Origin of the sequence: Bradyrhizobium daqingense (assembly GCF_021044685.1) — a bacterium.
GTDB classification, from domain to species: Bacteria; Pseudomonadota; Alphaproteobacteria; order Rhizobiales; family Xanthobacteraceae; genus Bradyrhizobium; species Bradyrhizobium daqingense.
This window is the reverse complement of record NZ_CP088014.1, coordinates 4,846,185-4,898,820: the sequence shown is the minus strand read 5'-3', so window position 1 is coordinate 4,898,820 and position 52,636 is coordinate 4,846,185. Positions and strand designations below refer to the sequence as shown.

Below are 52,636 nucleotides of genomic sequence, written 5' to 3'. Positions count from 1 at the left end.
TCCGCCAGCCGGCCGACGCGCGCGACGCCCGAGAACGCCATGGCTTCCTCGCCGACTGCGACGCCGTAGCGCATCGCCTTGCCGTCGGGCAGCACGAAATAAAGGTACCGCGCGTCGGTATCGACCAGGATCGTGCCCGGCTGTTCCTTGCGGTGGTAATCGACGATGTGGCGCAGATACTGCTCAGGCACATTCGCCTTTGCATAAGGCGCATGCGCGAGCAACTGCCGGTCGCGCGGCGTCATGCTCGCATCTGTAGACGGCGAAAGCGTCGTCTGCATGCAGCCGCCGAGCGGCAGCAAGGCAACAACGAACAAAGCAAATAAAGATCTTGGCACCGCCGACCCCCGTTAGCGGACAGCAACGCCCCCGCGTCGCCACATACTGTCAAAATCGTGCTGAAAACAAGGCAGCCCGGAACACGTGCGCGTGTTCGCGGGTTCCACTCCACAAACGGCGGAGGAGCGTCGCAGCATCTCCATCCCCTCGCCTTGCTTTGGTCAAACCGGGCTGGACTCGTGGGCCCAAGGCTTCGGGATGGGCCGCCCCCTCTCGGCTCGCGCCAATGCGAACAACCACTTACGTCAAACACCAGGCTTCAAAGGAGTTGCGATGCTCGCGACGCTGAACGCCAAGCAAATCGTCGATGAGATCGTGAAGGACACGGTCAGGGACAACGATCCGCACGACGCGGTTCAGATTTCTCCCGACATCGTGCTGGCCTCGCGCCCGGGGAGCGCAGCGCCGGCGCTGGCGCCGGACATCGCGCCCCGTCCAGAGCCGAGGTTCGCGCCGGCTGCGCCGCGTGCGCCGGAGCCTACGATCAACGTGGTCTATGGAAAACCCGCTGCGGCAGCGCCGCAGGTCGACACGGCCGTTCGCATCACGGCCAGCGATGGCCCCAATCAGCCGAAGCGATCCGCGGTCGGCAAGTGGCTGCGCGGTGCGTTCCTCGCGTTCCTGTTCGCCGGCGCCAGCGTCGCGGCCTCGATTGCCTGGGAGCAGCATGGCGACACCGCAAAGAACATGCTCGCCGAATGGACACCCGTGGCGGCGTCGTTGATGAATTCATTCATGCCTTCGGCGTCGCAGACGACGCCCGTCCCCGCCGCGCAAGCCGCTCCGCCTCCGGCGCAAGCGGCAACAGCCGATCAAGCCGCCGCGCCATCGGCGCCGCCGCCACCGGCCCAAGCCGCCGTCGCGCCGGCTGCAATGCAACCGGATCCGGCGCAATCGGTGCAGGCGATGACGAACGATCTCGCCGCGATGGCGCAGCAGATCGAGCAGCTCAAGGCCAACATCGCCGAGCTGAAGGCCGGACAGGAGCAGATGGCGCGCGAGATGGCGAAGGCGACTGCGCCGAGGCCGGTGGCTGCCGAGACGCGCCCGCTTGATCCACGCGCGCGTGCTGCTGCGCTCCCGGCACCGCCTGCGGCAGCGCCAGTTCGCAAGCCGAAGCCGCCCGTGACGCGGACCTACATGCCGGCCTCTTCGCCTGCGCCGCTTGCACCTCCGCCGCCGCCTTCGCAGACGGCCGCCATGCCGCCATCGCCTGCGCCGGTCACGACCACGCAAGCCGTTGCCGATGACGATGGACCGATCGTGCGTCCGCCGATGCCGCTGCGATAACGCAACGCCAGGCGACAGCGACGTCGCCTACGCTGTCCGAGTCGAAGTTATGCGTTGAGTCCGGACAATTACGGGAAACGCTATTGAAGCTCATCTTCCGCTCAAGAGAAAAGGCCGTCGGGATCTATGCCGGCGGCCTTCTCTTGCAACTGCCGGTTCCCGGAGCCCGGTTCTGTTGCAATTCCATGCATTGATGATCGCGCCGCGTATTTAATAAATTCTTAATGACCCCGGATGCTGCACATGATTTCTGCGCCATAAGCACAGAGATTGCGCCGCCTGTTCATTCGATAGATGTCGACTCAGTGGTATCATCCCGGACGTATCGAGACTTTCCATTGAAGGCTTGTTTTCATATCTGGGTCGTCACACCGGGGAATTCGAATGCCTTACTACTCCTTCGATCTCGTGGTTGGTGAAGAGTTCAAGAACCAGGGCGGAATCATCCTCGAAGACATCGAGGTCGCTTCCGATCGCGCCGATCAATTGGCATGCGAGCTGTCGCAGGTGAAGCCGGAGCTCCAGCACAGGGGTTGCGCGGTGCGTGTCACCGATCTCGATCACAACGAGGTCTATCGCACGCCGCTCGATCCCGTGCCGGCCTGGCAGCGCTAGCTACCCGTCGAGCACCGGCGGTTCGAACCAGTTCGTCAGCGACAATCCGCCGTCGACGACGAAGGCTGCGCCCGTGACGTAAGCGGAGAGCTTGTTCGACAAGACCGTGAGCGCCATCGGCGCGAGGTCATTGGCCTCGCCGAGGCGCCCGAGCGGAATGTGCCGCGCCAGCGCGGGATCCGCGACGAACCCGCCGGCCGCGATCGCGCCGGGCACCAGCGCGTTGACCCGGATGCCGTGACGGCCGAACGTCTTGGCGAGCTCCTTCACCAGCATCGCCATGGCCGCCTTTGCCGTCGAATAATGCGGCAGATTGCGCGGCGTGCCCGCATGTAGCGAGGTAAGAAACAGGAACGAGCCTGGCCGCTTCGCCGCGATCAGATCCGTGGCGATCGCGCGCGCCAGGTGAAAACCGGCATCGAGATTGACGGCGTGCATCTCCTGCCAGGTCCTGCGATCGACCCCGAGCGCATGATCGGCCTCTCGCCGCGGCGGCGATGCGCTGTGGACGAAATGCGTGATGTCGCCGAGCCCCGCCTGTGCGGCAGCCAGCAGCTCGTCGCAGGCATCCGACTTGGAGAGATCGCCGATCCATGGCACCGCCAGCTCGGGCCTCTTGCTTGCGGCGATCGCGGCCTCCACCCGTGCGGCACTGACATCGGCGAACACGGTCCGCACACCCTCGCCCACCAGGGCCTGCGCGATCGCGCGGCCGATGCCGTTGCCCGCGCCGGTGACGAGCGCGGTGTCGCGTGCGGTATCGAAAGGCGTGCTGAACAGGCTCATGTCGCGCTCCGGGGCCGGGAAAGGCCCCAGGTTAGCGCACCGTATGGAGCGGCGACAATTGCGCTCCGGTCCCATTGCACCGCGGCGCGCCGGAGGCTAGCCTCCAAAAAAAACGAGGAGATACCAAGGATGCGCACCGGTTTTCTGATGGCGGGCCTGCTGCTGCTGACCGCGCCGGCCCTGGCAGGCGACGCGCCGCCGCGGTCGACCTATGTGACCATGGTCTTGCAGGCCTTCGCCGCCAAGGTCGAGTGCCCCAACACGGATTTGGCCTATCAGGACCTCGTGCAGAGGGCGCAGCAGATGCATCTGCCCGACGGCACCACTGAGAAGGTGCGCAAGGCCATCGCCTGGCTTCACACCGGCGGCAAGATGGGCGAGAAGCAGGACGACGATCTGATGGCCGAGGTCGCCATCGCGACCCAGGCGACCGACATGGACCAGCGCCGCCTCGGTATGTCCGGCTGGTGCGAGGCGCAGAAGACCAACCTCGCCGGATTGATCCGTGCCAAGGGCGGCTGACGAGCAGCGCCAGCCGCGTTAAGCACGCCGCGACGGAACGGCCGTCGCGGCAAATATTCGTCACATTTTTCGCAAGCATGCGGCGTCTTCGAGCAGGAGAAGCCCATGCGCATTGTTCATTTCATTTTGGCCGCTGCGCTGGCGACGAGCGTAACGCTTGCCGCCCCAGCCTTGGCGAGGAATTCCGATGCCCAGAAGGGCGAGGACAAATCCGCGGCGTCGTCAACCTGTAGCGCCTATCAGCAGGCGCCGGATGGATCGTGGGAGCCGCTCCCCTGCAAGGAGACGGGCGAGCGCGGCCAGCCGCAGACGCAGAACCGCACCTCGCAGCAGGGTTCGGAGCGCGGGGGACGTTGAAGTCCCTCGGATTTGCGACCGTCAGCTCTGGTGCGGGCCGCGCATGATCTTCATGGCGTCGGCGATGTGGCGCCATTCCTTGGCCTCCTCGGCCTCGCCACGTCCCTCGCATGCCTGCGCCTGTTCGGCGGCCTTCGCGATCGCCGCAAAACCATGCTGCTCCAGCATCTGCCGCGCGACGGTGTGGACCTGGACCTCGGACATCATGGGCGCTCTCCCGTCATGAGGAAACCGCGGCGCCCGGCTCGGCGCTCCGCGGGTCCGAGACAACGATCTCGCAGCGACCCCCGTTCCTGCCGAGGCCGATCACATCAGCAGATCTGGAACTCGAACGTCCGAAACGACGAAGGCGGCCCGCCATGCCCGACGGACCGCCTTCTCACCCACCCCAAATGGGCCGTCGTCAGTCGCGTCCCCTACGCGACCGCCACGCGCTTGCGCTCGAAATCGTTGGGCACCTCGATGTCGACCTCGAGGGTCGATACATCGTCACCCCGCTCGAGCCGCACGATCACCTTGGTCGGGTCCAGCGTGACGTGCTTGGACACGACGGCGAGGATTTCCTCGCGCAGCACGGCGAGCAGATCGGGTTGGCCGCGCTGTCCGCGTTCATGGGCAAGCAGTATCTGCAGCCGTTCGCGTGCGACAGGTGCCGAAGCCTTCTTGCCGCGGAGAAGTCGAAGCAGACCCATGCTCATGCAGCCCTCCGTCGCAGCAGGCGGTCCATGAAACCTCTGCGCTCGGCAGGAACATGCATCGTCACGTTCTCGCCGCAGAGGCGCTTGGCCGCGTCCATATAGGCCCGCGCCGGCGCTCCGTCTGCGTTCGACAGCGTCACCGGCGTGCCGACGTTGGAGGCCTTCAACACGTCCTGGCTCTCGGGAATGATGCCGAGCAAGGGCGTTGCGAGGATCTCGAGGATGTCGTCGATGGTCAGCATCTCGCCGCGCGCCGCGCGCGATGCATCGTAGCGGGTGATGAGGATGTGCTTCTCGACGCGTTCGCCCTTCTCGGCCCGTACGGTCTTGGAATCCAGCATGCCGATGATGCGGTCTGAATCGCGCACCGACGACACTTCCGGATTGGTGACGATCACGGCCTCGTCGGCAAAGCGCATCGCCATGGAGGCGCCGCGCTCGATGCCGGCCGGGCTGTCACAGATCACCCAGTCGAAGCGGCTGCGCAGATCGGCGATGACCTTGCCGACGCCCTCCTCCGTCAACGCGTCCTTGTCGCGGGTCTGCGAGGCCGGCAGCAGCCAGAGATTCTCCAGCCGCTTGTCCTTGATCAGCGCCTGCGGGAGCTTTGCCACGCCCTGCACCACGTTGATGAGATCGAACACGACGCGGCGTTCGGCCCCCATGACGAGGTCGAGGTTGCGCAGGCCGACGTCGAAATCGACGACGACGACCTTGTCGCCGCGTTGCGCGAGCGCGGCTCCGAGCGCGGCGGTCGTCGTGGTCTTGCCGACCCCGCCCTTGCCTGATGTCACGACCAGTACCTTACTCATCTGAAATGTCTCCTTTGCTGGTCAGTTCAGTGCTGTAATTCGCATGGTATTCCCCTGCAGCCAGGCCTGCGCCGGCTTGCCGCGCAAGGCGGCGTCTATGTCGTCCGCAGTCTGGTAAAACCCATCGATTGCAAGCAGTTCGGCCTCGATCTTCTGGCAGTAGATGCGCGCGCTCGTGTGTCCGTTGACCCCGGCCATGGCGCGGCCGCGCAGCGCGCCATAGACGTGGATGGAGCCGCCGGCAACGACCTCTGCGCCGGAGCCGACCGAACCGAGAATGGTGACGTCGCCCTCCGGAAAGATCACGGTCTGGCCCGAGCGCACCGGGCTATCGAGCAGCAGGGAGGTCGGCTTGCTCTCCGCCTTCGTCTCGGCCTTCTTGGGTGCGTTCGGCTCAACCACACAGCTGCGCCCGCCCGACAACAGCGGCGGCATCATCGGGGTCAGCCTCGCCTCCTCCACTCCGTCGATGCCGAGCACGCGGATGTTGCGGTCCTGAAGGCTGGTGAGCAGATGACCGATGCCGGCCTGGCTGAGATCGACCGAGGACAGGTCGATCACCACGGGCCGGCCCGCAAAGAACCCCGGCGAACGCGCGATCGTCGCGTCGATCTCCTGGAGCCAGTCCTGGATCGGGACCGTCGGCACGAAGACGAAGGCCACGTAGGAGCGCCCGCGCAGGCGCACCATCTGTCGTTGAGGTTTGGCTACAGCCTCCATGGCGGCCGACTCGTTCCCAGTTATTGAATGGTTAACGATGCGGCGGATATGGTTAACGGCCGGTTAATTTCTCCGTGGGGTACGTGGGATGCTAGCCGGAGGCCGGTTGGCGCCGCTCTGGTGTTCCGGACGCGCTGCAGCGTGCAACGCTGCTGCGCAGAGCCGGGACCCAGACCGCCCGGATCATGCTCTCGGCGAGATGGGCCCCGGCTCTGCAGCGCACCGTCAAGGGACGTTACGCTGCGTCCAGGGCACGAGCGGGAGAAGCACACTCTCTCCATACAGTCATTGCGAGGACGGAGCGAGCCCCTACTTCTTCACCTTGCTCGCGTCCATCTTGATGCTCGTATCCAGCATCTTCGTCGTGAACGCGGTTGTCACGTCGAACGGTTTCTCCATGCCGAGATAGGTATGGACCAGCTCGTAGTCCTTCTTCATCCGCTCGCCGTCGATCCAGCCGAGCGATTTGGTCGTCGTGAATTCGTCGGTCATCAGGAACTTGATGCGCTCCCACTGGCGCTCCTGGTTTGCCTTGTCGAGACCGGAGACCTGGTCGAGCAGCGCCTTCAGGCATGGCGTGACGTCGGCGACGCAGGCCGCAAAGGCCTTCTGCGTGACGCGTACGAAGTCTTCAACGACCTTCGGATTCTTCTGCATGTAGGCGCCGTTGACGATCAGCGAGTTGCCGTAGGGGTTGAGCCCGATATCCTTCCAGTTGACGTAGCCGAGATCGCCTCCGAACTCGATCACCTTGAGGTCGTGCTCGTTGTAGAAGTCGCTGATGATGTCCACGGTGTGGCTCTTCAGCGCCGCGATCTTCGCGGTCGGTCCGACATTGACGAAGCCGACGGAGTCGGGCGCGATGCCGGCAGCCTTGGCAAAGGCCGGCCACATCACGCGCGAGGCATCCCCCGGGGGATTGCCGATCTTGTGGTTCGGAAAGTCCTTCACGCCGTTCACGCCGTAGCTTTTGAGCCAGTAGAAGGTCTGGCCGGTATTGGCATAGACGCTCATCACCGCAACCGTGTCCGCGCCCTTGCTCTTGGCGACCAGCATCGTGGCGAGATCGGCGACGCCGAACGGCGAGCCCCCGGAGCCGACCTTGGCGGCGGAGACGCCGGAGCCCTTGCCGGTCTCGATCGTGAGGTCGATGCCGGCCTTCTCATACCAGCCCTGCGCCTTGGCGTAATAATACGGCGAGTGGTCGGCCGTCGGCGTCCAGTTCAGGATCAGGTTCACCGCCTCACCCGCGCTCGCGGGCACCGCTGACAAGCCCAGCGCCAGAGCCACAATAGCCGCCTGCAAATGCTTCATCGCATCTCTCCTCGTTGCCGCGACCCGGCTTGTCGCTCTCCCCTTGCGAGGCTACCAATGCAACAAGCCCGCCCTCAACTTGTCAACTGTTTGGTTGAAAATGCCCGCAAAACGATCTGGCGACACCGTGCCGCAGCGCCGCGACCCCGTCGCGACCCGCAATAAGCTGCTGACCGCGGCCCGCCTGGAGTTCGCCCGGCACGGCCTTGCGGGGGCCCGGGTCGACGAGATCGCCGAGCGCGCCGGCGTCAACAAGCAGCTCGTCTATCACTACTTCGGCGACAAGGATGCGCTCTACCTCGCCGTGCTCGAATGGGTTTATGAGGACATTCGCGAGCAGGAGCGCAGGCTCAATCTCGAAGGCCTGCCGCCGGAAAAGGCGATCCGCAGGCTGATCGAAGCCTCGTTCGACCACCTCGCGGCAAACCCTGATTTCATCGTGCTTCTGAACGACGAGAATCGTGGCGGCGCCCGCCACGTCCGCGGCTCGACGCGGCTCGAGGCCATGCATTCTCCCCTGGTCAAAAGCGTCTCCCATATCCTCAACGAGGGGGTGCGCGCGGGCGTGTTCCGCAAGGGGATCGATCCCGTCCAGCTCTACATCTCCATCGCAGGCCTCAGCTATTTCTTCTTCTCCAACACGCCGACCCTGTCGGCCATCTTCGGCAAGGACCTGTCGAGCCGCGCCCAGCGCCGCGCCCGGCGCAGGCACGTCGCCGATCTCGTGCTCCATTCGCTCCGGCCATAATCAACCAACTGGTTGAAACCTGTCCCGAGGAGGGTTAGGCTGACATCGCGGCAGCGAGGCCGCGGACAACAGGGAGCGACACTTGGCAGCCGACCGGGCGCGCACGGCACGCAGCTTTGCGATCATCCTGATCGTGCACCTTGCCGTGCTCGTGCTCTGGCAGGTCGCGGTCGACGCCTTCCATGTGCCGAAATTCATTCTGCCCTCACCCCTCGCCACCGTTCAGACGCTGGGAACCGCGAGCTATGCCTGGGGCGCCAACACGCTGGTCACGGCGATCGAGATCCTCGGCGGCTTTGCGCTCGGCGCCTTCGTCGGCGTCGCGCTGGCAGTGATCTTCAGCTGGGCGCCGCTGCTGAGCCTCGTGCTGCTGCCGCTGTTCGTGACGCTGAACATGATCCCGAAGGTCGCACTCGGCCCGCTCTTCATCGTCTGGTTCTCCTACGGCATCGTACCGAACATCCTGATCGCCTTCAGCATCTGCTTCTTCCCGATCCTGCTCACCACTGCACGGGGCCTGCGCGAGGTCGAGCCTGATCTGCTCGATCTCGTCAAATCGCTGCGCGGCTCGCGCTGGACGTTGTTTCGCAAGATCCAACTGCCGGGATCGCTGCCTTACATCTTCTCCGGCATGAAGGTCGGCGCCATCCTCGCGGTCGCCGGCGCCATCGTCGGCGAGTTCATCGCCTCCGAGCGCGGGCTCGGCTACCTCATGATCCAGGTGCAGTCCTCGCTCGACACGCCCGCGATGGTGATGGCGGTCGTGCTGCTGACGCTGCTCGGGGTCGCTCTCTACGGCCTGGTGCTCGCCCTCGAACGCATGTTCGTGGTCGGCGATGCCAGGCAGAACTAGGACCAGGGACAAATCCATGCTGCTCACCCGCCAGACGCTGCCAAAGACCATCCCCGACATCGCGGCGCTCGACGAGCTCCTGTGCCGGCCGACGCAGTCCCTGATCGACGATCTCGCGAAGGTCGAGGGCGACATCATGATCCTCGGCGTCGCCGGCAAGATGGGCCCGACGCTGGCGGGACTCGCGAAAGCTGCGGCGCCGGACCGTCGCGTCATCGGCGTCGCGCGCTTCAGCGAACCCGGCGTGAAGGAGTGGCTGCAGGCACGCGGCGTCGAGACCATCAATTGCGACCTGATGGACGAGCGCGCCATTCAAGCGTTGCCCAAAGCGCCGAACATCGTCTTCATGGCCGGCCGAAAGTTCGGCGCGGAGGGCGATCTGTCGCTCACCTGGGCGATGAACGCCCATGTGCCGGCGCTCGTCGCGCAGGCCTTCCCCTCCTCACGCATCGTGGCTTTCTCGACCGGCTGCATCTATCCGTTCGTGCCGGTCGACGGCAAAGGCTCGACCGAGGATATGGCGCCGAACCCGCCCGGCGAGTACGCCCAGTCCTGCGTCGGCCGCGAGCGCATGTTCGAATATTTCTCGCGCAAGTTCGGCACGCCCGGCCGGCTGTTCCGTCTAAACTACGCGATCGACATGCGTTACGGTGTGCTGCACGACATCGCAACCAAAGTGCTGATGGGCACGCCGATCGACGTCAGCCTCGGCCATGTCAACTTCATCTGGCAGGGCGATGCGTCCGCGCAGGCGCTACGCTGCCTCGCGCATTGCACGACGCCGACTTCGCCGATCAATGTCAGCGGCCACGAGATCTTGGCCGTGCGCGATCTCGCCCAGAAATTCGGCGCAAGGTTTGGCCGCGCGCCCGTGCTGACGGGCCAGGAGCAGCCGACCGCGTGGCTCACCGACACGTCGAAGGCGGTCGGACTGTTCGGCCTCCCCGTGGTCGACACCGAGCAGCTGATCGCCTGGACCGCGGACTGGGTCTCCCGCGCCATGCCGAGCCTCGGCAAGCCTACCAAATACGAGGTGCGCGATGGACGCTACTGAGGCTCCGCTCGTCCTCAAGCTCGGCGTGCAGGACGCGATCGCGGGGCTGGCGCTTTCGACGGAAGCGCACTGGAATCAGACCGAGGAAGACTGGCGCATCTTCCTGCGCGACGGCATCGTGTTCGGCATCCGCGACGGCGCGCGACTGGTCGCGACCGCGGCGCTGCTGCCCTATTCCGGCAACAACGCCTGGATCAGCATGGTGCTGGTATCAGGCACACACCGCCGCCGCGGTCTAGCGACCCGCCTTGTCGATGCGTGCCTGGAGACCGCGCGCAAGAATGGCCTGACGAGCTGGCTCGACGCCACGCCCGACGGTGCTGCCGTCTACGGGCCGCTCGGCTTCACGCCGATCCTGGAATTGCGCCGGCTGAAACTGACGAGTGCCGAGCCGTCCCCCGGTCCGGCACCGGCAACCGCAACGCTCGAGGCGCTTCGTGCCCGCGATCTTCGGGCTACCGGCCTCGACCGAACCGCCCTGCTCGCCGCCTTCGCGCAGCGCTCCGGATCTCGCATTGTTACAGCCAATGGTGCCATTGCCCTGGTCCGCGGCGGCAGAACTGCGCGTCATATCGGCCCCTTGTTCGCCGATGATGCCGCCGATGCCGTGGCTTTGGTTGATGCGATCGCGCGGTCCGAGACCCGCCCGCTCCTGCTCGACGCCGTCGCATCGCAACGCACGTTCCTGGATGGATTGCTTGAGGCTGGCTGGACCGTCGAGCGGCCGTTCCAGCGCATGCGGTTTGGTCCCGCCACCACCGCCGCCGAAGAAACGCCCTTCGCCGTCGCCGGCCCTGAATTCGGATAGGACACCATGCACCACAGCCAGATCAATGCCGACATCCGCAAGCTGATTGCCGACGGCACCGTGCTGCCGGCGCATCCCCTCGCCCTCACCGCCGAGCGTCAGCTCGACAAAAAGCATCAACGGGCGCTGACGCGCTATTACATCGACGCCGGCTCAGGCGGCCTCGCCGTCGGCGTCCATACGACCCAGTTCGCGATCCGCGACGTCGGCCTCTACCGTCCCGTGCTCGAGCTCGCTGCTGAGACCGCCGCAAGCTGGACCCAGCGTCCGCTGGCGATGGTCGCGGGCCTTGCCGGCCCGACCAGCCAGGCCGTCGCTGAGGCCCGCACCGCGCGCGATATCGGCTATCACGCCGGCCTGCTCAGCCTCGCGGCGATGAAGAACGCCTCCGAGGACGAGATCATCGCGCATTGCACGTCCGTCGCCGCCGAGATTCCGCTGGTCGGCTTCTATCTCCAGCCGGCCGTCGGCGGCGTCATCCTGTCGAGCCGGTTCTGGCAGCGCTTCGCCTCGATCGACAATGTCATCGCCATCAAGATCGCGCCGTTCAACCGCTACCGTACGCTCGACGTGCTCCGCGGCGTGGCAGCCGCCGGCGCGCTCGACCGCGTGGCGCTCTACACCGGCAATGACGACCACATCCTGCTCGATCTGGTGCTGCCGTTCGACCTGCGCGACAAGGGCGTCACGACGCGGACCTACTTCAAAGGTGGCCTGCTCGGCCATTGGTCGGTGTGGACCGCGAGCGCCATCAAGCAGTTCGAGCGCTGCAAGGCCGCGCGGCACAAGGACAGCGTGCCCGCCGACCTGCTCGCGCTCGATGCCCGCATCACGGACTGCAACAGCGCCTTCTTCGACGTCGCGAACAATTTTCACGGCTGCATCGCCGGCTGTCACGAGGTGCTGCGGCGCCAGGGCCTGCTGCAGGGCCTGTGGTGCCTGGATCCGAACGAGGGCCTCAGCCCCGGCCAGAAGGAAGAGATCGACCGCGTCACGCGCGAGCATGCCGACCTCAGCGACGATGCCTTCGTCGCCGAGAACCTGGACAAATGGCTGGCATGAGCTCGGCCCCCTTCATCAGCCTGCAGGGCGTCCGCAAGGTCTATCGCAGCGGCGGAGCCGAATTTCTCGCGGTGTCCGACGTCACCATGGACGTGCAGGAAGGTGAGCTGGTCTCGCTGGTCGGCCCCTCCGGCTGCGGCAAGACCACGGTGATGAAAATCCTGGCCGGCCTGCACGGCGCCGACGGCGGCACCGTCAAGATCGGCAACGCCAGGAGCCCGTTCGATCCGACCCGCGACATCGGCATGGTGTTTCAGCAGGCGCTGCTCCTGAAGTGGCGTACCATCCTGGACAACGTGCTCCTGCCGGCCGAGATCGTCGGCCTGCCCATGAAGGCCGCGCGCGAGCGGGCACGCGATCTGCTCAATCTGGTCGGACTTGCCGGCTATGAGCAGAAATATCCGCAGCAGCTTTCCGGCGGCATGCAGCAGCGCACCGCGATCGCGCGCGCCTTCGTCCATGATCCCAAGCTGATCCTGATGGACGAGCCCTTCGGCGCACTCGATGCGCTGACGCGCGAGCAAATGAATCTGGAGATGCTGCGGATCTGGCGAGAGAGCGGCAAGACCATCATCTTCGTCACGCACTCGATCCAGGAAGCCGTGTTCCTGTCATCGCATTGCGCCGTGCTGACCGCGGGACCTGCGAAGATGGCCGACTATTTCCCGATCGACCTGCCCTTCCCGCGCGACCTTCCGCTGAAGACCACGGATGCGTTTGGTGCCTATGCGCGAAGGATCTATGCGAAGCTGGGACTGGCAACGGCGTAAGCCGCTTGGCCGGGGCTCGTAGGGTGGGCAAAGCGCAAGCGTGCCCACCATTGCCGATGAAGCGAGAGAACGTGGGCACGGCGCAAGTGCGCCTTTGCCCACCCTACGAGAACCGGGCGCGGCGTGAACACCCGCGCCCCTCACAATCAGCTCCTGTTGCGCGTCTTGCTGAGCAGATAGTTGTCGTAAAAATTCTCCGCGATTTGCGTGTAGAACAGCAGCTCCTTCATATAGGCGTCGTGGCTTTCCTTGGTCCGCTTGAACAGATCGCTCTTGGCGGCGAGCTCGTTCAGATGCTCCTGGGTCGCGTTGTAGCAGGCCTCCAGCACCGGCTGCGGGAATGCCTTCAGCTCCGCGCCGTTGGCGATCAGCCGCTTCAGTGCCGCCGGATTCACGCTGTCGTATTTCTCGAGCATCCAGGCGCCAGCCGCCGAGCCGGCCTGGGTGACGATGGCCTGGTAGTGCTTGGGCAGCGATGCCCATTTCTCGTCGTTGACGATCATGTGCAGCATGGCGCCGCCTTCCCACCAGCCGGGGAAGTAATAGTACTTGGCGACCTTCTGGAAGCCGAGCTTCTCGTCGTCATAGGGACCGACGAATTCCGCAGCATCGATCGTCCCCTTCTCGAGCGCCGGATACACGTCACCGCCGGCGAGCTGCTGCGGCACGACGCCGAGCCGCGCCAGCACGTGGCCGCCCATGCCGGCGATGCGGAATTTAAGGCCCTTGAGATCATCGACCGTCTTGATCTCCTTGCGGAACCAGCCGCCCATCTGGGTGCCGGAATTGCCGCAGAGGATGGCGTGCGTCTTGAACGGCTTCAGCGCTTCGTTGGTGAGGTCGGCGCCGCCGCCGAAGTGCCACCACGATTCCTGATGGCGATGGTTCATGCCGAAGGGCGCGCCGGTGGCATAGGCCAGCGCGGGCTCCTTGCCGATGTAGAAATAAAGCGGCGTCTGCGCCATCTCGACCGTGGCGGCGCTGACCGCATCGAGCGCCTGGAGGCCGGGAACGAGTTCGCCGGCGGCGAAGGTCTGGATCTGGAATTTGTTGTCGGTGGCCTCGGCGACGTATTTCGCAAAGGTCTGCGCCGTGCCGTAGATGGTGTCGAGCGATTTCGGGAAGCTCGATGTCAGGCGCCATTTGATCTCGGGCGCGCTCTGCGCAATCGCGGGAGCGGCAACCAGCGTCGTCGCGCCGGCGACCGCGCCACCCTTCAGGAATGTACGACGTTTCATGAGGTGTCTCCCTTGAACTCAGCGTCGAATGGATGGCCTGGGCCACGGTTTCTTGGCGAACCGTTTGCCCGTTCCTGGAGCGGAGTTCAAGCGACGGAAAAGACAGGTCCGGCTTGCACCGGATACCGCGAGCCAGCTGGACCAGCCGCGGCGGCCCCGCCGCCCGGTCCTCACCTCACGCGGCCGCTGCTTCCTCGTACAGTCCGGCGATGAAATCGCTGAACGTCGGTGCTAGCGGCAGGACATAGCCCCATTGATCGGACATCGCCTGCGCCAGTGTCCAGGGCTTTTCGTATTCGGCCATCTCGTGGTCCATGAACCAGATCTTGCCGAAATGGGCCTTGTCGATCGTCATGCAGATCGGATTGCCGCCGTGGTCGCTCATGATCCACAACAGCTCATCGACGGTCGGCCATTGCGGCGTCTGGCGCGTCTGCACCAGCGAGCACTCGTCGGACCGCAATCCCAACACCTCCTGCACCGAACCCGCCCAATCCCCATGCGGCCAGTTGAAGTCGGCGCCCCCCTGATGATAGCCGCCGGCGCAGGCCAGCAGGAAGCGACGATAATCATCCGGCAATCGGCAGCCGATGGAGGTCTCGAAGGCTGTCAGCGCCGCCTCCGTCGGCTGCTCCGCGCCAACGTCGACGCCTGCGATGAATCTGGCTAATTCCATACACCTCTCCCTGGCGCGGACACGCGCAAGCCTTCGTCGCACCCGCCTTGCAGCGGGTTCGAGGGCGAAGGCTCAGGCCAGAGGGAGAGTTTCTCTCAGAGCAGCTTTGCGCTGACGAACAGCGCGCGCACGGCGTTGGTCGCCTGCACTGCGAGCATGGCGTTCTCGGCGGCGCCTTCCAGCGCGACGACCGCGTCCTCATGCAGGGAGCGGAATTCCATCCATTCCACCGACTTGAAATTGGTCAGGAACTGATAGGCCTGGCCGACGGTCGCAATCGCCAACGTGTCACCGTTCAGCTTGATCTTGAACGTCGTGCGCAGCGGGGTCTCGGAGCTTGATGGATCACTCATGGGCTGCTTCTGGACGAGGACGACTTAACGAAGGGGAAAGGGCAGCCCTGCCGCGGCAGGCAAATATCAGGAATCGGTACTGGCGCGCTGCGAGGCGGTTGCCGATCCGCGCAGGCTCGGCACGACGACCAGACGATTGAACTCGCCATTGTCGTAGGCCTTGAGGAAGCGGTCATAGTCCTTGATCGAGACGCAGCCGTTGGAATCGCCGCGCGGCCCGAGCAGGTAGCTGTGTGTCAGCAGACCGACGCGACCAAGTGCGCTGGTGCCTTCGACCGGCGTCAAACGCAGCGCCCGGACGCCATGGAATGGCTTTTCGCGCGGCTTCAGATCATAGGTCGCCGGCGGCGTCGCGCCGACCATCCGCCGGTCAACATGGGCGGGGTCGTCCATCAGCGCGCCAAGTCCGGAATGGGCTTCCAGCGCCACGCCGCTCGGCAGATAGACCGCCTTGGCCGAGATGTCATAGACCGCGGTGCGCGAATCGTAGCCCAGCGCGGCGAGATCTGGCCCCCTGCTCAACAGGCCGTCACCGGGCGTCAGCGAGGCCAGCTTGATCTTGTCGGTGAATTTCTCGAAGAAGTTGCGGTTGTCGACCCTGGGACCGGTATCGGCGTAGGCTTGGCTGGAGGCGATCTGGGCAGCCAAGTCCGCCTGGACCGGACGCGAGCGCGGCATCGGCACGGCGTCCGTGCGGTGCGAGGGCCTCCTCTCGTCGACCGCGGCCCGATCGTCTTCGGTCAGCATCGAGCGCCAGTCGTCGCCCTGAAGCTTCTCTGCGAGCATCGCCTTGGCATCGCGAAGCTTGAGCTGGACCGCATTCAGGGCTGAGCGCTCCAACGTCCGCAGGCCGAGTTCGCGGGCAGGCGGATTGCCGGAGGCGGAAGCGAAACGATCCTCGAATGACGGCACGTTGGGCGGCGGCAGCGCGGCGGAGACCAGCGGGGTCGAATCGCCCATATCCATAACCCACGCGGCAGCGCCAAGCGCCAGCGCGATCGCTGCCAGGGACAGCAAAATCTTTTCGGCTCGCCCGACACGGCGGCGCGACAACAGCCTCTCGGCATGTGCTGCGTCGGAAACCATCAGATCCCCAAATCGACCCCCGGGGGCACCCAACCCCACCCGGAGACTCTATACCAGCTACCACATTGGGAGCCAAAAGTTAGGCATAATCGCGGCCGGCAAGGGCTTGGCAGGGCCTCTTAAGGTATCCAATGACCGATCCTTTCGATCTAGATCGCTTTGTCCGGGCCCAGGACCCGGTCTATCGGGACGTTCAGGGCGAGCTTGCCCGGGGCCGGAAGCAGACTCACTGGATGTGGTTCATCTTCCCGCAGGTCGCAGGCCTCGGCTTCAGCGCCATGTCGCAACGTTATGCCATCGGCTCCCGCGCCAAGGCCCGGGCCTATCTCGCCCACCCCGTCCTCGGGAGGCGCCTGACCGAATGCACCGGGCTCGTCCTTGCCGTCCAGGGGCGGACCATCAACGCCATCCTCGGCGCACCCGACGACGCCAAATTCCGCTCGTCGATGACGCTCTTCGGCGCGGCGTCCGATGAGCCCATTTTCGAGGAAGCGCTCGCCCGCTATTTCGCCGGTGAGCCCGACCGGGCCACGCTCGATATCCTCGCCACCCTCGACTGAAAGACGGTGATCGGTGCCGTCCCGCGGCCACCAGCGTAAACCCCGGATTAACATCGCCTGCCTATCTTCCGAGCAAAATAATTCTCCCGCGCCAATTGCCGGATAGATCATGAAAATCGGTACGCTCCTGACCGCCGCCATCGTCTCGCTGTCGACCGTGGGCGGCGGCCTCGCCGTCTATGTCGCCGTGACGAAATACCAGACGATGGAACGGATCAGCGAGGCGCAAGGCCGCCTGGCGATCGTCCGCGCTGCCAGCGACATCCCGCGCTACCTCAACCCCGAGCGCGGCTTCGCCACCAACATCCTCTACGGGCCTGCCACCGTCGATCCTGCGCAGCTTTCCGAGCACGACAAGCTGCGCAAGCAGACCGACGCCGCTCGCGACAGGATGAATGCCCTACGCAAGGAGCTGCCCGGCGCGTTCGACGACGGTGGCACCATCGGCAGCAACATCGACGGCATCAATGCGAAATTCACCGCCCTGCGCGAGGCCATCGACAAGGCGCTCACCGGGCCCGCGGAGGCCCGCAAGGACGCGGCCAAGAAGATCGTCGCCGACAATGCCTTGCTCAACGCCGGCGTGACCGCGCTGCTCAACGAGCAGGTCCGCCGCATGGCGATCCTCAACGGCGACGCCTACCGTCAGGCCAGCTACGCCAACATCGCAATGACGCTGCGCGACGTCGGCGGCTTCAATTCCAGCCTGCACAAGAATCTTGTCGGCGGCAAGAAATCGGCGACCGACGCCGAGAAGGCCGACATCGCCCGCTCGCAGGGCCGCAACGACCAGATCGTGATGTCGCTACAGGAATTGCGCGGCAATCCGACGACGCCGGCGAACGTCGCCGAAGCCCTGGAGAAGTTCAACGCGATCTATGTCGAAGAGTTCGGCCGCGAGCTCAAGCTCGTCAAGGACGGCGCGGTCAGCGGCAAATACGAACACGACATGGACACCTATTACGCCGCCACGCAGCGCGGCCTCGGCACCATCATCGGCGTCCGCGACGCCTTCTACGACAACGCCGAGCAGATCCTCGGCGGCGCTTCCTCGGCCGCGCGCACCAGCTTCATCATCGCGCTTGCCGGCCTTGCCGCCGTTCTGATCGCGAGCGTCGGCCTCGTCGTGGCCGTCCGCCGCCGCGTCTGCGCGCCGATCGTCGGCCTGACGACGCGGATGTCGCGGCTCGCCGAGGGCGAGGTTGCGGACGGCATCCCCGGCGCCGACCGCTCCGACGAGATCGGCGCGATGGCCGCGGCGGTTCAGGTGTTCAAGGACAATATGATCCGGGCCGACCGGCTCGCCGCCGAGAAGCAGGCCGAGAACGACGGCAAGATGCGCCGCGCCCAGGCGCTCGACGACCTCACCCGCGCCTTCGAGGCCAAGGTCACCGAGCTCGTCGGCGGCCTCTCCCGCGCCTCCTCCACGATGGAAAGCACGGCGCAGTCGATGACGTCGACCGCGGCCCAGACCAACAGCCAGGCGGCAGTCGTCGCCGCGGCCTCCGAACAGACCTCGACCAACGTGCAGACCGTCGCCAGCGCCACCGAGGAACTGACCTCATCGATCGCCGAGATCGGCCGTCAGGTCGCGCAATCGACCGAGATCGCGGCCCGCGCCGTCGACAATGCCCGCCGCACCGGCGATACCGCCCGCACGCTCGCCGAGGGTGCCCAGAAGATCGGTGACGTCGTGACACTGATCCAGAGCATCGCCGAGCAGACCAACCTGCTCGCGCTGAACGCCACCATCGAGGCCGCCCGCGCCGGCGAAGCCGGCCGCGGCTTTGCCGTGGTTGCTTCCGAAGTGAAGTCGTTGGCCGGCCAAACCGCCAAGGCCACCACCGAAATCTCCGAGCAGATCACCGCGATTCAAACCGCGAGCGACGAGACCGTGGCCGCGATCCGCAACGTCGCCGAGGTCATCGGCGAGATCGACCAGATCGGCACCGCGATCGCCGCCGCGATCGAGGAGCAGGGCTCGGCGACCAAGGAGATCGCCCGCAGCGTCCAGGAGGCCGCGCGCGGCACCCAGGAGGTCAACAGCAACATCTCCGGCGTGCAGCGCGCCGCCGACGACACCGGCGCCGCCGCGAGGGAAGTGCTGGGCGCCGCCCAGCAGCTCTCCACCCAGTCGCGCGATCTCGCCGGACAGGTCGACCGCTTCCTCGGCGAGGTCAGGGCCGCGTAACGAGGCTCAATAAGGCGGCGCCTTGCGGGCGCGCTGGGCCTTGGCCGCCTCAATCCACCAATTGAGGTCATCGGCAAAGCGCGGGAATGCGCGTTCCAGCGCCTTGCCGCCGTCGCCGATCGGCTCGCCGGCTTCCGACAGCGTCTGCGCGATCGGGCCGACGCCGATGGTGCTCGACACCACCACCATGCCCATCTCCGACAGCGTCCCGTGCCAGGCGGTCGCCGCGCGCGCGCCCGAGAGCCGGCCGGCCGAGTAGCTGACGATCGCGGCCGGGCGCCAGAACCATTCTTCGAGGAAATGGTCGGTGAGATTCTTCAGGCCGGGCTGCATGCCCCAATTGTATTCGCCGGTGACGAAGACGAAGCCGTCGGCGCCGCGGATCTGTCCGGCCAGCTTCTCCAGCGCCTCCGGCGCCGAGCCCTTGGGGTACTCCTTGTACATGCGGTCGAGCATCGGCAGGCCGATGGCCTTGGCGTCGATGAACTCGACGTCCTCGCCGCGGCTGCGCAGACCATTGATGACGAAATTCGCAAGACGGATGCCCATGCGATCGGAACGGTACGAACCGTAGAGGACGAGAATGCGGTTGCTCATGGCCGGACGGTAGCACAAAACCGGCGAGAGGCCCTACTCGATATGTCACTGTCGTCCGCGACCCCGCTCCAGCGTCTGCGAAGGCGTCTCGCCGAATTGGTCGCGGTAGCTTCTGGAGAAATCGCTGAGATGCCAAAAGCCATAGGCCAGCGCGACCGCCTTGACTCTGTCAGCCCCGGCAAGGAGCTGCCGCCGCACCAGCCACAGCCGGCGCAGGCGCAAATAGCGGTGCAGGCTCATGCCGCGATAGCGGCGGACGACGTCGTGCATGGTGCGCACGGACAGCCCGAGCTTGCGCGCGATCTCTTCGCTGTAGATCGGCTGTGACAGGTCGTCGGTGAGTAGCGCATTGATATCTCGAAATACCCTGAAACTCCGTCCATCATTGGGATGCAGGGTCCAGCGGGACGAAACGACGCTTTCGAAGGCGTCGTCAACGGCTCCGAGCAGCGACTCCTTCATGGCCGCCCCCCTTAACGGAAGCTCCGAGGCGGCGATGGGGTTGGCCGCCTCGGACAGCACCTCACGAACCACGCTGCGCAGCCGGTGCAAGCCAGCCGCTGATATCTCGAAAATCTTGAAGCTTGTGTGCGTGGGAGGCCAGCCGCGATCCCTCACCTCCGGCCGGAAGATCACTGAGGCGAATTGCCGCTGCACTTCCTCAATTGTGGTATAGGCCGCACCCCCGCTGCCAATGACCACCACCGGTCGCGCGCGTTGCGAGCCATTGAAGCGAACAGGAACATTGAGGTCGTCCGTCGTGATGCCGATCGCGGTGCAATCCCCGACGAGTTGTGCATCAACGATCCGAGGAAATGCGCGCGTCAAATTCACGTCGCAGCCAGGCAACGACAGGATCGTCTGTTCAGCCGAAATCTTCCGTACGAAAGGCGTAAATTCGAAATTCAGCCCGCGTATGGCGCTTCGAAACTCGTCGACGTCCGAAAAACGAAATGTGTTGAGTGCCGACCTCGGCACATCATCAATGCTGTTCATGAAAATATAGAACGCAGCGTAGCGTTGAACCTGCGTCCGGCCTCAGTGCCGTTCGCTTCCCCCCTCGGCGTTGTCTCGCACCGATAGAATCAATCCTCGCGTGTCCCGATCAATTGGCGAGCGTCCCGTCGAAAGAACAAGCCTGGACGCTCTGCCCCGCCGAATTTCGATAACGTTTCTTATGCGGTCGGCGGTGCGAGAATACCCGAAATGCCAAAACCTAAAAGCGAAATTAACGTCCTTAAGGCGGAATAGCGACGTTTAATCGTCAGATTTATTTTATTTTCAGGCTCCTGCCATGAAGGCACATTCGCCTGCTGATATTCTGGTCGAATTGGAAGACGCGGTTGCGACGTGCCCGCTGGATCGCTGCACTCGCATCCTCTCCGGCATTTTGCAACTGCTCACAAGCAATCAGGACCGGCCTCAGGACTTGCTTGCCCATGTGACCGACGGCGTTCTGCTCCGCCTGATGGAGCGCGTCGAGGCCGGCGCGCTGATTCAACTCAGCACGGCGCTGGCCGATCTCGCAATTGCTCCTCCCAAGACTGTGCGACGCCTCGCCACACACCGCGATCCGGCTGTGGCGTGCCCCGTCTTGCTGCGATCACGGTCACTCTCGACCCACGACCTCCAGCGGATCGTGGCTTCGCGCGGTGAACGGCAGCAAGATGCGATCGCCGCCCGCGCGCCTATCGATCCACCGGTCGTCGAGGCGCTGATCAAGGACGGCGGCCGTAGCGCTTGTCTCGTGCTGATCGGGAATACAGAGGCACACTTCTCTGATGCCGCTTACTTTGCGCTCGCTGAAAAGTGCCTCACCGATGATGAGCTCACGAAGGCGCTGGCGCTCAGGCAGGACACCCCCGACGTCGTCATGCGCAAATTGCTGTCGGCCGCGCCGGCGCCGAGATCCGGCGTGGCGTCGAAGCCCACTAGCGCGCATCAAGCTGCAACGGCCGCTCCAATGGCCCCCAAGCTTCCCTGCGCGGCGGCCTATGCGAGCGCGCGGCCGGAGATCGTTGCGTTCAACCGCACCGGCAAGCTCAACGATTCCACGATGAACCGCTTTGCCATCCGCGGCGAGACCGCCAATCTCCTCACTGCGCTATCGGTGCTTTCGGGAGCCCCCATCGAAGTCGTCGAGCGCATCATGAGCGACGACGATTGCGAAGGTCTCGTCATGGCATGCCGTGCCTCGCGGCTGAACTGGCAGACCACGTTTGCCATCTTGAGCAACCGCAGCGGCGCGAGGCTTTCCTTCGCCGAGCGGGAACGCGCGCAGCACATTTTCGAGACGCTGCTTCTGTCGACCAGCCAGTGGACGGTGCGTTGGGGAGAAATTGCCGCGAACAAGGAGAGCAGTCGGGGAAGTCGCGGCGCAACGATGGGGGTCAACCGATGAAGTTCGACGGTCGCAAAGCGTCTCGCGTGAAAATGGACCACAGGCAGCCGGTCAACCTCATGGGTTCTGACGGTACCTGGCGACGCAGTTGCGTCCTGCTGGACGTGTCGCAAAGCGGTGCCAAAATCGAGGTCGAGGGCACGCTGGATGTGCTCCAGGCCAAGGAGTTCTTCATGCTGTTATCGTCGACTGGCCTCGCCTATCGGCGCTGCGAACTGGTCTGGATCGACGGCACCATGGCCGGCGTTCATTTCATCACCGCGGAAGGCAAGAAGAAATCCGCAAGCGCTCCGGCGCCGACGCAGAACGCAGTCCAGAGCAAGTAGATTCCAACCTCTGTCTGATATCCCTTGAGTCGTAACGTTGGATCAAACCGTGCAGCACGCGCGAAGCAAATGCGCTCCCATCGATGGTGACGGCGGCATCACAGAGATCGCGGCGGATCGTCCCTTCCTGCATGTGCTGGCTGACAGATCCGACAAGCTCGCGGGTATCTGTTCGATCCTCCAAGAGAAATTCACCATTGCAGGCGAGCGATTGGATGCAGATTCCAGGCTGTCGCAAGCGCCAGTCGCCATCGTCATCCGCGCGGAGCTGCGCGACGTCGACAATATCGCCGCCATCAAGAAACGGGCGAGCAAGCTGGCGAAGGCCAGCAAGCGCATCTTCCTGCTCGACCACACCTCGCACGTCTGCATTTCGCAAGCCTATGCGCTCGGGGCGACGCTGGTGCTTCCCGGCACGGTCGGCCGGGCCAAACTGCTGGCGGCGTTAATCGATCGGGCCGACGAGGCACCCGCTTCATCAAGCGACGCGCGGCAAGCGGACAATGCCGTGGAGACTGCGGCGACCGCCATTGCATCGATGTTCACGGCCGTGACCCTGGGCCAACCTCTTGACGTCGACGGGACCAAGAAAGCCGGTCGCCTGATTGCCGATCGTATTACCCGGCACGGCCTGACCGAGTGGCTCACGACGGTTCGGCGCCATCATGAGGGAACCTATCAGCACTGTCTGCTCGTGACCGGGGTCGCCATCGACTTCGGACTGAGCCTCGGGGTCGGTAGGGCCGACCTGGAACGTCTCTACTCGGCCGCCATGTTCCACGATATCGGCAAGGCGCAGATTCCACTCGCCATCCTCGACAAGCCGGGCCGCCTTGATGCGGCGGAACGCGCTTTGATCGAAACGCATCCCACAGCCGGCTACGACTTTCTCAAGGGACAGGACGGGGTATCACCCGAGATCCTCGATGCGGTTCGTCATCATCACGAGTATCTCGACGGCAGCGGCTATCCCGATGCGCTTTGCGCCGAGAGCATTGGCGATATCGTACGGATCCTGACGATCTCGGACATTTTCGCAGCGCTGATCGAGCACCGGCACTACAAGCCGACCATGCCGCGCGCCGGAGCCTACGAAATACTATGCGGGATGGACGGGAAGCTGGAAAAGGCGCTGGTTCGCTCGTTCAAGCAGGTCGCGCTCACGCGGTGAGCGTCGCAGACCTATTCGATCATCCCTAATGCGTCGCGCGAAATCTGGCGCGGCGCGGAATGGAGCGGCAGGCCAGCCCTTCGGCCAGCAGCTTCATGTCCTCGCGCCTGCCGCTGCGGATCAGCCGACCGAACTCCTCGGGTGTGAATGGAAGACTTGGATCATCATCGACCGGGCGCCGCATCCGCGGGCCGAAGAACCGCCGAACCAGGCTAGCCAGCCGCCGCATGTCAATTCCCTCGCGCCAGCAACAAACCTCTCAGTCTGCATATTGTTCCTCCCGCATGTTCGAGATTGCAAGAGGCCACTGACGACTCGGCACCAAAAAAAATTCCGCAGAGAATAATCTCCTTCGTCCTGCTCATCGGCAAAGCCGACGTAGCCTACAAACTCCTGATTGTGCTCGCGGCCCGAGCGCACCGTATTGGCGGCAAGCCATCGTCCGGATAGTCCTTCGCGGCACAAGTCATCATGACCTCGTCCGCCGGAATCGTGGCGACCTCGCGTACGATGTGGAGCGCATGACGACGCGGTTGCCGATGCGCCGCGCAAAATCTATGCTGCCCCGCAAGCAAGACCAAGAACCTCGCGAGGAGACACGCCATGGCCGCGCCGCTCGATCCCGTCATCGCCCAGATCATTCCGCTGATGCCGATGCGCGATCCCACGGTCATGACGCCACAGAGCGCCCGCGATTCCTTGCGCGCACTGGCTGCCTCGCGCGCCGCCATTCCACCTCCGCGCGTTGACAGCGTGCAGGATATCAAGGTGAAAGGCGGCGCCGGCCCGCTTGATGCGCGCGTTTACCGGGTCGGCCCCGCGCCGGCGCCGACCGTGGTATTCTTCCATGGCGGCGGCTGGGTTGCGGGCGATCTCGAAACCCACGACCGGCAGGCGCGCAACCTTGCGATCGAGACCGGCGCGGTCGTCATCTCCGTCGATTATCGCCGCCCACCCGAGACGCCCTTTCCCGGCGCGTTCGAGGACGCTTTCGCCGCGGTGAGCGACGTCGTCAATCGCGTCGCGGAATTTGGCGGCGACGCAAAACGCATTGGCGTTGCCGGCGACAGCGCCGGCGGCAATCTCGCAGCGGCAACCGCGATCGCCTGCCGCGATGCCGGCATCAAGCTCGCCGGGCAATTGCTGGTCTATCCCGTGACCGACGTTCTTGGCGGCTATGCCGATGCGCGCGAGAACGGGCGCTATCCCTCACGCGCCGAGAATGCCGACGGCTACTTCCTGACGCGGGCCACGATGGAATGGTTCTGCGGCCATTACCTCGCCGATCCCGGCCATGCTTCCGACTGGCGCGTCTCACCACTGCGGGCGACATCGCTCGCCGGGGTCGCGCCCGCGGTCGTCACCACCGCCTGGTTCGATCCGCTGCGCGATGAAGGCGCCGCCTATGCGCGGGCGCTGGAAGCTGCCGGTGTCCGGGTCAAGCACCACGAGGGCCCCGGCCTGATCCACGGCTATTTCGGCATGGGCGATGCCTCGGACGCCGCCCGTGCCGAAGCGCAGCGCGCACGCGCCGACTTCAAGGCCCTGCTGATGCGCGGCGTTTGACGCCGGTCAGCTGCTCGGCGCCCGCTGCGCGTCCGTGTGCCCCCAGGTCTCATCCCAGTCCTGGCCGGCGGCATCGACCACGCGGCCGTCGGCCTCGAAGAACTTGTTCGGCACCTGGAAGATCGCCAGGATCAGGGCGCCGTCCGGGCACCAGGCCGCGTGCCGGCTACCGGCCTCGCGCCAGATGAATTCGCCGGCCTTGCAGGCGATCCCCTTGGCCGGCCCCTCCTTGTCAACGAGCGCACCTTCGATGACGTAGCTCTGCTCGATGCCGACATGCTCGTGGTCGGGCAGCACGGATCCCGGCGCAAAGCGCATGAGAGCGGTCATCAGGCCCGTGCGCCGATCGAACAGCAGCGTCTTGGCCTCGCAGCCCGGAAAGCGCGTCTTCTGCCATTCCATGCCTTGGGACTGAACCAGGTGAGAATGCCGATCGGCGAATTCCTGGTCCTTCGGGGTCGCGGCGTCCATCACGATACTCCCTCCATGTCGATGGCATGACGCTAGCAGGATCGCGCAGCCGGGTCAGCGAGCGGTGCAACAGAGGGGGAAGACTTGCCGATCATGGGCGAAAAATCGGCCGGCACCCGCACGGCACGACGCCGAATCCTGCTTGATTGCGCCATGATTCCCGGCTCCAATCTGCCGCGCTATTTCTGGTTTAGGGAGACACCCATGATGAAGCGGATTTTCCTCGCTGCGATCGTTGCCACCTTCGCGGCAGGCTCGGCCTTCGCGCAAGAAACCTGCGAGAGCAAGGCCGTCGGCAAGGACGGCAAACCGCTGGCCGGCGCTGCCAAGACCTCGTTCCTGAAGAAGTGCAAGGCGGATGCTTGCGCGCCCAAGGCGGTCAGCGCCGACGGCAAGCCGCTCGCCGGCGCCGCCAAGAACAGCTTCATGAAGAAGTGCGAAGTCGGCGCGTAGGGCGCCGCGTCTTTGGCGGCCGATCGCCCAACGAACTCCGTCATGGCCGGGCTTGTCCCGGCCATCCACGTTCTGCGCACTCAGAAGCAGAGCGTGGATGCCCGGGACAAGCCCGGGCATGACGATGAGGCGCCCCTTACTCCCGTTTGAATCTGTAATCGAACGCATCGCCCAACGGCTTGATCAGCCCCACCGTCGGCGCCGGGAAATGCACCGGCAGGATCAGCGTGTCCATATCCGCAACCGACGCGAAGAATTTTCGTCGCGACGCCGCCGACTGCTTCGGGTCCCAATCCGGCTTCGCCGACCAGTCCGGCTCCCGGCACTGGATCTGGTGATGCATGAGATCGCCGGCCACCACTGCGCGCTGGCCTTTGGAGACGATGTTCACGCAGCAATGGCAGGGCGAATGCCCCGGCGTCGGCGTCAGCGTCACGGTGTCATCGAGCGCATAGTCGTCACCCACTAATAGCGCCTGGCCCGCTTCGACGATCGGCAGGCAATTGTCGCGAAAAACAGTCCCCGGCGGATTGTTGCCCTTGGCATGCTCGGCCTCCCAGGCCGCATACTCGCCCTTGTGAAAAACATACTTCGCGTTCGGGAATGTCGGCACCCAGCGGCCGTCGCGCAGCGTCGTATTCCAGCCGGTGTGGTCGATATGCAAATGCGTGCAGAACACGTAGTCGATCTGCTCGAAAGAGATGCCGAGCGCGAACAGCTCCTTGCGCCAGCGCTCCTTGCCGGGGAAATCGAACGGCGGCGGATGCCCCTTGTCCTCGCCGGTGCAGGTGTCGACCAGAATGGTGTAGCGCGGCGTCCGCACTACGAAGGTCTGGTAGGTGATCACCATCATGCCGCGCGCGGCGTCGAACACCTCCGGCTCCATCGTCGGCAGATGGCGTTTGAACACGCCCTCGTCATAAGCCGGGAAGAAATCCTGAGGCCGTCGCCACGGCCCCTCCCGCTCGATCACCGCATCGATGGTGATGTCGCCGATCCGCAGTTGCTTCATGGGTGTTCGCTCCCGTTTTTGGAGGGAGCGTAGCGCGAGGCATCAACGCGTCAGGGCAGAGGAACTGGAACGCTAGCTCCGCAACCCCGGCGCTTCCTGCCCGGTCCGCGCGACGTACTCCGTGTAGCCGCCGCCATATTGATGAATGCCTTCCGGCGTCAGCTCCAGCACGCGGTTCGACAGGACGCTGAGGAAATGCCGATCGTGCGAGACGAACAGCATGGTGCCCTCGAAATCGGACAGCGCGGTGATCAGCATCTCCTTGGTGGCGAGGTCGAGATGGTTGGTCGGCTCGTCCAGCACCAGGAAGTTCGGCGGGTCGAACAGCATCTTGGCCATCACCAGCCGCGCCTTCTCGCCGCCCGAGAGCACGCGGCAGCGCTTCTCGACGTCGTCGCCGGAGAAGCCGAAGCAGCCGGCGAGCGCGCGCAAGCTGCCCTGCCCCGCGGTCGGAAACGCGTCCTCCAGCGACTGGAACACGGTGCGTTCGCCGTCGAGCAGGTCCATCGCGTGCTGGGCGAAATAACCCATCTTGACGCTGCCCCCGAGCGCCACGGTGCCCTCGTCCGGCTCGCTCGCGCCGGCGACCAGCTTGAGCAGCGTCGACTTGCCGGCGCCGTTGACGCCCATCACGCACCAGCGCTCCCGCCGGCGGATCATGAAGTCGAGCCCGTCATAGATGCGCTTTGAGCCGTAACCCTTGTGTACGTTCTTGAGCGCCACGACGTCTTCGCCCGAGCGCGGCGCCGGCAGGAAATCGAAGGCGACACTCTGGCGGCGGCGCGGCGGCTCGACCCGCTCGATCTTGTCGAGCTTCTTGACCCGGCTCTGAACCTGCGCGGCATGCGAGGCGCGCGCCTTGAAGCGCTCGATGAACTTGATCTCCTTCGCGAGCATGGCCTGCTGGCGCTCGAACTGGGCCTGCTGCTGCTTCTCGTTCTGCGCCCGCTGCTGCTCGTAGAACTCGTAATCGCCGGTATAGGTGGTGAGCGAGCCTGAATCGATCTCGATCACCTTGGAGATCACGCGGTTGATGAACTCGCGGTCGTGCGAGGTCATCAGGAGCGTGCCTTCGTAATCGTGCAGGAACTTCTCCAGCCAGATCAGGCTTTCAAGATCGAGATGGTTGCTCGGCTCGTCGAGCAGCATCACGTCGGGGCGCATCAAAAGAATACGCGCGAGCGCCACGCGCATCTTCCAGCCGCCGGAGAGTTTTCCGACATCGCCCTCCATCATCTCCTGGCTGAAGCCGAGGCCGGAGAGTGCCTCGCGCGCCCGGCCGTCGAGCGCGTAGCCGTCGAGCTCCTCGAAACGGTGCTGCACCTCGCCGTAGCGGGCGATGATCTCCTCCATCTCGTCCGCCTTGTCAGGATCGGCCATGGCGGCCTCGAGCTCGCGCAGCTCCGCCGCGACCTCGCTGACGGGCCCCGCGCCATTCATCACTTCGGCCACGGCGCTGTGGCCGGACATCTCGCCGACGTCCTGGTTGAAATAGCCGATGGTGATGCCGCGATCGGTCGAGACCTGCCCTTCGTCGGGCAGCTCCTCTCCGGCAATCATCCGGAACAAAGTGGTCTTGCCGGCGCCGTTCGGGCCGACGAGGCCGATCTTCTCGCCCTTGTTGAGGGCCGCGGAGGCTTCGATGAACAGGATCTGGTGGCCGGCTTGCTTGCTGACGTTGTCGAGGCGGATCATGAGGTCATTTTGGGGAATTTTTGCGTTGCAGCGTCATAGGCCATGCCGGCCCCAAGGGGAAGCCCGGCGGGGTACGGAATCGGCCTCGGCAGATGTCTGCGTCCGGTCATACTGCGCCGCGACAGGCGCGTGAATTTCCGACTGCGTAGAGTCCGAACGGACCGCCAAATTCCAACAATGCGACACCGGGGCCGCTTGCCCAGATGGCGGCAATGTGTCCAAACTGCGATCAAAGTCGCTGGAATGCGGCCTACCTCCAGCGGTTATCGACGAAAAGCGCAGCGAAATGCGTTCGAACAACAAAGCCGCCAGGGAGGACGTCCATGACTGCAAAGTCTGAAAAGACCAGAACCACGCGTCGCAAGTTCTTGCTGACCGCCGGCGCGGCCGGCGCTGCCACGATCGCCATGCCGCAAGTCAGCCGGGCGCAAACGGCGACCCTGAAGATGCAGGGCTCGTGGGGCAAGGCCGATGTCTTCAACGAGATGGCCGAAGATTATGTGAAGCGCGTCAACGAGATGGCCGGCGGCCGGTTGCGCATCGACTATCTGGTCGGCGGCTCCGTCGTGCATCCGTTCCAGGTCTTCGACGGCGTTCATGGCGGCCAGCTCGACGCTGCGCACACTGTCACCGTCTACTGGTACGGCAAGCATAAGGCCGCCTCGCTGTTCGGTACCGGGCCGGTGTTCGGCTTCAACGCCAACGAAGGTCTCGGCTGGATCCACAACGGCGGCGGCAAGGAGCTGTTCGAGGAGCTCCAGACCAAGATCATGAACGTCAACATCAAGAGCTTCTTCGCCATGCCGATGCCGACCCAGCCGCTCGGCTGGTTCAAGAAGCCCATCGCCAGCGCGGATGATCTCAAGGGCCTGAAGTATCGCACCGTGGGCCTTGCCGCCGATCTCTTCCAGGCGATGGGTGCATCCGTCGCGCAGCTGCCCGGCGGCGAGATCGTGCCCGCGATGGAGCGCGGCGTGATCGACGGGTTCGAGTTCAACAATCCGACCTCGGACCGGCGCTTCGGCGCGCAGGATGTCGCCAAGAACTACATGATGGGCAGCCATCATCAGGCGACGGAATATTTCGAGATCATGTTCAACCGGACCAAGTTCAACGCGCTGCCGAAGGAGCAGCAGGCGATCCTGCAATACGCCGCCGAAGCCGTGTCCTCCGCCAACGAATGGAAAGCCATGGATTATTATTCCAAGGATTTGCAGGAGCTGATCAACAAGGACAAGGTCAACGTCGTGCGGACGCCGAAGTCGGTCTTCGACGCGCAGATCAAGGCCTGGGACGGTCTGATCACCCAGCTCGGCTCGGATCCGTTCATGAAGAAGGTCATGGACTCCCAGAAGGAATGGGTGCGCCGCGTTGTCTATTACAACATGAACAACGCGACGGACTACCGCGGCGCCTTCGAGCATCACTTCCCGGGAGTACTGAAGGTCTGAGCCTGTCGCGACTTTCGCGTGAGGCCGTATGGACGGGCGGCGCAATCGAAGCGCCGCCCACGAACTTGGAGGGGGTACGTCCGGATGTGTCGCTCGCAGCGAGCTCGGCTCGCATGACCAAATTTCTGTTCTTCATCGACGAGCTCAGCACATGGGTTGGCAAGGCGTTCGCCTGGCTGATTCTCGTCCTTACACTGGCTATCAGCTACGAGGTGTTCGTACGCTACGTGCTGCGTGCGCCGACCACCTGGGCTTTCGACATCAGCTACATCACCTATGGCGCGATGTTCCTGATGGCCGGCGCTTATACGCTCTCGCGCAACGGCCATGTGCGTGCCGACGTGGTCTACCGCCTCTGGTCGCCGCGCACCCAGGCGACGATGGACCTCGTCCTGTACATCCTGTTCTTCCTGCCGGCGATCGCCGCGCTGATGTATTCGGGCTGGAACTACGCCCAGATGTCGGTGCGCTTCCGCGAAGTCAGCATCTTCAGCCCGGCCGGCGTGCCGGTATTTCCGCTGAAGGCACTGATCCCCCTCACCGGTTTCCTTCTGTTTCTGCAAGGGTTCGCTGAAATCATTCGCTGTGTACTGTGCATCCGCACCGGCCAATGGCCGCAGCGCCTGCACGACGTGGAAGAGACCGAGAGCCTCGTCATTCGCGAACATCAGCAGCACGCGGCTGAGCCGCAGAGCGATAAGGGACCAGGCGCATGACCGATCCTCAACTCGGCATGCTGATGCTGGGTCTCTTCATCTTCATCATCATGCTCGGCTTCCCGATTGCGTTCACGCTGATGGCGATGGGCGTCTCATTCGGCTACTACGCCTACTACACCCCGGGTCAGGACTTCTTCCAGAACCGCATCTTCACGCTTCTGGTGCAGAAGACGTTCGAGGTCACAACCAGCGACGTGCTGGTTGCGGTCCCGCTGTTCCTGTTCATGGGCTATTTAATCGAGCGCGCAAACATACTCGACCGGCTGTTCTATTCGCTGCAATTGTCGATGAAGAACGTGCCGGGCGCACTGGCGGTGGCCACCCTGATCACCTGCGCGATGTTCGCGACCGCCACCGGCATCGTCGGCGCGGTCGTCACACTGATGGGCCTGCTGGCCCTGCCGGCGATGCTGCGCGCCGGCTACGACACCAAGCTGTCGGCAGGCGTGGTCTGCGCCGGCGGCTGCCTCGGCATCTTGATTCCACCGAGTATCCTGCTGATCGTCTATGCGGCGACCGCCGGCGTTTCGGCGGTCAAGCTTTATGCGGCCGCTTTCTTTCCGGGGTTCCTGCTAGCCGGGCTCTACGTCGTCTATGCGATGGTGCGCGCGATGATCAATCCAGCGCTCGCGCCGAAGCTGCCGCCCGAGCAGACCAATGTGCCGCTCAGGACGGTGATCTGGGCGCTCGCCACATCGTTCCTGCCGCTGGCGGTGCTGATCGTTTCGGTGCTCGGCGCGATCCTACTCGGGCTGGCGACGCCATCCGAAGCGGCCGCGGTGGGCGCACTCATGAGCATCGTTCTGGCCGCCGCCTATCGTTCGCTCAATTTCACGATGATGCGTGAATCGGTCTATCTGACCGTGCGTGCCACCGCGATGGTCTGTTACCTGTTCATCGGATCGTGGACGTTCTCCGCGGTGTTTGCGGTCCTTGGCGGACAGTCGGTGGTCGAGCAGTTTTTTGCGGCAATGAATTTGTCGCCGATCCAGTTCCTGCTGCTGACCCAGTTGATCATCTTCCTGCTCGGCTGGCCGCTGGAATGGACAGAGATCATCATCATATTCGTGCCGATCTTCCTGCCGCTGCTTCCCCAGTACGGCATCGATCCGATCTTTTTCGGCATCCTAGTGGCGCTGAACACGCAAACAGCGTTCAATACGCCGCCGGTGGCGATGGCCGCCTTCTATCTGAAGGGCGTGGCCCCGCCTCAGGTGAAGCTGACCGATATCTTCTCGGGCGCGCTTCCTTTTGTCGGCCTGGTCTTCCTCACCATGGCACTGGTCTACATCTTCCCTGGGATCGCATTGTGGCTGCCCACTGTTCTCTATGGATCGCGCTGAGCGGCCGCGGTAAACCGCAGAAAGACTGCGCATGAGTCTGAACACGCTCGGACTTACCGAAGCTGCAGCCGGCATCCGCGACGGCCGGTTCAGCTCGGTGGAGCTTGTCGGCGACTGCCTCAATCGCATCGATGAGGTCGATTCCAATATCCAGGCGTGGGTGTTCCTCAATCGTGACCACGCGATGCGCCAGGCCAAGGCCGCTGACGATCATCGCAAGCACGGCAAGGCCGTGGGCCCGCTGCATGGCGTGCCCGTGGGCATCAAGGATATCTTCGACACCGGCGACATGCCGACCGAATTCGGATCGGATCTGTGGGCCGGACGCACGCCGCGGCGCGATGCGGCGGCCGTGGCGCGTCTGCGGGCGGCAGGCGCCGTGATCCTCGGCAAGACGGTGACTACCGAGTACGCCTACTACAATCCTGGCAAGACCCGGAATCCGCACGACACGGCTCATACGCCGGGCGGATCCTCCTCGGGCTCCGCCGCGGCCGTTGCGGCGCTGATGGTGCCGGGTGCCATCGGCTCGCAGACCAACGGCTCGGTGATCCGTCCTGCCGCCTTCTGCGGCGTGGTCGGCTTCAAGCCCTCGCATGGTCTCATTTCCCGCAGCGGCGCGCTCGAATTGTCGCGCACGCTCGATCATGTCGGCGTGTTCGGGCGCAGCGTCGAGGACGCGGCCCTGCTCGCCGAGGTCCTGGTCGGCTTCGACGAGGAGGATCCGGACACAAGGCCTGTCGCGTGTCCGCCCTTGTCCACTGTCGCGGCGAGCGAGCCGCCGTTGCCGCCGCGATTTGCCTTCGTGCGCTCTCCGGTCTGGGATCAGGCCGAGCCGGTGACGCGTGAGGCGTTCCCTGAGCTTGTCGAGGCTTTGGGCGCCGCTTGCAGCGAGGTCGAGCTTGGCCCGAGCTTCGACGGGGCCGTCGACATGCACCGCATCATCATGGAAGTTGATATGGCGCACAATCTGCGGCGCGACTACCAGCGGGGCGGCGACAAGCTCAGCACGCGTCTACGCCAGGCGATCGAGCGCGGCCGAACGCATCTCGCGCTGGATTATCGCAACGCACTGTCCGGGATTGAGCCGCTCAACCAGGCGCTGGACCATGTCTTCGACGAGTACGACGCCATCCTGACCCCCGCAGCGCCCGGCGAGGCGCCCGGAATCGAGACGACCGGTAACCCGGTTTTCTGCACGCTTTGGACCTATCTCGGCGTGCCCGCCATCAGCCTGCCCTTGATGAGCTCCGAAACCGGCCTTCCGCTCGGCGTTCAGCTCGTCGGCCGCCGCGGCAACGATGCCCGCCTCTTGCGCACGGCGCACTGGCTTGTCAGGACGATTGGACGCACCGGTCGTGGCACGCGGCGCAAAGTCCCGAGCGCCGGGGCAAAATCGGCTGCCGATGCCGAGAAAGGGAACGTGCGATGACCAATATGATCACTGGACTCATCGGCCTCGCGCTCGTGCTGACATTTCTCGGGATCCTGGTGGTTTGGATCAAGGCCATCCCGCTCATCATCATTGTCGTGAGCGTGATGATGCTGGCCGTGATCGATTTCGTGCGATCGCTGCGCACGAACGGGGCGCCTCGCTGACTGCCGGGCGCGCCCGCGGCCTTCTCAATATCGGCGATGCCCCAGCGCCGGTGTCCCTTCTGCTGATGCGAACGAAAAGACCTCAGCTCTCGGGGCAATGGGAACGAGCTGAGGTCTTCGTGCGTCAAAAATGGCCCCAGCTCTCAGGGGGGCGGTGAGCTGGGGCCTCACTTGGGGGTACCCTTTGGGGAAGGGTATCGGGACAACGTGGCAATCGCGCAAACGTTCCAAACATTCTCGGCATCTTCGGAGACGCGCGGACACTGTTCGATGCACCGATACAGGGTTCTGGATTCAGTTGGCAGAACCCAATTTGAACTAGCAGGAGCTTGACGAGACCCGCTGCGGCGGACCGCAGCTCAGGGACTTGATTTTTCCGGCAGCGTCGAACGCCAAGACCGCGTTCACGACACTGTCCCCGGTGATGTACGAGATCATTGTCCCGCCTTGCGAAGGCTGAAGATCATCCAGCTCGGTAGCGGGTTTTCTTCGCAGACGATCAGCCCAGTAGGCTCGTAGGCCTTCCCTGCCGGTGATGGTCCGTTCGTCACAACCGCAGTGAACCACTGCATCTTCGGCGTACATTGCGAGTATCGCTTCGATATCGCGAGCACGGTAGGCGTCGAGCCAGTCGACGGCAACGGCCATCGGATCAAAGGACATACAAGCACCTCCACGCCGCCAAGAAACCGAGATTGGCCGGGGTTACCAGCTAAGTCTCTTCGCAATCGATTCTTGAATTTTGATGTTCTGGCTCGGCTACGGCCATATGTCGAAAGTCATACGGTGCTACTTCCGGCCGGGTTTGTGACCCTGCCCTACCCCGGAACCAGCAGGGCTAATCTATTTGTACTCCCCGACAGGCTCGGCTGTTCTGCTCCTTACGCCTGAGCCAACTCGACGCCGTAGCGCGGCAGGGAAAAACATGCAAACCTTCAAACCTCGCTGACGACGCGACACCGGGAAACGTCATGAAGGACATGCAAGCGCAGGCGGAAAAGCTGAGGGCGGAGGCCGCTGAGTGTGCGCTCATTCGGGATCTTGCTACCGCGCCTCACAAGCGCGAACTATTCGACCGATTGGCCGAACACCTCAACACTCTCGCGGGGGAAGTTGAAAAGGCGATTGCGAATCGAACCGAAACGCGTGCTTGAGATGATCTTGTTGATGGCAGTCATTGGTTGCGCGTTAATCGGAGCAGTGATTTCTCTCTTTGAGCTGAAGGCGGCGAAACGCCGAACGCAGACGCCTCAATCGTAAGTGGCCGCCACGCCGTGTCGGCCGAGGCTTGCTTCCAACAGCAAGCACGTAGCATTGCTGCGCTCTCAGGGCGCGCACGCAAGGCGACGGCCGAGCCCGGCAGCCGCCCCCGAAGAGATCGCTCCTACGCTCAGGCGTAGCGAAGCAGCCGTCCGTGTCCGCGCATGGCAACATGGAATCTGCTGCGGCCAACGACGAAAACGGAAACAGGTCGCCCGCCGACTAGAGGATCGTGGCTCCTACAAGGCCCTCGCAGCATGTGGGAAGCGCCATCTCGCGGGCCGACGCCGAGAGCGACCAAGCCCGCTCAATTGCAGCGTCGGATAGCGCCGGTTGCCGCCCCGTGCCATTCGCGGCCAGCGGACCTTAGCCGCTTCGCCATACGGTCTGCTCTGGTGCTCTTCATCAACTGCTCAGCCATAAGCACTCGCATCCTCAATTCTTCCAGCTCAGCCAGTTGGGAGGTGAGCACTTCGAATCGTTCATGGAGGAGTGCAACGTCATGTGCGCAGCGGAAGGCATACATCGTCGGCCCCCTTTTTATTTTTAGAGATGACCCGGCTCTGGGCTACCGGGATATTTTGGCAAATTCGGCAGGGGTACGCACTTACATTCAGCACGTTGCGCCGCACTAATTTAATGATGATCGGCGATATGGAACCGAATAATATTAATTGATTTGATTCCGAACGCGGAGTTAAATGCCCAGGGCCAGCGGTTAAATTCCCAGAAACCGGGAGTAAATGCGATGAAGAGATCGACAGATGATGATCGCCGCGAGTTCTTGAAGACTTGCGGACGGTTCGCCGCCGTGACGCCTCCAGCGATGACGCTCCTGCTATCGACGTCCCTCACGTCAGATGCGATTGCGAAGTCGGGCGGCGGAGCAGCCGGCAACAATGGCAAGGGTAATGGCGGCGGCGACGGCAGCCCCAATGGGAAGACAGATATAGGCCGCTGAGCGCTGTAGCGCGAAAAGCGTGGAACGCTAGCCGGATCTCCCAGTTTCTCCGTTGCCCTGTCTCCTGGGCCAATAGTTGCCTTCCCCCCAAGGCAGCTTGAACGGGCCCCAGCTTCGCCGCCACGTGAAGTTGGGGCCTTTTTGCTGCAGCCGCTGACTTGCCTAGAGATCAGCCATGACAGAGACGATTGCGAAAAAGGTCATTTATGCCTGCACGAAGTGCGGTGAAGCCTACGTAGCCCTTCAATCTCGAGCTTTCGTCAAACAGGCAAAATCATTTCGTTGCCGCCTGTGCGACGACGTTGTGCTCCGTTGGATTGGCGACTACGACTTCAGCGATTGGGAGCGGGCCCTGACCCGGCAACACATGAACGCACACACCTGAATTTGAATGAGCAGACGTCAATTTGCCGACGTCATCATTTTCACCCACCTTTAGGAGATTTCACAATCGCCCGCGTCACGCGGCCCTGCGAACGTTGCGACAGATCTCCTCTCTTCGTCTAATCTCGGGAAAAACTGGAAACTTTCGGGGGGTGCCATGAGTTGGCAGCAACCGAGTTGGTCCCCGGAGAGTAAGCATGGTCGATGAAGCCGTCTTGAAGAACGCCACGGAGACCGCGTGGACGGTGTATCGGGCATGCCACCCCGATGTCGACGCTCATGACGGCCGGCGCGGCCTGCTGGAGTGGCATCTGCAGAGGAGGTGCGAAGAGCGCGAGAGCGATACCGAAGAGCTCGCCAGCTTCGGGATTGCTTACCTGAAGCGGCTTCCCCGCGACGAATGCTGACGAGCATGAAATTGCTCGTCGCACGCGTGGCCAGCCAGAGCACAAGGCCGAGTTGGACGCTGCTCGCAATTTCTTCTCTCATCTCCGCCGTCATCGTGATCAGCTTGCGCATCGCATTCGGGGCCTAGTTCGATGCGAATAGCCCAGCTTGCCCCGTTGGCCGAATGCGTTCCGCCAAAGCTCTACGGCGGAACGGAGCGGGTGATTGCCTGGCTGGTCGACGAGCTGGTCGACCTCGGACACGACGTAACCCTGTTTGCAAGCGGCGACTCAAGCACGAGGGCCAAGCTTCACGCGGTGTGGCCGCGCGCACTGCGGTTGGGACGGAGAGGCGTCGATCCGAACGCCGCCAGCGCAATGATGATCGAGGCCATTGCCCGGCGCGCGCGCGACTTCGACGTCATTCATTCCCATGTCGACTGGTTGCCACTGCCGGTGCTGAGCCGGACCGGCGTGCCGTTTCTAACGACCATGCACGGCCGTCTCGACCTTCAAGGCTTGTCCAACGTGATCGGGACTTTCCCCCAGGCCCCTTTCGTCTCCATCTCCGCCAACCAGCGCCGTCCGCTTCCCGATGCGAACTGGATCGCGACCATTCCGCACGGGCTGCCAAGGGACCTGTTTCGCCCCTCGTACGAAAACGGTTCGTACTTGGCGTTCCTCGGCCGGCTCACCGCTGAGAAAGGGCCGGAAGCTGCGATACGCATCGCGCGCGCAGTCCGGATGCCGTTGCGAATCGCGGCCAAGATACCTCGTGGGGAGACAGCGTACTTCAAGAAGAAGCTCGAGCCGGAGATCGACGGCCACAATATCCAGCTCGTCGGCGAGGTAGACGAGGTCCAGAAGCAGCCTTTCCTCGACGGTGCCGCCGCCCTGCTGTTTCCGATCGATTGGCCCGAGCCCTTTGGTCTCGTCATGATCGAGGCGATGGCGTGCGGGACCCCTGTGATCGCCTACCGCTCCGGATCAGTGCCGGAAGTCGTCGAGGACGACGTCACGGGCTTCATCGTGGATGGCGAGGAGCAGGCGATCGAAGCCGTCAAGGAAGTCGTCCGGCTGGATAGAAGAAAGGTGCGCGCCCGTTTCGAGGAGCGCTTCCTCGCGAGCCGGATGGCAACGGAGTATGAAAGCCAGTATCGCGAGCTGGTCGTTCGCGGCGGGCGTTGCGCGTGAGGGACTCCAAGGATTGCCCTTATGAAGGGCCAAGATGCAATCGGAGGTCCACGTTCAAGGGAATACGAACTTCGAATTGTCAGTAACTACGCCCGTCGCATCAGCTTGAGCGACGCCGCGAGCCGTAAGCTCCGCTTGCCGGCGAGCGCGATGCCTTCGAGCTCGCTGTCGGCCGCCCTAGATGCACGGTAGCGTGCATTGAGTTCCATGTAACTGATTAATTTAACGGGACTTTCCCGCCGCTTTGGCGGCAGGTGTTGTAGTGCGGCTACAGCAATTCTAAGGCGAGCCAGTACTCTCTCCCCGGCAGGTGGGCGAATCGTGCCTTTTTTGAACTCGTTAGTCTGGGGAGACACTCGAATGAAAATGCTCTTTGCAGCTACGGCCGGTGCTCTGGTTCTAAGTCTGGCGGCTCCCGCCAGTGCGGCGGACTTGGCCGCTCGTCCAATGACCAAGGCTCCGCCAATGGTAGCCACTATCTACGACTGGAGCGGTTTCTACATTGGCGCCAACGGCGGTTGGGGCTCTTCGCGTACTTGCGCGGATATCGTGGCGGTTGGCGTTGTTCCGGTCGTGCCGGCTGCGGCCGAGGGTTGCCATGACGCCAGCGGCGGAACGGTCGGTGGCCAGATCGGGTACCGCTGGCAATCAGCCAACTGGGTCTTCGGTGTCGAAGGCCAGGGCAACTGGGCCGACTTCGAAGGCAGCAACATTGGCCTTTTCACGGGCGCCGACAATCACACCCGCATCGATTCGTTTGGGTTGATTACCGGCCAATTGGGCTACGCCTGGAACAACGTCCTGCTCTACGTTAAGGGCGGTGCAGCGGTAGTTGGCAATCGTTACGACAGCTACATTCCGCCTGGCTTCGTTGGTGCCGGCACGCTCCTGGCCTCAGCACGCGACACGCGCTGGGGTGCCACCGTGGGCGCTGGCATCGAGTTCGGCTTTGCTCCGAACTGGTCGGTCGGCTTCGAGTATAATCATATATTCCTGGACGACCATGACACGGTTTTCACCACACCGGCTGGTCCCGTCTTCGGGACTGCTCGTGTGGGACAGGATGTTGATCTGGCTCTGGTTCGCGTGAACTACCGCTTTGGTGGTTTTGGCGCTCCGATCGCCGCAAGGTACTGATTAGCTTCCACCAACGAACAAAGGCCGGCTCTTTGAGCCGGCCTTATGCTTTGAGAGGCTCAGGTGACCGAGATTTACCGGCCCATCATTCCTTCGCAACTCGCCGACGAGCTAAATAAAGCATTCGACTCGGCTGAACCTCACACAATCTGCCGAGAAAACTGGAAAGGCGCTCGCCGATTTCAACATTTCAGAATTGCGAAAGAAACCGGCTGCAGCGTACGAGCATTTACCGCGCTTTCCCTTGAATGCCGCCTTCTGAGAGTAGACGTGACGGAATGTCAGTAACTACGCCCGTCGCATCAGCTTGAGCGACGCCGCAAGCCGTAAGCTCCGCTTCCCGGCCAGCGCGATGCCTTCGAGCTCGCCGCTGTCGGCCGTGCAGGTGCCGGAGAAGCCGATCCCGACCTCGAAGCCGCCGAAGACTGGGTTCTCGCCTTTCGCAGGCGTGTGCTCCTGGTTGAGCATCTCGCCCTTCCAGCGGCCGTCCGCGGATGAGTACGAGCCGAGATAGTAGAAGAACGCATCGCCGCCGAGAATACGGCCGTCGATCAGCAGCATGACGCCGGAGAGGCCTGCCTCGACACCATCGAGCGCGCGCAGGCCCATCCCGTAGAGCCCGTTGGCGATGCCGCCCTGCCCGATCGTGCCGCGTGGCGGCAGGGCTCCGTCATCGAGCCGCGTGAAATTGGCCCAGAAAGGCGCGCCCGGCATCGTGTTCGCGCCGCCCTGGAGACGTATCTCGTTTCCCACCAGCCGGCCGCGCGCCCCGATCGTGGCGACATCCGCCCCCATCAGCGGCTTGTAGTTGGGGTCGAGATTGTGCCGCTCAGTGATCACCTCGGCGACGACCTCGCCGTCACGCTCGACATAGGTGCCAAGGTGGGCAAAGCCCGAATTCCCGCCCAGCATCTTGCCGTCATGCAGGCACATGATGCTGCGACCGACCGCATCGTTGACGCCGTATTCAACCTTGTAGAGCCCGTCAAGCAACGCCATGAACCCGCAAAACCGAAAAACTATCGCGGGCTACCTAGCATCGCCGCCGCATGGACACCACCGGCTTTTCAGCGCAGGACGGCTCGTCGGACGCTTGCCGCGATGATGCCACTCTACCCCTGATTGCTCGATGGATCAAGCGAATTTCGCAAAATCAGCATTTCATGGGAAGGTTTGCGAGCGGGAAGAAACTCACGCTCGGCACCCTAGGAGCTTCAAGCACTTGGCTACTGTGCATGGGGTTGTTTTCGACCTTCGCGTCCAGCTCGCACAAGAGGCGTGACCCGATCCGCCTGCTCGAACCCGCCGGCGCGGGGGCGCGACCAAGCAGCATGGACGAGCCGCAACCATCAGCCGAAGACGAGCTCAGCGCGATCATCGCAAAGGCCGCCAAGCAGCCGCTGCTCGATGCCGCTTACGAGCTCTGGCGCCAGCGCTACCGCCTGGAGACGATCGCGGGCCGCCCCACCGCCGAAGAGGTCCGCGTCAATCGCAGCCTCACCATGGAGCAGTTCGGCGTCCAGTATCGCTACGAACGTGACCACGCCCATGAAGGGCCGATGTTCGGCTATGTGAAGCGCGCCCACCCGCGTGCCGACGATCAGGCGATCCGGCAAGCCATCATCACTGCCGTCAAGTTCGAGGACGCCTACAACAAGCACTTCGACTTGAACGCCGATTTCTGGGATTGTGTGGTGCGTGCGGTCGCGCAGGCCGCGCGAAAATATCCGCACTATCTCGAGACCACCTATCGCGACGCCCGCAGCGATCTCGCCTACTACATGAAGTGAGTTAGAAGCACAGCGTGGTGACGAGCTTGCCCTGCTTGTCCTTGATCGCATAGGGACAGCGAATGCGCTCCAGCGCCTTCTTGGCGTCCTCATCGCCGAGCGCCGCAGCGCGCTCGTAATAGGCCTTTGCCGCGTCCCTGTCCTTCGGCCCGCCGCGGCCTTCCTGCGCGAAGGCGCCCATCCGCTCCAGCGCGCCGGGATGGTTTTGCGTGGCCGCCTTCTCGAACAGCGCGCGCGCCGCCGCGTCGTCCTTCGTACCGCCCGTGCCCTCGGAGAGCATCAGGCCAAGCTGGTACTGCGCCTCCGCGTTGGTCTCGGCGGCTTTGCCGAGCAGCGCACGCGCCTGCGCGGGATCGGCGGGCGCGCTGCCGCCTGCGCCGCCGAGCGCCGCGAGATTACTGACGCCGCGGGGATTGCCGCCCTGCGCCGCCTTCTCGAACAGCTTTCGCGCCTGCGCTTCGTCCTTGGCAACACCGGAGCCGGTGGCGTAGGCAACGCCGAGCTCGACCATGGCCGCGCTCGATCCCTTGTCGGCCGCCTTGCGCCAAGCCGCCATCGCCTCCGCCGTTTGCCGGTTGGCCGCATAGGCGCGGCCGACCGCGAACATCGCTCGCCGCGAGGATGCTGCGGCCTGCTTGCAGAATTTGATCGCCGTCGCGACGTCGGAGGAAGCGATGTCGGTCACCCCCTTCACGTCCGCCGGCTTGTCGGGATCGCTGGGATCGGCCGCCACCCGGTCGCAGAGGACGAGATCGGCCGATTGCGCCTGTGCAGCCGCGGGTACGGCGAGCGCGAAGGCGATGGCAAGGAGATAAGTCCGCATGGGCATCACGTTGCGTCGTCGCCCCGGCAAATTCAAGGCTTGAGTCCCGATTGACGCAGCACGGGCACGACATCAGGCGATGCCAGATAGCGCAGCAGCCGCTCGGCGGCTTCGGGGTGTTTCGCATTCGCCATGCGGCCGGCGGAGAACACCGCCGGCGTCTGCAGATCATGCGGGATCGGGCCGACCACCTCGATGCCGCCGACCTGCTTCAGCTCGCTGATCTGCTGCACGGCGAGATCGGCCTGGCCGCTCACGAGCCGCTCCGCCGTGAAGCCCTGCTCCACGATGGTGGCCCTGGCATTGACCTCGGCCGCAATTTCCATCCGCACGATCAACTGGGCGAAGTAGACGCCGCTGGCGCCGAGCCGCGAATAGGCGACCGACCGCGCCGCGAGCAGCGTCTTGCGCAGCGCGGCTTCGCTGGCGATATCGGGGTGCGCCTGCCCTGCCCGCACTGCGACGCCAACGAAGGAGCGCGCCAGATCAGCCGCACCGTCGGCGACAACGCGGCCCTCGCCAAGCATCTCGTCGAGCCCCTCGCGCGTGAGGATCACGAGATCGGCGGCCTCGCCGTCGCGCAGCCGCTTGAGCAGCGCCAGGGTCGGCGCGAAATCGGCATCGACATGGATGCCGCTCCTGGCCTCGAAGGCCGAGGACAGGCTGCGCATCGCACCCATCAGGCCGAGCGTCGAGAGCATGCGCACGCTTTCCATTTCCGATCCCTGTCGCGATCAGGCGCGGTGCATCAGCTTGAGCGCGGCGGTCAGGCGCAGGCTGCGCTTGCCGGTGAACGCCGCCGCCTCCAGCACCGCCTGTTCGCTGTCGTAGCTGCCGGAGAAGCCGATGCCGACCTCGTGGCCGCCGAAGATCGGATCGTCCTTCGCCGGTGTGTGCTCCAGATTGAGGATCTGTCCTTTCCAGCGTCCCTTCGCGGCGGTGTAGCTGCCGAGATAATAGAACGCGGCATCGCCGCCGAGGATGCGGCCTTGATTGAGCAGCATCACGCCGGTGAGCCCGCCGTCGAGGCCATCGAGCATACGTAGATGGATCGAGTAGAGACCGTCGACGATGCCGGCTTCGCCGACGCCGCCGGCGATCGGCACTTCATCCTCCGTGATCCGGGTCATCAGCGATTGAAACGGCACCCCGGGCAGCTCCTTGAGCTCACCCTTGAAGCGATAGAGATCGCCATCGGGCCAGCCCTTCGCGATCAAGGTCGCATCGTCGGTGCCGGCCATGGCACGGTAGTTCGGATCGGGGTTGTGGCGGACGGTCTTGATCACGACGTCGACGCCGCTGTCGGTCTTCTCGTAGGTGCCGATATGGGCAAAGGCCGAATTGCCGCCGAGCAGCTTGCCGTTGCCGGCATGCATCACGGCCCGGCCGACAGTGTCGCCGAGCTGAAACCTGACCTTGTAGAAGCCTTCAATCACCAGCCGTGTCCCCGGCCCGCGCGCATCCGGCTACAGTCTATCCCGCATTCGGCGGCAATGGACAAGTTTCGCGCGCCCCGCCGACAGGCCGCAGGTGCAGCCGTCATCAGAATGCAAAAAATCCGCCGGAGCGTTGCGGCTCCGGCGGATTGAGACAACCCGGGCCAGCCCCAGCCCGGGCCGGGAGGATCTTAGGCCGCGGCCTTCTTGTCGGTCGGCACGGACGAGATCGTCTTCAGGATCTGCGAAGCGATCTGGTAGGGGTCGCCTTGCGAGTTCGGACGACGGTCTTCCAGATAGCCCTTGTAGCCGTTGTTGACGAAGGAGTGCGGAACGCGGATCGAAGCGCCGCGGTCGGCAACGCCGTAGCTGAACTTGTTCCAGGGCGCGGTCTCGTGCTTGCCGGTCAGACGCTTGTCGTTGTCCGGGCCGTAGACGGCGATGTGGTCCATCAGGTTCTTCTCGAAGGCACCCATCAGCGCCTCGAAATACTCCTTGCCGCCGACTTCGCGCATATAGGCGGTCGAGAAGTTGGCGTGCATGCCGGAGCCGTTCCAGTCGGTGTCGCCGAGCGGCTTGCAGTGGAACTCGATGTCGATGCCGTACTTCTCGGTGAGGCGCAGCATCAGGTAGCGCGCCATCCACATCTGGTCGGCAGCGGTCTTGGAGCCCTTGCCGAAGATTTGGAATTCCCACTGGCCCTTGGCGACTTCCGCGTTGATGCCTTCATGGTTGATGCCGGCCGCGAGGCAGAGGTCCAGATGCTCTTCGACGATCTTGCGGGCGACGTCGCCGACGTTCGAATAGCCGACGCCGGTGTAGTACGGACCCTGCGGAGCCGGATAGCCCGAGGTCGGGAAGCCGAGCGGACGGCCGTCCTTGTAGAAGAAGTACTCCTGCTCGAAGCCGAACCAGGCGCCGGAATCGTCGAGGATGGTGGCGCGCTTGTTGGACGGATGCGGGGTCTTGCCATCGGGCATCATGACTTCGCACATCACCAGCACGCCGTTGGTGCGCGCGGCGTCCGGGAAGACGGCGACCGGCTTCAGCACGCAATCGGAGCTGTGACCTTCGGCCTGCTGGGTGGAGGAGCCATCGAAGCCCCAGAGCGGAAGCTGCTCGAGCGTCGGAAACGACGCGAATTCCTTGATCTGAGTTTTGCCGCGCAAATTCGGAGTCGGCGTATATCCGTCGAGCCAGATGTACTCGAGCTTATACTTGGTCATTGAGCCTCTCTGTAGATGATGCGAAAGGTTGGAGGCTTGGGAGCCCCCGAACGTTTTGTACCCGGCCATCATCGGCCGGCGCTCTACAAGCATTTGTCGTGCCAAAAGGCCGCAGTGGGGGCGGTTTTCCACGGCAACCGATCGCTCGCGCTGGCGGGGGTTCGCTTGAACCGGCGTGCGTCATAGCCGCGCACCTTCGTGTGAAGCTGCACCGCAAAAATCCCGCGAAATCCGCCCGATTCTAAAGCACACGGCGCCACGCCTGAAGTTGCCGATGAAACGCGCATCAAGCCAGGGCAACTTTCGCAAAGTCTGGCGCCCCTGCCCAGCAACCTTTGGAATAGCCCAGGCGTTGGTCCTCGACATGGTGCCTTGGGAGATGCAGCAGGCGATCTGCCCACAAATTAGGCGGCAACTGATTTCCTTTTCAGCACTTTCCAATTCGAGGGGCGCGGCCGATATGGGGATTCCAGTAACCACAATCGAACGAGTCGGGCGCACCATGGAGGCCAAGGCGCTTCGACCAAGGAGATCGCAATGATGAACAATGGTCTGAGTCACGGATCTGCGAAGATCTACCAATTCCCCGTCGGGGGCCGCGCGGCTCTCGCCGGACGCCGCTATGGCGAGACCCGCCTTCCTGCCGATCACGCGTCGCTTCCCGCGAACGTCTCGATCTGCAGCGAAAGCTGGTACCACCAGGAAGCGGTCGACGAAGCCAAGCCGAAATGGGATCGCTGATGCCTATGGCCGGTTTGATACCGCCGCGCCTCACCGCTGGCGGCAGCTCGGAAAAAGGGTCGAAACAACGATGTTTCGGCCCTTTTTGATTCCAGGGGTCCTCGCGGCTAGATCGCGGGTTTTTCGATCACCGCGCAGGCCGTGACCGGCCGCTTCAAATGCTTCACCATGGTGGGCCCGGTCTTGGGAATCTTCAGTGTAACTCCCGCTCCCGAATAGCGTGCCCCCGAAACCGCCAGCCGCCTGGCCAGCGTCACCGGCTCGCCGTCGATCTGAAGGAAGGCGCGCTTGTCGCCGTCATAAAACCCGACGATGAACTGCGTACCATCGGCGCAGTGATAGGTCTGGAACGTCTGGGCATTGGTCGGCCGCATCCCGAAAATTCCGGCCAACAGCATGGTGACGGCCAAAAACAATGGCCTTGTGTCGCTCCATGATCACCCCCTGTAATGGACTCTCAGGACGCCGCAGCGCATCCGATGGAACCATAACCCCAAGCCGATCTCATGTCAGACTCCTTTGCCCGCCATCTCGCCCTGCAAGGCGCCAGCAATTTTCGCGATCTCGGCGGCTATCCGACCACCGACGGCCGCACCACGCGCTGGCGGCACATCTTCCGCTCCAACCACCTCGGCCAGCTCACACCAGCCGACGTCGAGATCATCCGGGCGCTGGGGGTGCGAAGCGCATTCGATTTTCGTGGGCGCGAGGAGCGCGCCGCCGGCGTCTGCGTCGTCAACGAGATCACGGTTCACTCGCTGCCGATCGAGCCGACGGTGGTCGCTGCGCTACGCGCCGAGCTCGCGAGGGGCAGGCTGACGGCACCGGTCGCGTTGGAGCTGATGCGCGAATCCTATCGCAACTATGTTCGCCACAACACGCACAGCTTTCGCAGCCTGTTCGGCCACCTCCTGGAGGACCACGCTCCGCTCGTGATCCATTGCACGGCCGGCAAGGACCGCACCGGCTTTGCCAGCGCGCTGATCCTGCATGCGCTCGGCGTGCCCGACGATATCATTGCCGAGGATTATCTGCTCACCAATCAACACTACAAGCGCGACGCCACGGCGGCCATCGACCTGCCTGAGGATGTCCGCAATGCCATCGGCGCCGTCGAGGCCTCTTACCTCGCAGCTGCGTTCGAAGCCGTCGGCCAGGACTATGGCGATGTCGAAACCTATTTGCGTGACGCCCTCAAGCTCGGCGCGGCGGAGCGCGAGGCGCTGAAGGCGCGCTATCTGCAATCATAGGCCGCCGTGCCGGGAGAACGATGATGCAAGGCAAGGTTCTGGTCGTGACAGGCGCGCGCGGCGCGCTCGGCAAGGTCGTCGTGGAGATCGCGAAGTCGCGCGGCGCGCGCGTTGCCGGCATCGATCACGCGCCGTCGCAAGAGCCCGCAACGCCTGAAAACGTCGAGATCGGCGGTGTCGATCTCTCCGAGGCGGCGCAGGCGAAGACGGCGGTCGAGGCGGCGGTAAAGCACTTCGGCAAGCTCGATGCGCTGATCAACATTGCCGGCGGCTTTTCCTTCGAGACCGTCGGCGACGGGGATGTTGCGACGTGGCAGCGCATGCATGCGCTGAACGTCCTGACCGCACTCAACACCTGCCGCGCCGCGCTGCCGCACCTCGCCGCGTCCAGCGCCGGCCGCATCGTCAACATCGGCGCGATGGGCGCGCTGCAGGCTGGGAGCGGCATGGGCCCCTACGCCGCCTCGAAGGCCGGCGTGCATCGCCTCACCGAGGCCCTCGCCAATGAGTGGAAGGGCAAGGTGACTGTGAATGCGGTGCTGCCCTCGATCATCGACACCAAGGCCAATCGCGCCGACATGCCGAAGGCCGATTTCTCCAAATGGGTGACGCCGCAGGAACTCGTCGAAGTCATCCTGTTCCTCGCCAGCGACGCCGCAAGCGGCGTCACCGGCGCGCTGATTCCGGTGGGCGGACGGGTGTGAGTCGTAGCTTGGGCAGCAGCATCCAGGCTTCGGCTGTGATTCAATCTGAGCCGAGAAGGCTCTAGACTGCTCCCGACTGATTCTCCGATCGGACATTCCCTTGGAAACCGCGCTTTATCTGCCCGTCAAACGCTTCCTCGAAGAGCTCGGTTTCACGGTCAAGGGCGAGATCGGCGGCTGCGATCTCGTCGGCCTCAGCGCTGGCGACCCGCCTGTCGTGGTGATCGGCGAGCTCAAGCTCGCCTTCAATCTGGAGCTGATCCTCCAAGCCGTCGACCGCGCGCCGGCCGGCGACGAGGTCTGGATTGCCGCGAAGATGTCGGCCCGCGGCAAGGGACGCGAGAGCGATGCACGCTACCGCAATCTCTGCCGCCGCCTCGGCTTCGGCATGCTCGGGGTCACCGATCGCGGCCAGGTCGAGGTGCTGGTGAAACCGCCGACGGCGGCGCCGCGCCGCGAGCCGAAGGTGCGCTCCCGCCTCGTCGCCGAACACCAAAGGCGTCAGGGCGATCCCGTGCTCGGCGGCAGCACCCGGTCACCGATCATGACGGCCTATCGGCAGCAGGCGCTGGCCTGTGCCTCGGCACTCGCCGACGGTCCGAGGCGCGTGAGCGAGCTGCGCGAGCGCTGCCCCGATGCAGGCAAGATCTTGCTTAATAATGTGTATGGCTGGTTCGCGCGGGCCGAACGGGGAATCTACGGCCTGACCGAGGCGGGACAGGCGGCCTTAAAACGCTGGCCGCAGCAACGGGTTGAGGCCGGTGCAGGTGTCGCGTCACCGCCATGACACTTGACCCGTGCATAGCTGAGATGCCGCACCGATTTCATATTGCAATGCACCATTCGCGGCACTAGGTATCCCGGCATCGAAACGAGGCCGTCTATGAACGCAGACTGGAATACCAAATATGGCACGCGTCGCGTGCGCCACGATCCGCCCACCCTGGACGAGGCGATCTTCGCCGCCGTCGGCATCACCGACGACCAGGCGCAGCAGGCCGAGATCGCCGCCGCCTTGATGGGGATGCCGCTCGATGTCGTGCAGGCCGAGGTCAAGAAGCAGGCGCGCACCAACAGCCGCATCACCGCAACCCGTGTGATCGCTGGCGAACAGGGCGCGCAGCGCTCCGTGGTGGTCGAGCGCCGTGTCGTCCGCCGTTTCGGCAACGACAAGCGCACAGGGACCTGAGCGCCCTTTCCTTTCGATCCAAAATACGAAAGCGGACCGGCCATGCCGGTCCGCTTTTTGATTCACGCGGCGCGATTGCCGTACATGCTGGAGATGATCTTCCAGCAGGTCGAATTGAGGCTGAGCAAGGCCCGGCCCGCCGTGAACGGCGAGGCCGCGAGATCGGCGAGCTCGGCTTCGGGCGTCTTGGCGAGATCGATCGTGCCGGTCGATTCTCCGTGCCGGAATTGCAGATGCGCGCCGAACTTCCTGGCGAGCGCCCGCATCGCGTGGTTCTCCGCGCCGGTGGTGATGCGCAGGGCCTTGTAGCCCTTCCAGCGCGCTTCCGCGATCAGGCGGCGGAACAGTACGGTGCCGACGCCTTGGCGGCGCGCTGAGGCCTCCACACTGAAGGCGACCTCGGGCAGCGAATCGCCCTCCGGCGGATGCAGCTCGGCCGCACCGCGGACCATGCCATCGACGATGTAGGCGACGATCACGGTACCATCTTCGGCGCAACGGGCGGCGTAACGCTCGATGAAGCTGTCGTCGAGAAAACCGTTGAAACGGTCGTGCCGGCTGCCGGCATCGAGCCTCAGCAGGTGATCGCGCAGAAGCGGCAATTCTTCCTGCTGGCTCAGGGTCCGCACGTAGCCGGGGGCGGTGCGGACGGTCTCTTCAAGTACCACGTCAAAACTCCTCTTGGTGTCCCTCGAGGAGGCGTTCGAATCCCTAGGCACCCAATATTGTGCATCGCACCATCGTTTTCAAGACGGGAACCTGCCTAACTTGGCGGCATCGTGAACGACTAATTCGTTAATAATTTCAAGCTCACTTAGTCTTACAAGACCAGTTGGGTCTGGGTCACCACGGCGACCAGCTTGCCGTCCTCCGTTTCCAGCCGGGTGGTCCAGACCTGGGTCCGACGGCCCCGGTGGACCGGGGTCGCAGTGGCAATGATGATGGTTCCTTCCTTGGCCCCGCCGAGGAAGTTGGTCTTGCTCTCCAGCGTCGTGGTGCCCTTGGCGTCCTCAGGCAGATTGAGCACGGTCGCAGCCGCTCCAACGGAATCGGCCAGCGCCATCACCGCGCCGCCATGGATGGTGTGATGAAGCGTGCAGAGGTCGGGCCGGACCGTCATTCGCGCCACCACACGGTCCTTCTCGGCCTCGATGAACTCGACGCCCTTGAGCTCGGCAAACGGCATCTTCATCGCTTGAAGTTTTTCGAGCGGCGTCATCGGATCTCCTCCCAATTCGTTGTTGTCTCAACGTGAATTGCTTCGCGCGGCAAAGCAATGACGTCCAAGGTCATGGACGGGCTGACATCGGCACTCCCATGGCGCATATGCTGCTCCCCCATGCGCCACTTCCCACCCCGCCGCATCGTCTGCCTGACTGAAGAGACGGTCGAAACGCTCTATCTGCTCGGCGAGCAGGACCGTATCGTCGGCGTCTCCGGCTATGCCGTCCGTCCGCCCCAGGTGCGGCGGGAGAAGCCGCGGGTGTCGGCCTTCGTCTCGGCGGACATCCCGAAGATCCTGGCGCTGGAACCCGAGCTGGTGCTGGCCTTTTCCGATCTCCAAGCCGGCATCGTCGCCGACCTCGTCCGCGCCGGCATTGATGTTCACGTCTTCAATCAGCGCGACCTCGCCGGAATCATGGCCATGATCCGCACGCTCGGTGCGCTGGTCGGCGCGGCCGAGCGCGCGGAGGACCTCGCTCGGAGTCTCGAACAGCGCCTCGCCGCGATCGCGGCAACGCCTCGCCCCTCCCGCCCAAGAGTCTATTTCGAGGAATGGGACGATCCGTTGATCTCGGGCATCGGCTGGGTGTCCGAGCTGATCGAGATCGCGGGCGGCACGGATGTGTTTCCGGAGCTGCGATCACGACAGGCCGCGAAAGACCGCATCGTCTCGGAGAACGCCGTGCGCGAGGCCGCGCCCGATGTGATCCTCGCGTCATGGTGCGGCAAGAAGGTCGTTCCTGCCCGCATCAAGCAGCGTGACGGGTGGAGCGACATTCCGGCCGTGCGCGACGATCGTATCGTCGAGATCAAGTCGCCGATCATCCTGCAGCCAGGACCGGCGGCGCTGACCGACGGGCTCGATGCGATCGTGACGGCGCTGTGGGGTGAGCACGGATAGCGCGGCGCCACCGCTCGTGTCCCGGACGCGCTGCAACGCGTCAGCGTTGTTGCGCAGAGCCGGGACCCATCTCACGCTAGTTTCGGTGCAGCATGGACCCCGGCTCTGCAGCGCATCACGCCGCAAGGGCGCCGCGCCGCGCTGCGTCCGGGGCACGAGATCCTCCTCACGTCACCGCGTTCACGACCTGGTATTCTGGGCGACGCCACATCTCGCCCGTGATCACCTCCTCGATGATCTCGGCGGCGCGCACGATCTCATCCTCTCCGACATACAGTGGCGTGATGCCGAAGCGCATGATGTCTGGCGCCCGGAAATCGCCGATGACGCCGCGGGCGATCAGCGCCTGCATGGCGGCGTAGCCGCCGTCGAAGCTGAAGGAGACTTGCGAGCCGCGACATTCATGCGCGCGTGGTGTGACCAGCCTCAAGGATGGACAACGGCGCTCGACCTCGGCGATCAGGAGATCGCCGAGCGCCAGCGAACGCGCACGGACCTCGGCAATATCGACCCCGTCCCAGATGTCGAGCGAGGCCTCCAGCGCCGCCATCGCCAGCACCGGAGGTGTGCCGACGCGCATGCGCTCGACGCCACCGGCCGCGGCATAAGCGAGCTCGAATGCGAACGGCTTTGCGTGCCCCATCCATCCGGACAGAGCGGCACGCGCGCCGTCGGCATGGCGTGGCGCGACGTAGAGGAAAGCGGGCGCGCCGGGACCGGCGTTGAGATATTTGTAGGTGCAGCCGGCGGCGAAATCGGCGCCGCAGCCAGAGAGATCGACCGGCAGCGCGCCGGCGGAGTGCGCGAGATCCCAGACCGTGACGATGCCGAGTGCGTGCGCTTTGGCGGTGAGCTTCGCCATGTCGTGGCGGCGGCCGGTGCGATAGTCGACCTCGGTGATGTAGAGGACGGCGATCTCCTCCGAGAGCATGGCCTCGATCTCCTCCGGCGCTACCAGGCGCAATTGATGGCCCCGCCCCAGCGTTTGGATCAGGCCTTCGGCCATGTAGAGGTCCGTCGGAAAATTGCCGGTATCCGATAGGACCACCTTGCGAGAGGCATTCATGTCGAGCGCGGCCGCGAGCGCCTGATAGACCTTGAGCGACAGCGTGTCGCCGACCATCACGGAGCCGGCTTTAGCGCCGATCAGCCGCGCGATGCGATCGCCGACATGGCGCGGCTGGGCATACCAGCCCGCGGTGTTCCAGGCGCGGATCAGCTCATTGCCCCATTCATCGGTGATGACGCGGTTGACGCGCTCGGCAACGCCTGATGGCAGCGCACCGAGCGAATTGCCGTCGAGATAGATCACGCCGTCAGGCAGATGGAACAACGCCCTGGTGTCGTCATAGACGCGAAGCTGGGTCATGAAGGTCTCTTAGAGAATGGTACGCACGCGCCAGAGCTCGGGAAACAGCTCGATCTCCAGCATCCGTTTGAGATAGCTGACGCCGCCGGTGCCGCCGGTGCCGCGCTTGAAGCCGATCACGCGCTCGACCGTCGTCACATGGTTGAAGCGCCAGCGCCGGAAATAGTCCTCGAAATCGACCAGCTTCTCGGCAAGCTCATAGAGCATCCAATGCGTCTCCGGCGCCTCGTAGACGATACGCCAAGCCTGCAGCACACCCTCATTGAAGCCATGGGTCTCGCGGACGTCGCGCGACAGCACGGCCGCAGGCATCTTGAGCCCGTGGCGGTCCGCCAGCCGCAGCACCTCGTCGTAGAGGCTGGGCGTCGCGAGCTCGGCTTCGAGCAATTTTGTCGTCTCCACATCGTGGGCGTGCGGCTTGAGCATGGCATGGTTGCGGTTGCCGAGCAGAAATTCGATCAGCCGATACTGGCGCGACTGAAACCCCGAGGACTGACCGAGCTGCGAACGGAAGCGGGTATATTCGCTCGGCGTCATGGTCCGCAGCACGTCCCAGGCGCCGTTGAGCTGCTCGAAAATGCGCGACACCCGCGCCAGCATCTTCATCGCGGGCTGCACTTCGTCCCGCGCGATGGCGCGGCGCGCGGCGCTGAGCTCGTGGATGGCAAGGCGCATCCACAGCTCCGTGGTCTGATGCTGGATGATGAACAGCATCTCGTCATGCGCTTCCGAGAGCGGATGCTGCGCTCCGAGGATCGCATCAAGCGCCAGATAATCGCCATAGGACATGCGCCGGGCGAAATCGGTCTCGGCGCCTTCTCTTGCAGGATCGTAATCGCTGGACGTCATGACGGGTCCTTTCGATCAATCATCCCTGCCGCGTCAATCGAGGCCGATCAGGCGCGCAGTGATCGGCGACGATGGGTCCTTGAGCCCATCGATCACCGTAAAATGGTTGAGCCCGGGATCGACGACGAGGCGCGTCGGCACGTCGAAACCGGTCCA

At 64.0% G+C, this 52,636-nt stretch carries 65 protein-coding genes (2 of these 65 only partly in view); 35 read left to right on the top strand and 30 right to left on the bottom strand.

Features of this window, described 5'->3' with window-relative positions; genetic code table 11:
* On the bottom strand, positions 1-281 hold the 5' portion of the coding sequence (locus tag LPJ38_RS23140) for a L,D-transpeptidase (RefSeq protein ID WP_167520414.1). It extends 322 nt beyond the left edge of the window; the window shows 281 of its 603 coding nt (coding positions 1-281); the start codon lies at positions 279-281; its stop codon lies off the left edge, out of view.
* A gap of 331 nt (positions 282-612) precedes the next feature.
* On the opposite strand from LPJ38_RS23140, the gene LPJ38_RS23135 reads away from it, so the two are divergent.
* Both LPJ38_RS23135 and LPJ38_RS23130 read left to right on the top strand, forming a co-directional pair.
* Positions 613-1,629, top strand: a complete 1,017-nt coding sequence (locus tag LPJ38_RS23135; RefSeq protein WP_145631545.1) for a hypothetical protein — start codon at positions 613-615, stop codon at positions 1,627-1,629.
* Between the two features lie 384 nt (positions 1,630-2,013).
* Positions 2,014-2,244, top strand: a complete 231-nt coding sequence (locus LPJ38_RS23130; protein ID WP_145631548.1) for a DUF6894 family protein — start codon at positions 2,014-2,016, stop codon at positions 2,242-2,244.
* Here the strand turns inward: LPJ38_RS23130 and LPJ38_RS23125 are convergent, their stop codons facing one another.
* Positions 2,245-3,030 (bottom strand): SDR family NAD(P)-dependent oxidoreductase, encoded by a 786-nt coding sequence (locus tag LPJ38_RS23125; protein ID WP_145631552.1) that lies wholly within the window; start codon positions 3,028-3,030, stop codon positions 2,245-2,247.
* Positions 3,031-3,159: 129 nt separating this feature from the next.
* Here LPJ38_RS23125 and LPJ38_RS23120 point away from each other — a divergent pair, with 129 nt between their 5' ends.
* The gene (locus LPJ38_RS23120) at positions 3,160-3,552 is read left to right on the top strand and encodes a hypothetical protein (protein ID WP_145631555.1); all 393 of its coding nucleotides are present in this window, start codon (positions 3,160-3,162) and stop codon (positions 3,550-3,552) included.
* A gap of 105 nt (positions 3,553-3,657) precedes the next feature.
* Positions 3,658-3,909 (top strand): hypothetical protein, encoded by a 252-nt coding sequence (locus tag LPJ38_RS23115; RefSeq protein WP_145631558.1) that lies wholly within the window; start codon positions 3,658-3,660, stop codon positions 3,907-3,909.
* Between the two features lie 21 nt (positions 3,910-3,930).
* On the opposite strand, the gene LPJ38_RS23110 is transcribed toward LPJ38_RS23115, so the two are convergent.
* The 5 genes from LPJ38_RS23110 to LPJ38_RS23090 all read right to left on the bottom strand — a co-directional run bounded on the left by LPJ38_RS23110 (position 3,931) and on the right by LPJ38_RS23090 (position 7,453).
* A complete protein-coding gene (locus tag LPJ38_RS23110; RefSeq protein WP_145631561.1) occupies positions 3,931-4,116 on the bottom strand; it encodes a hypothetical protein in 186 nt (61 codons plus the stop codon).
* 209 nt (positions 4,117-4,325) lie between these two features.
* Positions 4,326-4,607, bottom strand: coding sequence for a cell division topological specificity factor MinE (gene minE, locus LPJ38_RS23105; protein ID WP_060735910.1), 282 nt, complete (start codon positions 4,605-4,607; stop codon positions 4,326-4,328).
* Positions 4,604-5,419, bottom strand: a complete 816-nt coding sequence (gene minD, locus LPJ38_RS23100; protein ID WP_061848306.1) for a septum site-determining protein MinD — start codon at positions 5,417-5,419, stop codon at positions 4,604-4,606. Before minD ends, minE begins: the two co-directional genes overlap by 4 nt.
* Positions 5,420-5,440: 21 nt before the next feature.
* Positions 5,441-6,139, bottom strand: coding sequence for a septum site-determining protein MinC (gene minC / locus LPJ38_RS23095; protein WP_145631566.1), 699 nt, complete (start codon positions 6,137-6,139; stop codon positions 5,441-5,443).
* 309 nt (positions 6,140-6,448) lie between these two features.
* On the bottom strand, positions 6,449-7,453 hold the full coding sequence (locus LPJ38_RS23090) for an ABC transporter substrate-binding protein (RefSeq protein ID WP_145631569.1): 1,005 nt from the start codon (positions 7,451-7,453) through the stop codon (positions 6,449-6,451).
* Positions 7,454-7,553: 100 nt separating this feature from the next.
* On the opposite strand from LPJ38_RS23090, the gene LPJ38_RS23085 reads away from it, so the two are divergent.
* The 6 genes from LPJ38_RS23085 (at position 7,554) to LPJ38_RS23060 (ending at position 12,748) form a co-directional block, all read left to right on the top strand.
* Positions 7,554-8,201: a TetR/AcrR family transcriptional regulator gene (locus LPJ38_RS23085; protein WP_145631572.1), complete on the top strand. Its 648-nt coding sequence runs from the start codon at positions 7,554-7,556 to the stop codon at positions 8,199-8,201.
* A gap of 82 nt (positions 8,202-8,283) precedes the next feature.
* Positions 8,284-9,054 (top strand): ABC transporter permease, encoded by a 771-nt coding sequence (locus tag LPJ38_RS23080; RefSeq protein ID WP_145631575.1) that lies wholly within the window; start codon positions 8,284-8,286, stop codon positions 9,052-9,054.
* Between the two features lie 16 nt (positions 9,055-9,070).
* Positions 9,071-10,108, top strand: a complete 1,038-nt coding sequence (locus LPJ38_RS23075) for an NAD-dependent epimerase/dehydratase family protein (RefSeq protein ID WP_145631578.1) — start codon at positions 9,071-9,073, stop codon at positions 10,106-10,108.
* A complete protein-coding gene (locus LPJ38_RS23070; protein ID WP_145631581.1) occupies positions 10,095-10,916 on the top strand; it encodes a GNAT family N-acetyltransferase in 822 nt (273 codons plus the stop codon). The genes LPJ38_RS23075 and LPJ38_RS23070 overlap by 14 nt, the downstream gene beginning before the upstream one ends.
* A gap of 6 nt (positions 10,917-10,922) precedes the next feature.
* Positions 10,923-11,978, top strand: a complete 1,056-nt coding sequence (locus LPJ38_RS23065) for a dihydrodipicolinate synthase family protein (RefSeq protein WP_145631584.1) — start codon at positions 10,923-10,925, stop codon at positions 11,976-11,978.
* On the top strand, positions 11,966-12,748 hold the full coding sequence (locus tag LPJ38_RS23060; RefSeq protein ID WP_145631587.1) for an ABC transporter ATP-binding protein: 783 nt from the start codon (positions 11,966-11,968) through the stop codon (positions 12,746-12,748). The genes LPJ38_RS23065 and LPJ38_RS23060 overlap by 13 nt, the downstream gene beginning before the upstream one ends.
* 146 nt (positions 12,749-12,894) lie before the next feature.
* On the opposite strand, the gene LPJ38_RS23055 is transcribed toward LPJ38_RS23060, so the two are convergent.
* From LPJ38_RS23055 to LPJ38_RS23040, 4 genes are all read right to left on the bottom strand, one after another.
* Positions 12,895-13,986, bottom strand: coding sequence for a TRAP transporter substrate-binding protein (locus tag LPJ38_RS23055; protein ID WP_145631590.1), 1,092 nt, complete (start codon positions 13,984-13,986; stop codon positions 12,895-12,897).
* A 175-nt stretch (positions 13,987-14,161) separates the two neighbouring features.
* Entirely contained in the window at positions 14,162-14,662 is a 501-nt protein-coding gene (locus LPJ38_RS23050) for an SMI1/KNR4 family protein (protein WP_145631593.1), read from the bottom strand.
* 95 nt (positions 14,663-14,757) lie between these two features.
* Complete coding sequence (locus tag LPJ38_RS23045) at positions 14,758-15,015, bottom strand: hypothetical protein (RefSeq protein WP_008563293.1); 258 nt, start codon at positions 15,013-15,015, stop codon at positions 14,758-14,760.
* A 66-nt stretch (positions 15,016-15,081) separates the two neighbouring features.
* A complete protein-coding gene (locus tag LPJ38_RS23040) occupies positions 15,082-16,032 on the bottom strand; it encodes a DUF2778 domain-containing protein (RefSeq protein WP_167520434.1) in 951 nt (316 codons plus the stop codon).
* 200 nt (positions 16,033-16,232) lie between these two features.
* On the opposite strand from LPJ38_RS23040, the gene LPJ38_RS23035 reads away from it, so the two are divergent.
* Positions 16,233-16,661: a DUF1810 domain-containing protein gene (locus tag LPJ38_RS23035; protein WP_145631608.1), complete on the top strand. Its 429-nt coding sequence runs from the start codon at positions 16,233-16,235 to the stop codon at positions 16,659-16,661.
* Between the two features lie 109 nt (positions 16,662-16,770).
* Positions 16,771-18,852 carry a methyl-accepting chemotaxis protein gene (locus LPJ38_RS23030; protein WP_145631621.1) on the top strand — a complete coding sequence of 694 codons (2,082 nt, stop codon included), beginning with the start codon at positions 16,771-16,773 and terminating at the stop codon, positions 18,850-18,852.
* A gap of 6 nt (positions 18,853-18,858) precedes the next feature.
* Here the strand turns inward: LPJ38_RS23030 and LPJ38_RS23025 are convergent, their stop codons facing one another.
* Together LPJ38_RS23025 and LPJ38_RS23020 are read right to left on the bottom strand one after the other, a co-directional pair.
* Positions 18,859-19,449 (bottom strand): NADPH-dependent FMN reductase, encoded by a 591-nt coding sequence (locus tag LPJ38_RS23025; RefSeq protein WP_145631637.1) that lies wholly within the window; start codon positions 19,447-19,449, stop codon positions 18,859-18,861.
* 45 nt (positions 19,450-19,494) lie between these two features.
* Positions 19,495-20,445 carry a helix-turn-helix domain-containing protein gene (locus LPJ38_RS23020; RefSeq protein WP_145631650.1) on the bottom strand — a complete coding sequence of 317 codons (951 nt, stop codon included), beginning with the start codon at positions 20,443-20,445 and terminating at the stop codon, positions 19,495-19,497.
* Positions 20,446-20,743: 298 nt separating this feature from the next.
* Between LPJ38_RS23020 and LPJ38_RS23015 the strand changes: the two genes are divergently transcribed.
* The 3 genes from LPJ38_RS23015 to LPJ38_RS23005 all read left to right on the top strand — a co-directional run bounded on the left by LPJ38_RS23015 (position 20,744) and on the right by LPJ38_RS23005 (position 23,347).
* Positions 20,744-21,850: a DUF2336 domain-containing protein gene (locus LPJ38_RS23015; protein WP_145631664.1), complete on the top strand. Its 1,107-nt coding sequence runs from the start codon at positions 20,744-20,746 to the stop codon at positions 21,848-21,850.
* Positions 21,847-22,176 (top strand): PilZ domain-containing protein, encoded by a 330-nt coding sequence (locus tag LPJ38_RS23010; protein ID WP_008563300.1) that lies wholly within the window; start codon positions 21,847-21,849, stop codon positions 22,174-22,176. The genes LPJ38_RS23015 and LPJ38_RS23010 overlap by 4 nt, the downstream gene beginning before the upstream one ends.
* A 127-nt stretch (positions 22,177-22,303) precedes the next feature.
* Complete coding sequence (locus LPJ38_RS23005; RefSeq protein WP_404438515.1) at positions 22,304-23,347, top strand: HD-GYP domain-containing protein; 1,044 nt, start codon at positions 22,304-22,306, stop codon at positions 23,345-23,347.
* A gap of 25 nt (positions 23,348-23,372) precedes the next feature.
* Here the strand turns inward: LPJ38_RS23005 and LPJ38_RS23000 are convergent, their stop codons facing one another.
* Positions 23,373-23,576 (bottom strand): hypothetical protein, encoded by a 204-nt coding sequence (locus tag LPJ38_RS23000; protein ID WP_145631678.1) that lies wholly within the window; start codon positions 23,574-23,576, stop codon positions 23,373-23,375.
* Between the two features lie 374 nt (positions 23,577-23,950).
* Here LPJ38_RS23000 and LPJ38_RS22995 point away from each other — a divergent pair, with 374 nt between their 5' ends.
* The gene (locus LPJ38_RS22995) at positions 23,951-24,913 is read left to right on the top strand and encodes an alpha/beta hydrolase (RefSeq protein ID WP_145631690.1); all 963 of its coding nucleotides are present in this window, start codon (positions 23,951-23,953) and stop codon (positions 24,911-24,913) included.
* Between the two features lie 6 nt (positions 24,914-24,919).
* Here the strand turns inward: LPJ38_RS22995 and LPJ38_RS22990 are convergent, their stop codons facing one another.
* A complete protein-coding gene (locus tag LPJ38_RS22990; protein ID WP_145631704.1) occupies positions 24,920-25,384 on the bottom strand; it encodes a cupin domain-containing protein in 465 nt (154 codons plus the stop codon).
* Between the two features lie 204 nt (positions 25,385-25,588).
* Here LPJ38_RS22990 and LPJ38_RS22985 point away from each other — a divergent pair, with 204 nt between their 5' ends.
* A complete protein-coding gene (locus LPJ38_RS22985; RefSeq protein ID WP_135165309.1) occupies positions 25,589-25,837 on the top strand; it encodes a hypothetical protein in 249 nt (82 codons plus the stop codon).
* A gap of 136 nt (positions 25,838-25,973) precedes the next feature.
* Here LPJ38_RS22985 and LPJ38_RS22980 read toward each other — a convergent pair whose 3' ends face one another.
* Both LPJ38_RS22980 and LPJ38_RS22975 read right to left on the bottom strand, forming a co-directional pair.
* Complete coding sequence (locus tag LPJ38_RS22980; protein WP_145631716.1) at positions 25,974-26,849, bottom strand: MBL fold metallo-hydrolase; 876 nt, start codon at positions 26,847-26,849, stop codon at positions 25,974-25,976.
* Positions 26,850-26,921: 72 nt separating this feature from the next.
* Positions 26,922-28,544 (bottom strand): ABC-F family ATP-binding cassette domain-containing protein, encoded by a 1,623-nt coding sequence (locus LPJ38_RS22975; RefSeq protein WP_145631729.1) that lies wholly within the window; start codon positions 28,542-28,544, stop codon positions 26,922-26,924.
* A 323-nt stretch (positions 28,545-28,867) separates the two neighbouring features.
* On the opposite strand from LPJ38_RS22975, the gene LPJ38_RS22970 reads away from it, so the two are divergent.
* From LPJ38_RS22970 to LPJ38_RS22950, 5 genes are all read left to right on the top strand, one after another.
* Positions 28,868-29,995 carry a TRAP transporter substrate-binding protein gene (locus LPJ38_RS22970; protein WP_145631741.1) on the top strand — a complete coding sequence of 376 codons (1,128 nt, stop codon included), beginning with the start codon at positions 28,868-28,870 and terminating at the stop codon, positions 29,993-29,995.
* 113 nt (positions 29,996-30,108) lie between these two features.
* The gene (locus LPJ38_RS22965; protein WP_145631755.1) at positions 30,109-30,711 is read left to right on the top strand and encodes a TRAP transporter small permease subunit; all 603 of its coding nucleotides are present in this window, start codon (positions 30,109-30,111) and stop codon (positions 30,709-30,711) included.
* On the top strand, positions 30,708-32,057 hold the full coding sequence (locus LPJ38_RS22960; protein ID WP_145631768.1) for a TRAP transporter large permease: 1,350 nt from the start codon (positions 30,708-30,710) through the stop codon (positions 32,055-32,057). Before LPJ38_RS22965 ends, LPJ38_RS22960 begins: the two co-directional genes overlap by 4 nt.
* Before the next feature lie 31 nt (positions 32,058-32,088).
* A complete protein-coding gene (locus LPJ38_RS22955; protein ID WP_145631779.1) occupies positions 32,089-33,489 on the top strand; it encodes an amidase in 1,401 nt (466 codons plus the stop codon).
* Complete coding sequence (locus LPJ38_RS22950) at positions 33,486-33,656, top strand: hypothetical protein (RefSeq protein ID WP_158644754.1); 171 nt, start codon at positions 33,486-33,488, stop codon at positions 33,654-33,656. Before LPJ38_RS22955 ends, LPJ38_RS22950 begins: the two co-directional genes overlap by 4 nt.
* 318 nt (positions 33,657-33,974) lie before the next feature.
* Here the strand turns inward: LPJ38_RS22950 and LPJ38_RS22945 are convergent, their stop codons facing one another.
* On the bottom strand, positions 33,975-34,319 hold the full coding sequence (locus LPJ38_RS22945) for a nuclear transport factor 2 family protein (RefSeq protein ID WP_145631792.1): 345 nt from the start codon (positions 34,317-34,319) through the stop codon (positions 33,975-33,977).
* 308 nt (positions 34,320-34,627) lie between these two features.
* Here LPJ38_RS22945 and LPJ38_RS22940 point away from each other — a divergent pair, with 308 nt between their 5' ends.
* From LPJ38_RS22940 to LPJ38_RS22925, 4 genes are all read left to right on the top strand, one after another.
* Positions 34,628-34,810 (top strand): hypothetical protein, encoded by a 183-nt coding sequence (locus LPJ38_RS22940; protein WP_145631805.1) that lies wholly within the window; start codon positions 34,628-34,630, stop codon positions 34,808-34,810.
* Between the two features lie 1,242 nt (positions 34,811-36,052).
* Positions 36,053-36,262 carry a hypothetical protein gene (locus LPJ38_RS22935; RefSeq protein ID WP_145631845.1) on the top strand — a complete coding sequence of 70 codons (210 nt, stop codon included), beginning with the start codon at positions 36,053-36,055 and terminating at the stop codon, positions 36,260-36,262.
* A gap of 196 nt (positions 36,263-36,458) precedes the next feature.
* On the top strand, positions 36,459-36,668 hold the full coding sequence (locus LPJ38_RS22930) for a hypothetical protein (protein WP_145631860.1): 210 nt from the start codon (positions 36,459-36,461) through the stop codon (positions 36,666-36,668).
* Positions 36,669-36,800: 132 nt separating this feature from the next.
* The gene (locus tag LPJ38_RS22925) at positions 36,801-37,841 is read left to right on the top strand and encodes a glycosyltransferase family 4 protein (protein ID WP_145631873.1); all 1,041 of its coding nucleotides are present in this window, start codon (positions 36,801-36,803) and stop codon (positions 37,839-37,841) included.
* 86 nt (positions 37,842-37,927) lie between these two features.
* Here the strand turns inward: LPJ38_RS22925 and LPJ38_RS37980 are convergent, their stop codons facing one another.
* Positions 37,928-38,050 carry a hypothetical protein gene (locus LPJ38_RS37980; protein ID WP_283811465.1) on the bottom strand — a complete coding sequence of 41 codons (123 nt, stop codon included), beginning with the start codon at positions 38,048-38,050 and terminating at the stop codon, positions 37,928-37,930.
* Between the two features lie 151 nt (positions 38,051-38,201).
* Between LPJ38_RS37980 and LPJ38_RS22920 the strand changes: the two genes are divergently transcribed.
* Positions 38,202-38,978 carry an outer membrane protein gene (locus tag LPJ38_RS22920; protein ID WP_145631887.1) on the top strand — a complete coding sequence of 259 codons (777 nt, stop codon included), beginning with the start codon at positions 38,202-38,204 and terminating at the stop codon, positions 38,976-38,978.
* Between the two features lie 288 nt (positions 38,979-39,266).
* On the opposite strand, the gene LPJ38_RS22915 is transcribed toward LPJ38_RS22920, so the two are convergent.
* The gene (locus LPJ38_RS22915; RefSeq protein WP_145632499.1) at positions 39,267-39,971 is read right to left on the bottom strand and encodes a hypothetical protein; all 705 of its coding nucleotides are present in this window, start codon (positions 39,969-39,971) and stop codon (positions 39,267-39,269) included.
* A gap of 338 nt (positions 39,972-40,309) precedes the next feature.
* On the opposite strand from LPJ38_RS22915, the gene LPJ38_RS22910 reads away from it, so the two are divergent.
* On the top strand, positions 40,310-40,768 hold the full coding sequence (locus LPJ38_RS22910) for a hypothetical protein (RefSeq protein WP_167520435.1): 459 nt from the start codon (positions 40,310-40,312) through the stop codon (positions 40,766-40,768).
* Between the two features lies 1 nt (position 40,769).
* Here LPJ38_RS22910 and LPJ38_RS22905 read toward each other — a convergent pair whose 3' ends face one another.
* The 4 genes from LPJ38_RS22905 to LPJ38_RS22890 form a co-directional block, all read right to left on the bottom strand.
* Complete coding sequence (locus tag LPJ38_RS22905) at positions 40,770-41,591, bottom strand: tetratricopeptide repeat protein (RefSeq protein ID WP_167520415.1); 822 nt, start codon at positions 41,589-41,591, stop codon at positions 40,770-40,772.
* Positions 41,592-41,623: 32 nt separating this feature from the next.
* Entirely contained in the window at positions 41,624-42,307 is a 684-nt protein-coding gene (locus LPJ38_RS22900) for a substrate-binding domain-containing protein (protein ID WP_145631928.1), read from the bottom strand.
* 18 nt (positions 42,308-42,325) lie between these two features.
* Positions 42,326-43,027: a GrlR family regulatory protein gene (locus LPJ38_RS22895; RefSeq protein WP_145631942.1), complete on the bottom strand. Its 702-nt coding sequence runs from the start codon at positions 43,025-43,027 to the stop codon at positions 42,326-42,328.
* Positions 43,028-43,218: 191 nt separating this feature from the next.
* Positions 43,219-44,253 (bottom strand): glutamine synthetase beta-grasp domain-containing protein, encoded by a 1,035-nt coding sequence (locus tag LPJ38_RS22890; protein ID WP_145631952.1) that lies wholly within the window; start codon positions 44,251-44,253, stop codon positions 43,219-43,221.
* A 274-nt stretch (positions 44,254-44,527) separates the two neighbouring features.
* On the opposite strand from LPJ38_RS22890, the gene LPJ38_RS22885 reads away from it, so the two are divergent.
* Positions 44,528-44,794 (top strand): hypothetical protein, encoded by a 267-nt coding sequence (locus tag LPJ38_RS22885; protein WP_231088378.1) that lies wholly within the window; start codon positions 44,528-44,530, stop codon positions 44,792-44,794.
* The gene (locus LPJ38_RS22880; protein ID WP_145631961.1) at positions 44,791-44,994 is read left to right on the top strand and encodes a DUF2735 domain-containing protein; all 204 of its coding nucleotides are present in this window, start codon (positions 44,791-44,793) and stop codon (positions 44,992-44,994) included. The genes LPJ38_RS22885 and LPJ38_RS22880 overlap by 4 nt, the downstream gene beginning before the upstream one ends.
* Before the next feature lie 107 nt (positions 44,995-45,101).
* Here the strand turns inward: LPJ38_RS22880 and LPJ38_RS22875 are convergent, their stop codons facing one another.
* Entirely contained in the window at positions 45,102-45,404 is a 303-nt protein-coding gene (locus LPJ38_RS22875) for an MliC family protein (RefSeq protein ID WP_404437694.1), read from the bottom strand.
* Positions 45,405-45,500: 96 nt separating this feature from the next.
* Here LPJ38_RS22875 and LPJ38_RS22870 point away from each other — a divergent pair, with 96 nt between their 5' ends.
* From LPJ38_RS22870 to LPJ38_RS22855, 4 genes are all read left to right on the top strand, one after another.
* The gene (locus tag LPJ38_RS22870; RefSeq protein ID WP_145631997.1) at positions 45,501-46,244 is read left to right on the top strand and encodes a tyrosine-protein phosphatase; all 744 of its coding nucleotides are present in this window, start codon (positions 45,501-45,503) and stop codon (positions 46,242-46,244) included.
* 23 nt (positions 46,245-46,267) lie between these two features.
* Entirely contained in the window at positions 46,268-46,948 is a 681-nt protein-coding gene (locus LPJ38_RS22865) for an SDR family oxidoreductase (protein WP_145632009.1), read from the top strand.
* 100 nt (positions 46,949-47,048) lie between these two features.
* Positions 47,049-47,735, top strand: a complete 687-nt coding sequence (locus tag LPJ38_RS22860) for a DUF2161 domain-containing phosphodiesterase (protein WP_145632021.1) — start codon at positions 47,049-47,051, stop codon at positions 47,733-47,735.
* 96 nt (positions 47,736-47,831) lie between these two features.
* The gene (locus LPJ38_RS22855; RefSeq protein WP_145632035.1) at positions 47,832-48,137 is read left to right on the top strand and encodes a hypothetical protein; all 306 of its coding nucleotides are present in this window, start codon (positions 47,832-47,834) and stop codon (positions 48,135-48,137) included.
* 62 nt (positions 48,138-48,199) lie between these two features.
* On the opposite strand, the gene LPJ38_RS22850 is transcribed toward LPJ38_RS22855, so the two are convergent.
* Both LPJ38_RS22850 and LPJ38_RS22845 read right to left on the bottom strand, forming a co-directional pair.
* Positions 48,200-48,805 carry a GNAT family N-acetyltransferase gene (locus LPJ38_RS22850; protein ID WP_145632046.1) on the bottom strand — a complete coding sequence of 202 codons (606 nt, stop codon included), beginning with the start codon at positions 48,803-48,805 and terminating at the stop codon, positions 48,200-48,202.
* Positions 48,806-48,957: 152 nt separating this feature from the next.
* A complete protein-coding gene (locus LPJ38_RS22845) occupies positions 48,958-49,356 on the bottom strand; it encodes a PaaI family thioesterase (RefSeq protein ID WP_145632059.1) in 399 nt (132 codons plus the stop codon).
* Positions 49,357-49,476: 120 nt separating this feature from the next.
* Here LPJ38_RS22845 and LPJ38_RS22840 point away from each other — a divergent pair, with 120 nt between their 5' ends.
* On the top strand, positions 49,477-50,262 hold the full coding sequence (locus tag LPJ38_RS22840; RefSeq protein ID WP_145632072.1) for a cobalamin-binding protein: 786 nt from the start codon (positions 49,477-49,479) through the stop codon (positions 50,260-50,262).
* A 166-nt stretch (positions 50,263-50,428) separates the two neighbouring features.
* On the opposite strand, the gene kynU is transcribed toward LPJ38_RS22840, so the two are convergent.
* The 3 genes in view from kynU to LPJ38_RS22825 are tightly spaced (at most 33 nt apart) and all read right to left on the bottom strand, a layout consistent with a single transcriptional unit that may run on beyond the window.
* Complete coding sequence (gene kynU, locus LPJ38_RS22835; RefSeq protein WP_145632085.1) at positions 50,429-51,631, bottom strand: kynureninase; 1,203 nt, start codon at positions 51,629-51,631, stop codon at positions 50,429-50,431.
* Between the two features lie 9 nt (positions 51,632-51,640).
* The gene (gene kynA, locus LPJ38_RS22830) at positions 51,641-52,480 is read right to left on the bottom strand and encodes a tryptophan 2,3-dioxygenase (protein ID WP_145632098.1); all 840 of its coding nucleotides are present in this window, start codon (positions 52,478-52,480) and stop codon (positions 51,641-51,643) included.
* A gap of 33 nt (positions 52,481-52,513) precedes the next feature.
* Positions 52,514-52,636, bottom strand: partial view of an alpha/beta hydrolase gene (locus LPJ38_RS22825; protein ID WP_145632113.1) — the end only. Its footprint extends 687 nt past the window's final position; the window shows 123 of its 810 coding nt (coding positions 688-810); its start codon lies beyond the right edge, outside the window — the gene reads right to left on this strand; it ends in the stop codon at positions 52,514-52,516.

Excerpts from the sequence above, each read along its gene's own strand:
- LPJ38_RS23135 (WP_145631545.1), top strand. The coding sequence starts at position 613 with ATGCTCGCGACGCTGAACGCCAAGCAAATCGTCGATGAGATCGTGAAG.
- LPJ38_RS23130 (WP_145631548.1), top strand. The coding sequence starts at position 2,014 with ATGCCTTACTACTCCTTCGATCTCGTGGTTGGTGAAGAGTTCAAGAAC.
- LPJ38_RS23125 (WP_145631552.1), bottom strand. The coding sequence starts at position 3,030 with ATGAGCCTGTTCAGCACGCCTTTCGATACCGCACGCGACACCGCGCTC.
- LPJ38_RS23120 (WP_145631555.1), top strand. The coding sequence starts at position 3,160 with ATGCGCACCGGTTTTCTGATGGCGGGCCTGCTGCTGCTGACCGCGCCG.
- LPJ38_RS23115 (WP_145631558.1), top strand. The coding sequence starts at position 3,658 with ATGCGCATTGTTCATTTCATTTTGGCCGCTGCGCTGGCGACGAGCGTA.
- LPJ38_RS23110 (WP_145631561.1), bottom strand. The coding sequence starts at position 4,116 with ATGATGTCCGAGGTCCAGGTCCACACCGTCGCGCGGCAGATGCTGGAG.
- minE (WP_060735910.1), bottom strand. The coding sequence starts at position 4,607 with ATGAGCATGGGTCTGCTTCGACTTCTCCGCGGCAAGAAGGCTTCGGCA.
- minD (WP_061848306.1), bottom strand. The coding sequence starts at position 5,419 with ATGAGTAAGGTACTGGTCGTGACATCAGGCAAGGGCGGGGTCGGCAAG.
- minC (WP_145631566.1), bottom strand. The coding sequence starts at position 6,139 with ATGGAGGCTGTAGCCAAACCTCAACGACAGATGGTGCGCCTGCGCGGG.
- LPJ38_RS23090 (WP_145631569.1), bottom strand. The coding sequence starts at position 7,453 with ATGAAGCATTTGCAGGCGGCTATTGTGGCTCTGGCGCTGGGCTTGTCA.
- LPJ38_RS23085 (WP_145631572.1), top strand. The coding sequence starts at position 7,554 with ATGCCCGCAAAACGATCTGGCGACACCGTGCCGCAGCGCCGCGACCCC.
- LPJ38_RS23075 (WP_145631578.1), top strand. The coding sequence starts at position 9,071 with ATGCTGCTCACCCGCCAGACGCTGCCAAAGACCATCCCCGACATCGCG.
- LPJ38_RS23070 (WP_145631581.1), top strand. The coding sequence starts at position 10,095 with ATGGACGCTACTGAGGCTCCGCTCGTCCTCAAGCTCGGCGTGCAGGAC.
- LPJ38_RS23065 (WP_145631584.1), top strand. The coding sequence starts at position 10,923 with ATGCACCACAGCCAGATCAATGCCGACATCCGCAAGCTGATTGCCGAC.
- LPJ38_RS23060 (WP_145631587.1), top strand. The coding sequence starts at position 11,966 with ATGGCTGGCATGAGCTCGGCCCCCTTCATCAGCCTGCAGGGCGTCCGC.
- LPJ38_RS23055 (WP_145631590.1), bottom strand. The coding sequence starts at position 13,986 with ATGAAACGTCGTACATTCCTGAAGGGTGGCGCGGTCGCCGGCGCGACG.
- LPJ38_RS23050 (WP_145631593.1), bottom strand. The coding sequence starts at position 14,662 with ATGGAATTAGCCAGATTCATCGCAGGCGTCGACGTTGGCGCGGAGCAG.
- LPJ38_RS23045 (WP_008563293.1), bottom strand. The coding sequence starts at position 15,015 with ATGAGTGATCCATCAAGCTCCGAGACCCCGCTGCGCACGACGTTCAAG.
- LPJ38_RS23035 (WP_145631608.1), top strand. The coding sequence starts at position 16,233 with ATGACCGATCCTTTCGATCTAGATCGCTTTGTCCGGGCCCAGGACCCG.
- LPJ38_RS23030 (WP_145631621.1), top strand. The coding sequence starts at position 16,771 with ATGAAAATCGGTACGCTCCTGACCGCCGCCATCGTCTCGCTGTCGACC.
- LPJ38_RS23025 (WP_145631637.1), bottom strand. The coding sequence starts at position 19,449 with ATGAGCAACCGCATTCTCGTCCTCTACGGTTCGTACCGTTCCGATCGC.
- LPJ38_RS23020 (WP_145631650.1), bottom strand. The coding sequence starts at position 20,445 with ATGAACAGCATTGATGATGTGCCGAGGTCGGCACTCAACACATTTCGT.
- LPJ38_RS23015 (WP_145631664.1), top strand. The coding sequence starts at position 20,744 with ATGAAGGCACATTCGCCTGCTGATATTCTGGTCGAATTGGAAGACGCG.
- LPJ38_RS23010 (WP_008563300.1), top strand. The coding sequence starts at position 21,847 with ATGAAGTTCGACGGTCGCAAAGCGTCTCGCGTGAAAATGGACCACAGG.
- LPJ38_RS23000 (WP_145631678.1), bottom strand. The coding sequence starts at position 23,576 with ATGCGGCGGCTGGCTAGCCTGGTTCGGCGGTTCTTCGGCCCGCGGATG.
- LPJ38_RS22995 (WP_145631690.1), top strand. The coding sequence starts at position 23,951 with ATGGCCGCGCCGCTCGATCCCGTCATCGCCCAGATCATTCCGCTGATG.
- LPJ38_RS22990 (WP_145631704.1), bottom strand. The coding sequence starts at position 25,384 with ATGGACGCCGCGACCCCGAAGGACCAGGAATTCGCCGATCGGCATTCT.
- LPJ38_RS22985 (WP_135165309.1), top strand. The coding sequence starts at position 25,589 with ATGATGAAGCGGATTTTCCTCGCTGCGATCGTTGCCACCTTCGCGGCA.
- LPJ38_RS22980 (WP_145631716.1), bottom strand. The coding sequence starts at position 26,849 with ATGAAGCAACTGCGGATCGGCGACATCACCATCGATGCGGTGATCGAG.
- LPJ38_RS22975 (WP_145631729.1), bottom strand. The coding sequence starts at position 28,544 with ATGATCCGCCTCGACAACGTCAGCAAGCAAGCCGGCCACCAGATCCTG.
- LPJ38_RS22970 (WP_145631741.1), top strand. The coding sequence starts at position 28,868 with ATGACTGCAAAGTCTGAAAAGACCAGAACCACGCGTCGCAAGTTCTTG.
- LPJ38_RS22965 (WP_145631755.1), top strand. The coding sequence starts at position 30,109 with ATGACCAAATTTCTGTTCTTCATCGACGAGCTCAGCACATGGGTTGGC.
- LPJ38_RS22960 (WP_145631768.1), top strand. The coding sequence starts at position 30,708 with ATGACCGATCCTCAACTCGGCATGCTGATGCTGGGTCTCTTCATCTTC.
- LPJ38_RS22955 (WP_145631779.1), top strand. The coding sequence starts at position 32,089 with ATGAGTCTGAACACGCTCGGACTTACCGAAGCTGCAGCCGGCATCCGC.
- LPJ38_RS22950 (WP_158644754.1), top strand. The coding sequence starts at position 33,486 with ATGACCAATATGATCACTGGACTCATCGGCCTCGCGCTCGTGCTGACA.
- LPJ38_RS22945 (WP_145631792.1), bottom strand. The coding sequence starts at position 34,319 with ATGTCCTTTGATCCGATGGCCGTTGCCGTCGACTGGCTCGACGCCTAC.
- LPJ38_RS22940 (WP_145631805.1), top strand. The coding sequence starts at position 34,628 with ATGAAGGACATGCAAGCGCAGGCGGAAAAGCTGAGGGCGGAGGCCGCT.
- LPJ38_RS22935 (WP_145631845.1), top strand. The coding sequence starts at position 36,053 with ATGACAGAGACGATTGCGAAAAAGGTCATTTATGCCTGCACGAAGTGC.
- LPJ38_RS22930 (WP_145631860.1), top strand. The coding sequence starts at position 36,459 with ATGGTCGATGAAGCCGTCTTGAAGAACGCCACGGAGACCGCGTGGACG.
- LPJ38_RS22925 (WP_145631873.1), top strand. The coding sequence starts at position 36,801 with ATGCGAATAGCCCAGCTTGCCCCGTTGGCCGAATGCGTTCCGCCAAAG.
- LPJ38_RS37980 (WP_283811465.1), bottom strand. The coding sequence starts at position 38,050 with ATGGAACTCAATGCACGCTACCGTGCATCTAGGGCGGCCGACAGCGAG.
- LPJ38_RS22920 (WP_145631887.1), top strand. The coding sequence starts at position 38,202 with ATGAAAATGCTCTTTGCAGCTACGGCCGGTGCTCTGGTTCTAAGTCTG.
- LPJ38_RS22910 (WP_167520435.1), top strand. The coding sequence starts at position 40,310 with ATGGACGAGCCGCAACCATCAGCCGAAGACGAGCTCAGCGCGATCATC.
- LPJ38_RS22905 (WP_167520415.1), bottom strand. The coding sequence starts at position 41,591 with ATGCGGACTTATCTCCTTGCCATCGCCTTCGCGCTCGCCGTACCCGCG.
- LPJ38_RS22900 (WP_145631928.1), bottom strand. The coding sequence starts at position 42,307 with ATGGAAAGCGTGCGCATGCTCTCGACGCTCGGCCTGATGGGTGCGATG.
- LPJ38_RS22890 (WP_145631952.1), bottom strand. The coding sequence starts at position 44,253 with ATGACCAAGTATAAGCTCGAGTACATCTGGCTCGACGGATATACGCCG.
- LPJ38_RS22885 (WP_231088378.1), top strand. The coding sequence starts at position 44,528 with ATGAAACGCGCATCAAGCCAGGGCAACTTTCGCAAAGTCTGGCGCCCC.
- LPJ38_RS22880 (WP_145631961.1), top strand. The coding sequence starts at position 44,791 with ATGATGAACAATGGTCTGAGTCACGGATCTGCGAAGATCTACCAATTC.
- LPJ38_RS22870 (WP_145631997.1), top strand. The coding sequence starts at position 45,501 with ATGTCAGACTCCTTTGCCCGCCATCTCGCCCTGCAAGGCGCCAGCAAT.
- LPJ38_RS22865 (WP_145632009.1), top strand. The coding sequence starts at position 46,268 with ATGCAAGGCAAGGTTCTGGTCGTGACAGGCGCGCGCGGCGCGCTCGGC.
- LPJ38_RS22855 (WP_145632035.1), top strand. The coding sequence starts at position 47,832 with ATGAACGCAGACTGGAATACCAAATATGGCACGCGTCGCGTGCGCCAC.
- LPJ38_RS22845 (WP_145632059.1), bottom strand. The coding sequence starts at position 49,356 with ATGACGCCGCTCGAAAAACTTCAAGCGATGAAGATGCCGTTTGCCGAG.
- LPJ38_RS22840 (WP_145632072.1), top strand. The coding sequence starts at position 49,477 with ATGCGCCACTTCCCACCCCGCCGCATCGTCTGCCTGACTGAAGAGACG.
- kynU (WP_145632085.1), bottom strand. The coding sequence starts at position 51,631 with ATGACCCAGCTTCGCGTCTATGACGACACCAGGGCGTTGTTCCATCTG.
- kynA (WP_145632098.1), bottom strand. The coding sequence starts at position 52,480 with ATGACGTCCAGCGATTACGATCCTGCAAGAGAAGGCGCCGAGACCGAT.